The sequence below is a fragment of the Brenneria sp. hezel4-2-4 genome (assembly GCF_013155275.1).
Lineage (GTDB): Bacteria > Pseudomonadota > Gammaproteobacteria > Enterobacterales > Enterobacteriaceae > Brenneria.
In genome coordinates, this window is record NZ_JABJXS010000007.1 from 1 (window position 1) to 55,399 (window position 55,399).

A 55,399-nucleotide genomic window follows, 5' to 3' on the forward strand; every position below is an offset into this window, starting at 1 on the left:
AAAGCAATTTGCTCTTCAGTACAGCGGATCTTTTTCATGGCCGGATTGCCTCTTTTTTAAGGAAAAGAAGGGCAGAAAACTCCAGTTTAGCCTGGTCCTGTTTAATGGGAAGAGATCACAATGTGCGATAATGAAATGGACACCTCCCCACAATCGGCTTCAATGAGTCATGCTGTCAGTGTGTGCCAACAGCAAAATGGAAGAGGTGTCCAATGGAAAAAATTATCGGAATTGATCTGGCAAAGCGAGTTTTTCAATTACACATTGCCACTTTGCAAGGACAGATAAAAGCCAACAAAATGGTAACCCAGTGAAAAACTGATGGCTTTCATTGTTCAACAACCACCGTCAGGGATAGTCATGGAAGCCTGCGGTAGTGCAAATTACCGGGCTCGTCAGTTCAGAAAATACGGACATGATGTTAAACAAATCAGCCCCCGGTATGTTGTCTCGTTCAGAATGGGGAATAAAAACGATAAGAATGATGCCATTGCCATCGTTGAAGCTGATAGCCGTCCAGGGATGCGCTATGTACCGGGAAAAAGTCTGGAGCAGCAGGATATGTAATGCCTGCTCCGGGGTCGCCAGCGTCTGATGAAAAACAGAACTGCTCTCATCAATCAAATACGAGGGTCAGGGCTGGAATACGGTATCGCCATACCGGAAGAGCCACACAAAGTGGCATCATGCCTGCCCGATTATCGGGAAGACGCAGAAAATGAACTGACGGCAATGAGCCGGCAGTTATTTCATGAGTTGTTGCAGGAGCTCAGGTAATATCAGCGGTGATTAAAAGAACTCGATAAACGCCCTGAGCATATCGGGTCACTGAATGAGGATACAACCCGCTTACAAAGTTTACCGGGCATTGGTGTCTTGAGCGCATTCGCACTGACGATTGCACCGGGGGACCGTTCCGATTTTTAAAACGGCCGGCATTTTGCCAGCTATTTGGGACTGGTCCCGAAGGAGTACAGCCGTGGTGGAAAAGTTAAATTGTTGGGCATAACAAAACAGGGTGATGCTTACCTGCGTGGTCTTCTTATCTATGGCGCTCGCTCAGTGGTGTACCGAATCGGTAACCTTCCCGATGAACGTTGTAACGGCCTGCAACACTGGCTCAGGGGGATAATAGCCCGAAGTTGCGTGAACAAAACCGTTGTCGCTCAGGCAAACAAGAATGCCCGAATGGCCTGGGCAGTGGTCAATCAGCAAACTATTTATGTACAGACGTGATATAAATTTTTAAGTAAAGTCAAAGAGCTGATGTGATGACAGGTAGAACCGACTCTCTGTGAACCTGACAAATAATCTGGTTATAACAGACCATTGCGATAATGAGGCCAGAGAATACGGATGTTCATCAGGGCTCGTTGACGCCGAATATAGGTTTGTGACTACATTGTCAGAGAAAAGGAACGCCCACGCTTGCATTGGGTCTGTGTCCATATGAGTTATTTAGGCGTTAAATATCATGCCGACATTTCCCGGATATTATCCACCGCAAGCGTATATCCAGAGAAACGAATTGATATCAAGCGTCATGGTGAAACCGCGACTGAGTCCAGCAATAACGTTTATCCGTTTGATGTGGTGTCCGCCGTTTTCCGTCAATCGACCAAGGCGACGACACGATCCCCTGCGCCCGGCTGACATTCTGCCGCAATAGGAGACCATCCGTGGCTCACGACGACTTGCTGGCCATCGAGGCAAACCTCCAGGCGTTCGCTGCCTGGAATTTTCTCCTGAATGAAGGTTTCGACAGTTTGCGGTAAACTGATTTTCAGGCGCATGGCCTCACGATCCTCCTTGGGGTGATCGTCCAGATGTACCAATGGCACAAAAGTCGATGCCAACATCATCCAACGCGAGGGGATCTCAATGGGGTCAGGCGTATAGGGTGCCTTACGAAGCCAATCTTGCGCTCGCCCGCGTAAGTCCGCACCATCGGCAAGGTTTCCCCACGCCACAGCAAGCAACTCCATGACCCATTGGTTACAATTCTGATAGTCTAGGCCAAAGGCATAGGCGTTGGCGCTGTAGTTCGCAGCCAGCAACCGTAAGGCCAGCCGCTTGTCGAGTGCCGCTGAACGCAACTTCCGTGCGGCTACCGGAGGGATCTTGATGATCGAGATATAACCGAGAGATGCATTTTCGGTTCCCATAACGAACCCAGCCAGCCCTTGATCATAGATTCGTGGGCGTCCTTCATCGCAGGCGTAATAGAGCTGGCGAGCGGTCCAGCGACCATCCTCGCCACGCAGCGCCACAGCAGCATGTGAATAGCGGATATTAAAGCGTGACAGGTCAAGACCGGAGCGACTAATCAATACCGTATCCCCGTCGGTTGCGGCGAGTTCTTCGTTCACGACCGCAGCGAATCGCAGCAAGCGATCCTGCTGAACCGCGGAAAACTGCTGTGTGCGATCACAAAAGTCTGACCCCACTGAAGTCTGGGGAGACGATGTGACAGGACGTTTCGCGCACCCGGTGGCGAGCATGAGCACGGTTAGAATCCAAGCTACCTGGCAGCGCTTCCTCATCACTGGGTAACGGCGCGCGCGGCGAGATCGTCATGCCAGTTGTCAGCAAGTACCAGGTAAAAAGCTTCCTGCGTATCGCCACGAGCGAATTCGAGACCATAGACCCTCTGCTGCGCAAGTACGATGTCGCCGGCCTCCAGGTCTTGCGTGTCGAGAACCGCCTGGGGCAGATCTAGCACGAGATGCCGCTGAGCATTATTGCCTTGCATGGTGACACGGCGAAATCCGGTGCGGTCAGGCGCGTCAGCGACATCAATGATGCGGTAGTTGCCGCCCGCCGTCTTTTCATCATCCTTTGAGCTGTCGCTCGATCCACTTAACGAATCCGATACGCTCCCACTGGATGCCGAGCCGGCACTTGAGGCGGAGGATGCGGATGAAGCGAAGATTTCAGCCTGCGCGTGGAATGAAGCAGCGGTGATTGCCATGATACAGACAAGACGAAAAATCGTTAGAGACGCCATAGTGGCTCCTTAAGTAAAGCAAACATTGACTACGTTGCTCTTGCTAAGAAAAAGTGGCGGTTCAATGCCGACACCTTTCTTTATGCTTTATGACAACCCCGCAGCAACGACTATTCCGGCTTAAGATTTGTGTCGTGCGCCATGGGTTTGTGGTCGATACGGTCAGCCCCAGAGTCTGATGCTCGAGGACGATATTGACTGTATAACGATAGATTACTAATGACCGATCGTTCATTATCAATCTAATCTACTACCGAATGATCGGACAGTAAATACCCGAAGCGACAATATCAACACATCTATTGGCGACAGACTCGGGGCCAGAGACAAAGAGATCGTATGGCCACTCCGAGTGCGAAAGGAGCAGGCAGCCCGCCCCTAGCGAGCTGCACAAACCGGGGAAGGAGACAACGCGGAGAGTAACTATTCGCCAGGGCGTAATAATAAAGTCAACAGTTTGCGATGCGTTTCTTTGATTGCTTGCAGTTCGCTCTGTGCCTTCTCCTTACCCATTACCATCTGAGCCACGGCCGAATAGACAACGGGGGCCATCACAAGGTTGAAATTCTCGGTCAATGGACTGGACTTTACGACTCCGGCCGCCACGAACCCATCAATAAGCGCTTGACGCTCCCTGCGCCCCTGCATATTCCCCGCATCCCATTTTGCGAGCAGGTGCGGCACTCGATGCCCTTCGGTGATGAGAAGTCGGGCAATCGCAATTGTGTCGTCGGTTAACCCGCCGTAGGCAAAATCGACAAGGCGCTCGACCAGCTCGTCAGCGTTCTCCACATCCCGCAACAAGCTCCAGTTGCTTTCCGAGCGGCTCATCAATTGCTCAAGGAGCGTCTCGAATATATCGTCCTTGTTGGCGAAATGAACATAGACGTTGGCTTTGGATATGCCAGCCCGGCGAGCGATCCTGGCAATGCTGGCGGCGGTAAAGCCCAATGCACTGAACTCAATCAGCGCCGCTTCGAGGATCTGCTGGCGCCGAACCTCAAGGGGCAAACGTGTTCTTTTCTTTTTGGGAGCAACCTCGGCCAAGGAGGCTGATGGATTTTTTTTCTTCATGCTGCCGTGTCATGTAAGCGCCGGATCGCAAGATCTGTGCGAAGCACCTAAACATATCCGACGAAATTAACGGGGCCAGGAGGAAAGCATTTCCCTCGCTTTGGCGTCGTTCAAGGCTGTCAACATTGAAACGAATGCAACGTCGCGCGCCATTTATCGCAGACCACTGCATCACTGACGGCGAGAAATGCGACTAAACGGGTATTGGCTAGCCGCCTCGTGGCCAACAAGCTATGGGCGCAGCCCTGGTTCGTCAGAGTGTAAAGCACGGGGGCGTCCAACGCTCTCTTTTATTGACCGCTCTCGCATACCGGGCGTTTTAAACCATCAATGAATAGCTCCCCAGCCCGGGGCAACCTATGTTTCCTCTCATCACAAAAAATCAGCAACTGAAGTTGATGAAACTTGCTGAAAAAGTTCTACTGACCGATCGTTCATTATGGTATAAGGTTTCTCACCCCCTACAGCACCGCCTGTTGCGGGAAGAACATGGCAAGCAGATGTGTTTTCCCGCTCCCTGCTGCATAGCCGGGCCACGTTGCTGAATGGGGGCGCGTCAGGCGGCCAGACTGCTTGATGATAATTCCGGCTTGACCAACGCCTTCTTCACAACAGGAAAGGAATACACTTATGAATGCATGCCGCTTCATCCTGCTTACCCTGGTTGTGCTGGTTACCAGCGCTTGCGCCGGCGATAACGTGCAGCAGAAAGCCGTCGCTTCAAGTTCCCCTACGCCGATTGTCGTTGGTCGGGCCGATGAGTCTTCAACCCCCGACTTGAAAGCCACCCGCGCAATGGGGATAGCGGGTTCCGCTAGAACTGAGACGGCTGCGGCACCAGCCGCATCTCGGTCTGCGGGAGATGCGCCAGTCGCCCGGACGATGCCCCCCCTTATGTCGGCTAACGACACTATTCCGCCCGGCCCGAAAGGCTCCACGCGGGATCCGTGGGAGGGATTCAACCGTCGGATGCACAGTGTCAACAATGGCATCGACAGATACGTGACCCGTCCCCTAGCGATCACCTATGAGAAGATCACGCCAGAGTCGGTGCAATCAAGTGTGACGCGGTTCTTCAAGAACCTGAGCGAACCGACAACGGCGGTCAATCACACCTTGCAAGGCAGGCCGGGCCAGGGCGCCCAATCATTGGGGCGCTTTGTTGTCAACTCGACCATCGGGATCGGCGGCCTGTTCGATCCGGCGTCCCACATCGGCTTATCCAGGCAATCCAGTGAGGACTTTGGGCAAACGCTTGCCACATGGGGCTGGCGCGATTCCCGTTATCTCGTGATGCCTTTACTCGGCCCTCGTACCGTCCGCGACACCGTGAGCATGGTCGGCGACCAACCTCTGTCTCCCATCGGCTACGTGGAAAACAGCGGAGTGGTATACACGCTGCAAGTCATGAAACTGGTGGATGGGCGCGCGCGCGCGTTCCCCATGGACGAAGCCCGCAAGCAGGCGGAGGACGAATATGTGCTGGTGCGTGATGCCTGGATACAGCGACGCGATAGTCAGATAGCTCAGGATCCGTGATGAACGCCAGAGGGAGGGGTAAAAACAGCCACGGCGATCGGCATCTTTCGCCAGATTAATTAGTTACGAACATAACTCGCACCACATTTAACTGTTAGGCCTTATTCCAAAATATTGAGAGGGAGCCTGGGGTTATGGCTCCCCCCGACTTTTCTCCTGTTGCGCGGATAGGATATGAGTTAGGCTGTATCCCTTAGCTCAACAGCCTCCTCAAAAATAACTGGATCGTCCCCAGTTTGAGCATGCTCAGATAGTTTCTTGCTGTTTTTTCTGAACGTATAGCGATCCGACGATTTTCTTTTAATGTTGCAAAGCAGCGTTCCACTACATTGCGTTTTTCGTACAACCGGATATTGAGTTTTCTGCGCCAGAACACAGAACCCAAAATATGCCATTCATAACATGTCTGTGTGCAAGGTAAGGTCGCCCACCTCTGGAAGAGCCTCTCTCAGGAGGCAGCATGGGGGAAATTAGAAACCATGCATCATCAGGAAAATCGTAACGAGCCAAATTAAAGGACTTTTTGTGGTTGAACCATGCTCCGTTTTGTACAAAAAATAGTTATGGGACACAGCCTGGCAGCGACACAAGTATGATTATCAGTGCAAAAATGCCAAGCTAAGTGGATAGTCAGATTAGCTGCACAGAAAATCCGCTTAAGTTTCCTTTAGCGGCCTTTTTGCTACAGTAGGCGATTTGGCAGGTTAAAGCGAAAAGTATCGCTCGATATCCTGAAGCAATTCCGGATGGGCTGGGTGCCAGTCTAGGCGTTTCCGGGTCAGCGCACTTGATGCCCGCATATCCATCTGTGCAAACATCGCCAGCCAGCCAAAATGGGCGTTAGCGGCTTCCGAGGAGAGGCTGGCCAGCGGGACATCCAGGCCCACGCTAATCGCTTCCGCGATATCACGAAGAGGAATGCCTTCTTCTGCTACCGCATGGTAACGCAGCCCGGATTGCGGTTGTTCCACCACAAGCCTGTAAAGCGTAGCCACATCAAGAAGATGAGCGGCGGCCCACTGATTGGTACCCTCACCCACATAAGCGGATACCCCTTTCTCTCTGGCAAGCGAGATAAGTGAAGTGACGAACCCTTGTTTACACTCATTATGGACCTGCGGGAGCCGGACAATCGAAACGTTGACTCCATTGTCTGCTACGCGGGCCCCGGCCAGTTCGGTTGACTTACGCGGATTCCGCGTCGCGGGATCATAAAAATCTTCGGTAGCCAGTTGACCCGGCGCGGCACAGCCCATGGCTGCAACAGAAGTAATGATCAAGGGGCGTGTAGAGCCCTGTAGCCCTCTTCCCAGCGCTTTGATGGCCTGGGTTTCTTTTTTCACCATCTCTTCCGGATGGCTAAAAGTGTTGTCATAAGCACAATGAATCACCGCATCGGCCTTTTGTGCCCCGTCAACCAGACTTTGAATATTTTCCAGCGCTCCCCGATGAGTTTCTGCTCCGACACGAGCAAGAAGTTGTTCGCCTTTATCCGAACGAGCCAGGCCCGTTACCCGATGGCCAGCCCGAATAAGTTCTGTGGTGATCGCGAGTCCAATAAAACCGGTGGCTCCCGTTAAAAATATATTCATAATTTCCCCCGGTAAGCAGTTCAGATTAACTATTTCACCCTTAAGTGTCAGTGTAAAAGAGGATGATCGGTACGGTCTCTGCTATAAATTCGTTATTCTATGCAGATCGTACGGTATTTTATGGATCCTCTTTCAGAAGTTCTGTCATTGCTCAAACTGGAGGCTTATATCTCCGGCGGTTTTCCCCTAACTGCGGGAACCGGGCTTGAATTCAGGCGACACCAGGGCATCAAATGCTACGTTGTTATCGACGGAAACTGCTGGGTCGCTGTCACCGGGAGCCAGGAGGCAATCTTTCTAAAATCGGGCGACTGTGTGTTTCTGCCTTCCGGCGCCCCCTTTTGTCTGGCGACCGCTCCCGACAGTCTACCGCAGCCTTTTATCCCGCCGGACAAGGAGACGGGCTCAGCGCTAACAATGCAAGCGCCCCGGGATGGGGCGTTTATTCTTGGTGGACGTTTTACCTTCAGCAGCGCCCATGCCGATATCCTGCTGCATTCCCTGCCCCCACTGATACCGGTCACCGAAGGTATCGGGCAAAAGGTTATGCGTAATGCCATGGAATGTCTGCGAGAAGAGATGCGCGTGCCCCAACCGGGTGGTGATTTGATCGCGCAGCAACTGGTACAAATCATGCTGGTTCAGGCGCTAAGGGTATTCCTTCAGCAGAAAGGGAATGAACACGTTGGCTGGATGTTTGCCCTTTCCGATCCGCAGCTCAAAGCCGCGATTACTTATATGCACCAAGAGCCAGCTTTCCCCTGGACTTTGCAGGAATTGGCAAAGCGGGTTGGTATGTCCCGGACCGTTTTTACCGAACATTTTAAGCGCAAGGTCGGCATCACGCCGATGAAATATCTCTCCCAATGGCGAATGTTGCTTGCAGGAGAGCGCCTCAGAAATTCCCGCGATTCAATCACTCAGATCTCGCAGTCCGCCGGGTACAATAGCGATAGCGCGTTTGGTCGGGCGTTTAAAAAAGAGTGGGGATGTTCTCCGCGTGAGCATCGCCAACAACTTCTTCGCGCCTTTACCAGCCACGAACAATGACAGACCGTCGGTATCCGTTCAGGGTCTAGATTTTGCCGGTGGTGCTGGCCTGCCGGACGACGGCATTGGTTAATGCCATGGAATATGCCTCCTTTAGGGGGAAAAGAGGTGTACCGCGTACAGGGAAGTAACTCAGCAAACTTCTAATCCCGCTCATTATATTGTCATCAGCCCCCGCTTTTCATCCAGTATTTGGGCCACCAGAATAGCGGCGTCCAGTTCGCTGATCCCTTGCTCCCGCATCAGTTGAGCCCGTTGCGCTTTTTCGTGTTTTTCCGTCATCCCCAATGCCAGAAACAGGCTGGGCGGGACCACCCGAAACAGCGCTTCCACTTTGCTGGCTAACACTACGCCTTCGGTGTATTTACCGGGGGCTTTCTGCGCGGACAACAGCAACAGGCGCTGTTCTTCGGTCAGGATTTTGAAGCGCTCAAGTTGTTCTACTTCCTCGGGCGGCATAACCAGCAGTTCCCACCATTCAATCATGTTCAGCAGCTTTTTCGCGTCATCCGGAAAGTCAGCCAGGTTTTGCGTCGCCAGCCACAGCCAGATACCGAGTTTACGCCACATTTTTGAGCCTTTGGTTAGAAAGCGCGCCAGCAGCGGGTTGACGGTGATGATATGGCTTTCATCGGTAATATTGACGATAGCGCGGGACAGGTGCTGATCGCGTTCACCGATATTGTTGATGTGATTAATCAATGAAATATAGGCGATGGCAAGCTGGGCCTCGTAGCCTTCGCGGGCGAACGTGGCCAGATCGACCAGAGTGATATCGGCATCGGGCCAGGGCTGTCCTTCCCGGTTAAACAACTCACCCTCGAAGCCGGAGCAGAACATGTTCATGGATTCCGCCATTTCATAGGCCCGGTTGCGGCGGGGTTCCGGCAGCGTGGCGTCGCGGGAGAGGTCGAACAGCGCATCGCGCACATCCTGCGTCAGCGTCTGACGCCCGACCCGGTGGCACGTCGTGGCGGCATTGATGATCGCCTGGCGGATCATGGCGCGGTCAGGGCGAGTGAGACGCGCGTCTTCCCGCGCTTCGCCACCGGTAATCATCAGTCTGGCGGTGATCTCCATCTCACCCAGGATATCGCGCTGGTCGTCATCGTCCTGTTTTTCCTCCTCGTCGCTATCCGGCAGGTCGGCGCTGATATCCTGCTCCGCCAGCCGCCATGCGTCGGCGAAGACCGGCAGGGTGAGCCCGCTGCCGGGTCTGAGGCTAATTTTGTTGACCGTCAGTCCGTGCCGTTTCGCATAGTCAGCGATCAACCCAAAACTGTTTCCCGCCTCGACGATAAACAGGCGGGGGCGGTGCAGCGCCATCAACTGGGCGATTTTGCCATTCAGGGTGGCCGATTTCCCCGCCCCGGTCGGCCCCAGCAGCAACAGATGCGCGTTTTTGGCTCGATCGGCCGGATTCAGGGGATCAAAGTCGAACGGCGCGCCGCCCCGGTTGAAATAGCTGATGCCGGGATGCCCGGTGCCGGTTTCGCGTCCGAAGACCGGCAGCAGATTGGCGATATGCTGCACGAAATTAAACCGGGTATGCAGATGACGCTTGTCGCGGCCCGGATCGAAACACATCGGCAGCCAGCGCAGGTAGCTGCTTAACGGCGCCACTTCATCACCGTCCTGTACCGGCACCAGTCCGGCGTTGAGCAATACGCTGTTCAGTTCCCGGCTTTGCCGGTTCAGTGCCGCAACGTCCGGGCCCGACAGATAGAATGCCAGCGTACTGCGATACATTTTATGGCCTGCTTTCAGCCATTGTCTGACGTCCCGGCAGTCTTTCTTTGTGTATTCCGAATCGACATTTTCACCGATGGCGCGGTCTGCCAGGCGGTTCAGGTGCGCTTCCAGCCGGTCCTGCGGATAAACCACCATCGTCAGCGCCATGATGGCGGATTCTGGCAACAGGTCGAACAGGGCATTGATGCCGTCGCCCTTGCGGTTTTCCCCGGTCAGATGGCCGATACGCGGTGGTTTGCGTAAACGATCAACCGTCACAATCTTGTGAGGCAGCCGGTCAAAGCACCAAATCCCTTGACGCGCGTCGGAAACAGGTTCGCTGAACAGCAGTGACTCGGCAAAATCAGTCATGACCGGCGGCGTTGCTTCGTCGAGGGGATCTTGTTCCGGGGCCATGCCGTAAAATGCCTGGCGGTCGTCGCACGGCGGGGCAGGATTAAACCAGCGCGTCAGCCAGCGCTGAACGTCGGCGCCGGTCTGACGTCGTGCGTGAAGTCCGGCGCCCGCCAGCGCGGATACCAGCCTGTCGCCAGCATTATTCAGCGCCAGCTCCGGCGACAGGTCGCTGGGCTGCGTTCTGGCCGGCGAATAGCGGTAAATCACCAGCCGGGTGCGGCGAATTTGCCCCCGCCACGGCGTGCGAGTCACCACATCGTCAAAAAACAGACCGCCGGTGCGAGTGATGCCGTTCAGGTGCTTTTCCATTTCGCTCAGCCAGGCTTCGCTGAATGCCGACCCTTGCGCTGCCGGCGTCACATAGTCGCGTAGCTGTTGCAGATAGCCGCTGAAATCGTCCTCGTTCTGACAGAAAAACTGCACTACCCACGGACAGCTATCCAACTCCTCAAAGGTATCCTGAAGCGCGTCTTTGACGATATCCCGGATCTCGGATAAATGCTGCTGCGAGCGGCCTTCGGTGCCGACAGGGGTGATATTGTAAACAGCGCCCACCGAGCGGCCGTCGTCAAGCAGTAACGTCTGGCTGTCGTGCTGGTATTCTACCCACGGCAGCAAATCGACAAAGGAGGGGCCTTTCTGATACGCGGCGTTCGCCGCCTGTTGCGTGAGTTTCCCGGTACGAGGCTGTGCGGTCTGCATAATTACAGCGCCTCCGTGCGTTCGCCGGGCATGGCGTACTGCACCCGCGTGTAGAAAGGAAATACGGTGGAATAGCCCGGCACCGGCGTGGGTTCGCCGTCCGTCAGGTGTGGGTAGACATACATCAACATATCGGGGTTGGGCAGGCGTCGGAACTGCGCCCGGATTTCGTTTCCGGCGGTGCGGGTATAGGACTGCTGCTCTTGCGTCAGGGGCTGTTCCAGCGGGCGGCGCAGCAGGCTGCGCTGGTCATACAGCGTGCGGTTGTCGCCGGTTTGACGTCCCCACAGGCTCAGCATGGTGGTGTTTTCATCCACCGGCAGCAGGGTTTCCTGCGAGGTGCTGCATCCTGTAGCTGCCAGCGTCAGCAGCAGAAGAGAAAGAAAGTGGCGTTTCATCAGTCCAGTCCTCCTTTATTGCCGGTGGCCGGCGCGTATTTCACTTTGCGGCCCTGTTTTTCGTAATCAATGGCGAGTTGTTGCGTGATATGTAAGGCGACCGGGTGGCCGGGTTGGACGTAAACGGCATCGAACATCTGACCGTAGCGCTGTTTGAACCAGTCGGCGGATTCTTTCAGGCCGCCGCCCAGCGCCTGCCCCAGGACATACTGTCCGCTGTTGCCGGTGACGGCGGAGGTGATCGAACCGTCTTCCACGGTGGAGGTGGTCTGTCCGTTGGCGAACGCGCTGGCGGCTGCGGACGATCCCGACAGTAAAAATTGCGACGACAGATACTCTGCGGCGTTGGATTTACGCTCACCGGGAATACAGGGCAGGCCGTGTGGATCGGACAGCCAGCCGATCCCGCTGCCGCTGTTTTGTGAACTGTTGCCGCCACGGCCTGATTGACCGGCGGCCTGCGGAACGGTACGCACGGTGCCGTCGCGAAAGACGAAGGTGATGCTGTGAAGCGTACCGCGCACACAGGAGAGCGTCCAGTCGCCGGATGCCGTACCGGAAACGATAGCGCCTTCGACGTCGGGCAGTTCGATGCCGTTGGCGGTCAGGTTATCGCGGCCGATCAATACCTTGAAGGGATACGGATCGCTGACCGTGCCGTTAATCGGGATCCGCCCCAGCAGCGCGGTCATGGCGACCGAACCCGTCAGGGTGCTGTTTTCTGGCAGCGTGTAAATCGGCACAACCTCTTTAGCTGCACGTTTGCCTGACGTGTCCTCACCCTGAGCCTCCTTCTGCCGACCGTTCGCGCTATCTCCGGCTAAGCCGAACGGCATCGGGAACTGCACGCCGGAAACGGCGGGTTGACCGCGTTTGTCCACGGGCATGGCATCGGCAGGCTCTATCCAGCGCAGGGCGCCAGCGGGAACCCCCTGATTTTCCAGCCCCAGTCCGAGAGGAATATCGTCCGCGGCGGCGGGCTTCTGCGTCAGCTGGCTGAGTTTCTCCTGAACGCTGTCCAGCAGGGTACTCTGCTGCTTTTGTAGCGCTGAACTGAACGTCTCGCGCTCCCGGCTGATGGCGTTATTGATGCGGCTTTCCACATTCTGGTCGCGTTCACGTAGCCGCCGGTTCTCCTGAACCAGCGCGGCGCTGTTCTCACGCATTTCCGCCATTTCCTGACGGTACTGTTTCATCTGGCCGACCAGCGTGGCGACGGTATCCCGGGGCGTATCGCCGTCGATGCCCAGCGCGGTGAGCTCGTCGCCGCTTAAATCGGCCGCGGCATGTTCGTCCTGCTCGCTTTTTTCGCTGCCGGCGGGCTGGCAGGATTTCAGTCCGATAAATCCTGCGCCCAGCAGCAGGCAGGGGAGAAGCAGTTTCAACAGGTTGTTGGCCTGTAATTTCATCGTTTTGCCTCCTTGTTCCCTTTTTCGACAGCGGGCGGCTCCGGCAGTATGGCGCGATCCGCGCCGCCGTCTGTGACCAGGTACGCCACGGTGGTGTCTTGCGGCGTACCCTGTGCGCCGATCCAGTCGTGCTGAAACGTGGCGGCGACAAAGGCGCCCTGTAACGCGCGTGGATCGAGGTGAATACGGCCCGGACTGCGGTTTTGCAGCCTGATGGCCGTGACCGCGTAGCCGTCGAGTTGCCAGGCCGCCAGGGGCGTGGCGGTTACCGGCTCAGTCGGCAGCAACGTGGTGACGGTAGCGGGCAGACGCGCGGGAGCCTGGCGAATTCCTACTACCGGCTCGACGGTGCGCAACGGCGCATAGAGCATTTGCGCCGCATAACGGGTGAGCGCGACCGGCACGGGGAAAGGCGTTTCCGCGACGCTATCGGCCGGGGCCTCGGTATCCGGCCTGTCGGGGATATCGTTACGGTAAACCGCTTCGTCGTAACGCAGTTCCAGCGGCTCCAGCGCATCGCCGTCAGCGGCGCGCACATCCAGTAAAATCAGCTCGCCGCTCTCCACGTCATGGAGCTGAAGACGGGTATCGGTAAACGGTTTACTGGCCCGCAGGTAGACCGTTCCGCCGCTGCTCTGGATCCGTAGTTTGTCGCCGAGCTCGGCGGGGTAGCCGACGCGGACGTTTTTGTTGATAAGCAGCACGCGTTCATGGCCGACATGCAGTTCAACCGGCAGAGGGATGCGTTGCCATTGCACCAGCTCTGTTGCGGTAGCGAAGAAAGGGCAGAACAAAAGCAGGAGAGGCAGGATGACCTTTTTCATTTTTCCTCCGTTGCGCTCGTCGCTTCCAGTTTTTGCGGGGGGCGGGCAAAACAGTCGAGTGCGAGTCCCCAGGGATTTTTTTCAGCGTCCACGTCATAGCGCACGACGCTTAACGGGTAGCGTGCCAGCGCACGCTTGACGGGCTCCGCGCGATAATATTCATCCACGGTAAGATCGAGCGTGACCGTCCAGCGATCGCGATCCAGCACCTCCACGCGTTTGTGGTTAAAGCCGCGTCCGGGGATTTCATAAACGCCGCGCACCCGGTCGCGCAATTCTCCGGCGTCCCGGCGCTGACGGTAGTCTTGCTCCAGTTGCGCCCGGCAGGCGGGCGTCAGATAGGCGCTCAGTGCGGAAAGATTGCGCGGATAATCCCGATCGCCATCAACGGGCCAGCGGTTAATTTGCTGAAAGATGTAAAATGCGAAGGCGTAGACATTGCCCGGCGGTACCTCCCACCACGGACGGGTGCTGCCGGCGCGCAGATCGGGCGGATTATGAATGGTCAGGTGTCGTGGCGCGCTTTGCCAGCCGTACCAGAGTGCGGCGATAATCACCAGCAGCAGGCCCAGCGCCAGACGCAGGGTGATAATATGCGCATCGCGGGCGGCCAGCGCGTGTTTGAACTGGCTCATGATTTCACGCTCCTGCGGGTAGACCAGACCGCATTGCTTTGCACCAGACGGGGATCGCCGAAACCCTGACGGGCCAGCCAGGCGTCCGCCGAGCGGTATAGCCAGGTATCCGGTCGCCCCCGTTTCAGGCGCGCCAGATAGCGTCCGCCGACCAGAATGGCGAGCGCGGCGCCTGCCAGTCCGCCGGTGGGGATCAGCGCCCAGACGCCGAGTAACAGCGCGGGTGGTATTCCGCCGGTTAGTCCCGACAGGAAGCCGGCAGCCAGCGAGATAAAAAGCTCGGAAGCCGTCATCCCGCGAAACACGACCGGTTCGCGATTGAGGCGGTCCGGCAGAAAATCGATCGTCAATGTCATCACAGCACCTCGCTGGCCTGCGTCAGCAGCCAGATGGTCACGACCAGCAGGATGGCGCCGACGCCCGCCATGGCGCCCAGATCCTTCCACTGTTTTTTACCGTTTTGGATCTCCGAATAGGTGGCGATGCAACTGTTGGCGACGACCAGAAAACCTACGGCGCAGACGCCCAGCGACAGCAGGATCACGATGTCGTAGCCGTAATTTTTAAGCGTATCCATGATGCCGCTGCCCTTGCCGCGAGAGGGATCTTCCATCGTGGGTAAATCGGCATAGGTGGAAAATGAACAGGCGGACAGCAAGACGGCGAAATAAAAACGACGGATCAGGTGTTTTGTAGACATGGCACTCTCCGGATGAACGGCATTAAAGAAGACGGGGTATTAGCTGAGAACCAGCCAGAAGCAGACCAGAAGCAATAGCGTGGTGCGGGCGGCGATCCCGCCGAACTGGCGTAGCGTCAGCGCGTTGCCGGAATAAGCCTGCCAAGAGCGCAGCAGCACCCAGGCGGCCCACACGAAGAGCGCGGCGCACAATAATCCCAGCACCACCACGTTGACCTCGGCGGGCTGTGCGGAACTTCCCGCCTGAAACGCGGTGATTTGTTCAGACGTCATTGCGCGGCATCCTCAAGCCGGTAACGGCCTGAAAGTGGGATGATGTGGCGAGGCTGCGCCCGGGCCGGCATCAGATAGTGCTCAATACCGGTACGGATAGTTCCGATATCCGCGTAGGCCTGCGTGTAATCGAAAAAGAAGCGTTCAGCCGGGGCCTGGGCGGCTTGTGTCTGCGCACATTGCAGGGTGGACTCGATATGATTGAGTTGCGTTAGCATCAGGGCAAGACTGGCCTGTTCCGTCGTCGGTGCGGCATAAACCGGACCGGCCAGCAGCATGGCGGATAAACACAGTCGCGAAAGAAAAGTCATTCTGGCCTCCAGAGACAATTGAGGGGAGGCTTGCAGCGTGCCAGAGCGGTTAAACGGTTTCCGCAATCAACTGATTAGCGGAAAAAAAGAAAATTCTTGGGGAAGGCGTTTGGAGCATCAGACTCTATTGTGCTGAACGAGTAGTTCAGAATCCTGTCTCTCCTGTAAGATAACGCTGATTGATAACCATCAGGATGACGATAAATGAGTGAAACTCTTAAGGTATTAAATAACATACGCTCCCTGCGCGCTTTGGCACGCGAAACCGATTTGGCAACGCTGGAAGAGATGCTGGAGAAACTGACGGCCATTGTTGAAGATCGCCGCGAGGAAGACTCCCGAAATCAGCAGGAACAGACTGAACGGCAGGCTAAAATAGAGGCTTTACGCGCCAGATTGCTGGAAGACGGTATTGATCCTGCTGAATTGCTTGGCGATGTAAAAAACCGGCCAGCCAAAGCCAAACGCACGCCTCGTCCCGCCAGATATCAATACACGGATGAAAACGGCAACGAGCGGACATGGACTGGGCAAGGCCGAACCCCTGCCGTCATCCGTGAAGCCATTGAAAAGGACGGCAAGACACTGGAAGATTTTGCCATCTGAAGTCTGGCTCAGATGTTCCCGGGCATGAGTGACATCGATTACTGCGCCAAATACATTGTCAAATCATTCACCCGGCTACGATAATCGTAGTATCGGTAATTCTTCATAACTACGATTATCGTAGTTATGAATGCTCATCGATCGCACAGTGATATTTTCAGTAAACGTTTAAAGGATGCCCGTCAGCTTCGTGGGCTGTCCCAGAAAGGGCTGGGTATCGCCGCCGGGATTGACGAGTTCGTTGCCAGTACGCGTATCAACCGGTATGAAAAAGGCGTACACGAAGCCAATATCGTGACAGCCGGCCATCTGGCGCTGGCTTTACAAGTCCCGCTGGCGTACTTCTATGCAGACGACGATAATCTGGCTAAGATGATCCTGAAATTTGCCGAACTATCGGCAGCTCAACAAAATGCGCTGCTTGCCTCGCTGGAAAATAAATGGATCAGGTAATGCGTTCGTGTTACTTAGCCCGCTTCCCTCTGATTTTTATCTTACGGTCGATTAATCTTCCCTCAGAATCATAGTAACGACTTGGCCAGATCTCGGCAGGGTAAATGCCCAACTTCTCGGCGATTAACCATTCTCCTTTCGGCCAGGGACGTGTCAGAACATTTGCCAGCGTCGATGAACTCAATCCGGCAGAACGAGAAAGCGCGGCCATGGTCGTACTCTGTTTGCGTAAGGCGGCGATGATATCCGCCTGATGCCAGTCGTTTTTCATGTAAATCCCCTAACTTTTCGTCGTAAAAGGAACATGTACCACCTGATGCTACATTATTCGTAGTATGACGTTCAAGCAAAAAAACTACGATTATCGTAGCCATGAAGAGCAAACCCAATTACCACGCTATTTTCTATCAGCGGCTTAAGCAGGCGCGCCAGGGGAAGGGCTATCGCAAAAACAACTCGGCATTGAGGCCGGGATCGATGAGTTTGTCGCCAGTCCCCGTATCAATCGCTATGAAAAGGGCGTGCATGAGGCCGACTCCGAGACGATTCAACGGCAAGCGGATGTGCTGGACGTGTCGTTAGCCTATTTTTATACCGCTGATGATGAACTGGCTGGCCTGAGCCTAAATAGCTGCGCGGAATAGTAGATCAATTTGTGGGAACTCCGTCCGGATTATGCGATCTGATCAATCACCAAACATCACAAATCACCAACCGGACTGAGCGATGCCGAACATTGCACCAATACCCCGTACCGAACGGCGCCTGATGCAGAAAACTATCCATAAAACACGTGATAAAACCATGCCCGCAGACTGACCGCCATGTTGATGTTACATTGGGGCGAACGTGTCAGCGACGTCGCCAGAACGCTCTGCTGTGCCCGCTCATCAGTGGGACGCTGGATTAACTGGTTTACGCTGTCGGGTATTGAAGGTCTCGTCTCTTTACCTGCGGGGCGCGGGCGTCAGTGGCCGTATGAGCATATTTGTGCGTTGCTGCGTCGACTGGTAAAACACACGCCAGGCGATTTTGGTTATCAGCGTTCCCGCTGGAGCACAGAACTGATGGCAATAAAAATCAATGAGATAACCGGGTTTTCAGGTGCATGCCGGGACACTCCGCCGCTGGTTACCCGCTATCGGACTGGTGTGGCGAAAAGCTGCTCCCACACTGTGCATCCGCGACCCGCACAAAAAAGAAAGAATGGCGGAAATTCATCAGGCGCTGGAGAAATGCAGCACAGAAAACCCGGTGTTTTACGAAGATGAGGTGGATATCCATCTCAACCCCAAAATCGGCGCGGACTGGCAGGTACGCGGCCAGCAGAAACGCATAGTGACGCCCGGTCAGAATGAAAAGTACTATCTGGCAGGGCGTTACACAGCAGCACAGGTAAAGTCAGCTATGCTGGAGGCAGCAGCAAAAGTTCAGTCTTATTTATCAGCCTGTTAAAGCATTTGAAGACAACGTACCGGCGGGCAAAAACGATCACCCTCATTGTGGACAATTATATTATCCATAAAAGCCGGGAAACGCAGCGCTGGCTGAAACAGAATCCGAAGTTCAGGGTGATTTCCCAGCCGGTTTACTCGCCGTGGGTTAACCATGTTGAGCGTCTGTGGCAGGCACTGCACGACACAATCACCCGCAACCATCAGTGCCGTTCAATGTGGCAACTGTTGAATAAAGTTCGTTATTTTATGGAAACCGTCAGCCCATTCCCGGGAGGCAGGCATGGGCTGGCAAAAATGTAGCGATATTAGGCGCTAATGAAATGGACACCTCCCCACAAAGGCCTCAGTGAGCCATGCTGTAAGTGCAAACCAACAGCAACATGAAGAGGTGTCCCATGGAACAAATTATCGGAATTGATCTGGCAACGCGAGTTTTTCAGGTGAACATCGTGTCTGCGCAGAGCAGGAAGAAAGCGAACAAAATGATCAACCGTGAAAAACTGATGGCGTTCATTGCTCAGCAGCCTCCGTCCCGTATTGTAATGGAAGCGTGCGGCAGTGCGAATTACTGGTCTCGCCAGTTCAGGCAATACGGACATGACGTCAGGCAAATCAGTCCACAGTATGTCGCTCCCTTCAGGATGGGCAGTAAAAACGATAAAAATGATGCAGCGGCAATTGTAGAAGCTGACAGTCGCCCGAGTATGCGCTATGTGCCGGAGAAATCTCTTGAACAGCAGGATATTCAGTGTCTGCACAGGGTTCGCCAGCGGCTGATGAAAAACAAAACCGCGCTGATTAACCAGATACGGGGTCTGGGCCTGGAATACGGTATCGCCATACCGGAAGGGGCCCATAAAATCATGGCGTGCCTGCCAGATTACCTGGAGGATGCGGGAAATGAGCTCACCACGCTCAGCCGTCAACTGTTCCACGAAATGTTGCAGGAACTTCAGGGCAGTCAGCAGCGAATTAAAGAACCGGACCTGCGTCTTGCGCGTATCAGTCAGCAAAATGAGGATACTCTCCGGCTGGAAAGCATACCCGGTATCGGGCCACTGGGCGCTTCAGCCCTGACGGTGGCGCTGGGTGACAGCACAGATTTTCAGAATGGCCGGCACTTTGCCAGCTATCTGGGTCTGGTTCCGAAAGAGTACAGTAGTGGTGGTAAGGTCAGACTACCCGGGATAACAAAACGTGGAGATGGTTATCTGCGTGGGTTACTTATCCACGGCGCTCGCTCAGTGGTTTACCGGATTATTAACCTCCCGGAAGAACGGTGTGGTGGTTTTCAGCGATGGCTGAAGGGTGTTATTGCCCGAAGTGGCGTGAATAAGGCTGTAGTGGCGCTTGCCAACAAAAATGCCCGAATAGCCTGGGCGCTTATAAACCAGAAGACAGCGTACATGATCAAGTAACTAACTGATTTTAATAAGTCCCAAGAGTTGATGTGCTGACAGGTAGAACCGACTCTTTGTAAACCTGGCAAATAGCCGGGCTGTAACAAGCCATGGCACTAATGAGGGCAGAGAGTGCGGATGTTCATCAGGGCTCACGAAGCCGGATATATGTGTGTGGCTACTTTGTCAGAAAAAGATCTGCCCGTACTTGTATCGGGGAGGTGTCCATATAAGCTATTTAGCATTTCAGGTTCTATCGCCGGAGGACGAAACGGAAATTTTGGCGCTAGTAAAAAGTCGAATGGGTGGTGAACTATCAGTAATTTAGCATCCTGCCGATTGCCCAGTGCTGTATCAATGGTACAGGGTATGGCGGTATTTTTCAGTTTTACTACCTCAGCGAAGGCGATAGAAGTGATCTATTCGTGGGAAGATAGAAAAGCATTGTTGAGTGGCAATTTTGTGATGAAAAACCAGTCGCTTGTTCTGCCAGCTAGGGGCGTCAGTGTCAGTCTTGTTGAAGAGAATTTTGCCTAACTATAAACAGCTGAGAGTTATGGAGCGACGAGCACTTGATTTTGCGTGTTTGGTTGATAGATGGCGCAGGTAATGACGAACCAAAACATTCTCATAAATTTCTCCGTATCGGTTAATCAATCGGAGCACAACACTGTTTTTCCCACTGACCAGTACGTCGGACTTTGAGCTGTCTGATCCTACCCACGAATAGTGGACACGCTGTTAAGCGAGTAAAATCGTTAACAAGGTGAACCATGACGCAAGCAAAATCTGTGAAGAAGACATCCCGTAATCAATATACCCCGGAATTTCGCCAGCAGGCGCTGGCGCTGGCTGAGCGCATCGGTGTGGCCAAAGCTGCCCGGGAGCTCGGCCTGCACGACTCTCAACTCTACGTCTGGCGCAGTAAACAACGTCAGCAGGGCTCCACCTCTGAGCGTGAGCAGCAACAGGCAACAGAAATCGCCCGCCTCAAGCGCCAACTGGCCGAGCGGGATGAGGAACTGGCCATCCTCCAAAAGGCGGCCACCTACTTCGCCAGACGCCTGAAGTGAAGTACGCTTTTATACACCAACATCAGGCGGCGTTCTCAGTGAAAAGCCTGGCCCGGGTGTTGCGTGTCTCGCGCAGTGGCTGAAGCGCCGGCAATCCTCCTCGCTGCGGCAGATGCGCCGCCAGCAGTGTGATGAGCGGGTGGCGCAAGCTTTTATACAGGCAAAACAGCGCTATGGCGCGCCCCGTTTGACGCAGGCGTTGCGTGAAGCCGGCCATGGCTGGAACCGTAAAACGGTGGCAGCCAGTCTGTGACGTCAGGGATTACGGGCCAGAGCGGCGCGTAAGTTCAAAGCCACGACAAACAGCCGGCATAACCTGCCGGTGGCGCCGAACCTGTTGCAACAGGACTTCAGTGCAACGGGGCCGGACCAGAAGTACGTTGGGGATATCACCTATCTGTGGACAGAGGAAGGCTGGCTGTACCTGGCGGTGGTTATCGACCTGTATTCGCGTCGGGTGGTGTGTTGGTCAATGTCGGAACGAATGACGGCGGAACTGGCGTGCAATACGCTGAAAATGGCGCTGTGGCGGCGAAAGATGCCGCGAGGCGTGATAGTTCATTCTGACAGAGGTAGCCAGTATTGTTCCCATGATTATCAGGGTGTTATAAAAGACAATGGACTGATATGCAGTATGAGCGCAAAGGGCTGTTGTTTTGATAACGCCTGTGCGGAAAGCTTCTTCCACAGCCTGAAAGTGGAGCTAATCCACGGAGAGAGGTTCAACACGCGGGAGGAGATGAAATCGGCGGTATTCGAGTATATCGAGATAGACTACAATTGGCACCGACGGCATAGTGCCAACGGCGGGCTAAGCCCGGTGCAATTTGAGGAAAGAAACCTCGCTTAAGGCTGTGTCCACCGTTGCTGGGCAAGATCAGTCAGGAGTAACGATACGCTTAAAGACGACAAACCAGATTACGTATAACCTTAATTCCTTGCAGTTGTTATCATGTTCGACTTAGCACCGGTTATCTTTACGAATCTGTTCGATATGAATGGCAAGAAACATCACTTCTTCTATTGTTAATTCATACTGATAGTGATTCAGCAGATGCGCTTTAATCTTTTCCGCACATTCCCACGCTTGACTATAATTGATTTTGATCGCAGAGTGTAAATTGGTATCGTCATCCTGAACCGTAGAGCGGTTCAGCATCCGTTGCGCAAAGAACTTTAGATGAGTAACAAAGCGATGGTAACTTAAGTTATCCTCTTTATACTCCAAATTGAGCTGATATTTCGTGATATCCAGAACTTCATTTACTATTTGAGTAATGTGGATTACTTCTGGCATTTCATGACCGAGTTGAGCAGTGACCAGATGTAATGCAATGAAGCCCGCTTCATCCTCAGTCATTCTGACGCCAAGACGATTGTCAATGATATCAATCGCTTCAAGACCCAGTTGATATTCTTTAGGATAAAGACGTTTTATTTCCCATAACAATACGTTGCGGATATTGATGCCTTTCTTATGGCGTTCAAGCGCGGAGTAGCAGTGATCGGTAAGTGAGATATAAATATTTTCCTGCAATTCCCCCAGTTTTTGCTTTGATACGTTGATAATACGATCGCATGTCGTCATCACTTCAATAGGAATCTGGCCGAGTAGCTCGCTTAATCTGAACGTGATTTCATCATTTTTTAAAGCAAATATTTTTTCAACTTTTCTGTCATCAAGCATATCGTTGGTTTTTTTTTAAAATCCTATGCCGAGCCCCATAACGACCTGCTCTCGATGGTTTTCGTCCAAGACCACAACGATGTTGTGGTTAATGACTTTGGCAATTTTCATCATAACCTCAGAAAAAATCTGAAAGATTCAGGTTTACCTGCCAATAAAGTAACAGATATGCATGCTAAAATAGCACTTTATTTTTTTAATTCAATATGAAGCAACATCCAGTATTTTCATTCAACTAAGCCGGGAGGTTAGAATAGTCGCATAACGGAAAAATAGGAAATGAAGTGTTGAAAATAACTTCATTCCCAAGATAACGATTATTTTAGGTGAGCCGTTCCTTCCTCCAGGACGGATATTTGCAATATCGTTTGTTCATCAGAAACAAATTTTTCTTTACCACTCACGATGGACTCATAAAGCATATCATAAATACGTCCATAATCGCCTACTTCGGAAGTGACTTTCTCTTCATGATAAGTACCTTCATCATCATAATAAATGATGGTTCCATAGTCGCTGGGATTATCTACGCCAAAGTCGTCGTGATCGGGTAAGTAAAAAAGTTTTAAATGTTCTTCCTGCCGATCTTTTTTCTCTTTGATGAACATTCCGTGTTTGCCATATACGACAAAACTGGGGCGTTCTTTTACTCTGAAGAAACTGGATTTTACCGATACTTTAACAATGCCGTAATATAAGTCCAGATCAAAGTAATCATTCATTCTGCCCTCGCCAAGCAACTGGCGAACATCATAATGAATACGATCGGGATTACCAAAATAAGATAATACTTGATCTAATGTATGACATCCATGACCGTATAGGTAGCTATCGATCTGTGCATAATTTTTACATTGTTCCGGGAAGTAGGGACGATAATAGTCATAGTGCATTTCTACTTCCAGCAGATCGCCTAATTTTCCTGATTCAATGACTTTCTGGGTAGTAAGAAAATCACTGTCCAATCTTCTGTTTTGATAACATTGAATTACTCGATTTTTGTTTTTCGCCAATTCGAATAATTCTTTTGCCTGGCTGGTGGTGTGAGTGAAGGGTTTTTCCACCAGACAATGCTTATTGGCATTAAGAACTTGTTTTGCCAGTTCGTAATGGGTGACGGCGGGCGTACAGATCACAATCAGATCAATATCGGCATCATTTAACAGAACATTGATTTCGTTTGTGTATGTGACATCGGGGATCTCCACCCAGTCTTTTTTCCCTTTATTGGGGGAGTAAATCGTTTTTACATGAAATTTGTCTTTTCTCTGTAATACAAAGGGTAAATGGTATCTATTGGTACTTTTACCATTTCCGATATAACCGACGGTAAGCATCTTATTGCTTTTCATTCTTAATATCCCCCTTTATTGATTCGTGCGGAATCAATAATATCCAAGGCTTGTAAACTGACGTCCAACATAGCATGAGCGCGCTCATAATCCAAATTATCTATGATATGAGAAAATGTTTCAAACTCATAATATAGTCGGTGTTTGTTATCGTTACTATCAATTAACTCCGATTCACCCGTGTTTTTATTCAGAGTGAATGATTTAAGAACGTTCATAGAGCTTTCTATAGTAATATTACCTTCAGTTCCTTGAATCGATATCATAATCGGCGCTTTACAATCTTTTGCGCCAATGCTGGACACTTTGAATTTACCATAGTCTAAATAGAGAATCCCGCTGGTGTCGACGCCTTTCTCTACATTTGAAAAGTATTGCGATGCTTTTGGCGAACCGAATAATCCAATAATGGAATGTATATTATAAATGTTCAAATCCATTAATGCGCCGCCATGCTTTTGCGCATCGAATGCTGGATGAATTATACCTTTCTTGAAATCTGCGTATCTTGATGAGTACTGGCTGTAATTAAATTGAGCGATTTTTATTTCACCCAATATCTTGATTTTTTCTTTCAGTAACGTAAATGCAGGAAGGTAATGAATATTCATTGCCTCAAGAATTATCAGGTTGTTAGCCTGAGCGATCTGTTGCATTTCAATAAGCTCGGATTTATAAGGAACAATCGGCTTTTCAATAATGACGTGTTTTCCTTTTTCCAGCGCTTGTTTTGCAAAGACGAAATGTAAATGATTCGGGAGAGCGATATAGATAGTGTCGACATCGCTCTGTAGCAAGCTGTTATAGTCAATAAAAACATGCTCAATTCCATAGGCATCGCTTAATTTACGACCTTCTTCAATCGTGGCTTCTGTTGCCAAAATAGCGACTAATTTGATATCCAACTCGTTGACCGTGGTCAGTAAATCATTAACGATCATTCCGGTGCCGATAATTCCAATTTTCATAGATTATCTCTGCTCTTTATTTAAAAATCTAAATGGATTTTCATTAATCTTCAGGGTCATTCCATCCCAAAACTAATGTCATGGTAAAACATAGTATGAAAGACATTACCGCCGCAGTTACCGCGTAAATTAAATTGGCATACTCGCTGCTTTTCATAAACATTAATATCGCTACCAAAGAGGGCACGCTGAATGCATATGCTTTAAGTGACACCACACCGATAAAGATACCCGTTATCCCTGACCCAATCATCGTTGCAATGAAGGGCTTGCGAAGTTTTAACGCCACGCCATAAATAACGGGTTCGGTTATGCCGGATATCGCTGCGGTGATGAATCCGGAAATCGAAATGGCTTTCAGATTGGTATTTTTAGTTTTCCAGGCGACGGCCGCACTGGCGGCGGAAAATCCGATATTTACCGCCAACATGGCCGGTAATACAATGGACTCGTGTCCGCTTGTTCCCATTGAGCTAATCATATAGGGCACCATCGCCCAATGCATGCCGGTAACGATAAAAAACGGCAATACTGCTGAAAAGATACCCAACGTCAGCCAACTGAAACTTCCCTGGCTGGCCGAAATAATTACCGACGCGATCCCCGAGCCAATAATATTTCCCAATGGCGCCAGCAGAATCAATGAAACAGGGACGCAAACTAGCAGTATCAACATGGGTTTTAAAATTGTTTTAGCCCATCCTGAAATATACTTATCGGCAATAGGTTCTATGATAGATAAAAACCATACGATAAGAAAGGCGGGAATAACTGACGAAGCATAATGCGAAGCTACCACAGGAATGGTTAAAAATGACGAATTCCCTTGTGTAAACATCGAAATAAGATCAGGATGAATAAGAATACTCACGGTGGCGACTGATAACAACGGGCTGCATTTCATCCTCACCGCAGCCGAATAGGCCACCATGATAGGCATAAAGTAAAATGCCGTATCACTGATAATGCTGAGGATCTTGATCGTGGGATATTCTGTCGATATATTGAATAAGTCCAAAAGCAGGATAACTATCTTAATCATTCCGCAGCCAATAAGCACCGGCAGCAGGGAGCTCATGGTTCCGGTAATAACATCAAGGATTGCGTTGCCAATTTGTTTGATTGACAACGATTTGCCGCGTTCTGATAGGTTTTCTTTTGGCAGGACTAACTGGTCAGCATTATCATTTACTGATATTAATTTCATTAAATCGGCGTAAAACCGAGATACATCCGTCCCAACTATTATCTGATATTGTCCGCCTCGGCGGGATATCCCCATTACGCCTGCGATATTTTTAACGCGTACATCGTCAATTGTATCGTCATTTATTAATACAAATCTTAAACGTGTCATGCAATGGGATAGTGAAACAATGTTCTCGACTCCACCTATTTCACGCAGTATGGCTGATGTTGAGTCCACCGTTTTCATAATAAAAACCCGCCTTTATTTTTAGGAAAAAAAAACCTGATTTGGAGAAATTCCTATTGAAATAGAAACTTCGCCAAATCAGGTTTTGCCCGCTATGCAGCCACAATCCGCTTTGCAGTCACAATCCACATGTATAATTTAATAAAAAACTGGTATTGACAATGTAATCAACACAATATTGTGATCAAGGTCTCATCACTAACTGAATATATGTAGATATCTGACTTACATCGATGTGGCTTCCGTGAAGGGCGTATTAAATAACTTAGTATATTGTGGTGACGACGCTAATTAATTGAATTTTATTGAAAATGAAAGATTTTAGGTTGAATGTGGAGAAGCGTATCTTGGGTCACTGTAGAGAACACATCCTGATTTTTGCAATCTGTATCAGATGAAGCCTTATCGGAATTTCGGGGATCATGACGTAATCACAGAAACAAATCTGTGGACTTCGATTTACTGTGTTGATGGATAACAGGAATACTCGCCTCCTTCGCTCGCCGGTCAGTCTCTATAGCTGGTCGTTCATAACGATTGGAGTGCCATTCATATCGAAGGAACGACATAAATATTGCGGCTTAGTTGAATAAATCGAACTTTTAGGCAATTGGCGGATCTTATCACGAAAGTCGTTTCAACAGTGGGCTGCCATGGCAAAGCAAAAGTTTAAAATTTCCAACTGGTCTGCCTACAACAATGCGCTCAGGCAGCGTGCCTCCCTGACTGGGTGGCTCGTGCATGGACTGATTGTGCTCACCCTGAAGGTCGTGGCCGACCGTTTCACTACACCGATATGGCCATCACAACGGTTCTGATGTGTTTAACCTTTCGCTCCGCGCATTACAGGGCTTCATTGACTCTATTTTTAAATTAATGACCTGTATTATGTTGCCCGGATTACTCTCTGGTCAGCAAACGAGCAAACGAGCAAACGAGCAAACGAGCAAACGAGCAAAGGGCGTCAATATCAGTATAAAAATGCCTACCCGTGGCGAAATCTCCCACCTCGACATTGACGCCACCGGACTGAAAGTCTTCGGCGAAGGCGAATGGAAAGTCAGGCAGCATGGGGCTGACAGGCACAGAGTATAGTGCAAGCGTCATCTGGCCGCGGACAGTACAACGCATGATATTATCTGTGCCGATTTATCGCTCAGCGGTACGACAGATGCGCAGGCACTGCCGGGACTGATTAACCAGACCTACCGGAAAATCAGGGAAGCATTAGCTGACGGTGCTTATGACACCCGTTACTGTCATGATGGGTTGCTGAGGAAAAAAATCAGGCCACTTATTCCGCCACGAAGCGGTGCGCACTACCGGCAGACAAGTACCAAGAGTGTAACCGCGCCGTGGCGAATCAGTATCTGAGCGGCAGTAATGATACCTGGAAAAATAAAGCTGGTTATCACCGGCATTCAGTGGCAGAAACGACGATGATTCCGAATCAAAACCCTCTGGGCGGTCATCTGAGCCTGCGGGATTATGACGCGCAGGCAGGCGAAGCGATGGCAATGGTTAAAGCGCTTAACCGGATGACGTTGTTGGGGATGCAGGACAGCGTCAGGATCGCATAACGAGTGCATCGGTGGGAACCCTGCTGTTGGCTGGCTCTGAATTATTCAACAAAGCCAGATATTGCATCAATTTTCTCGGAACAGCCATCAGGTAAATCAGAGCGTTGTTTGTTACGCAGAGACATAATTGCAATACGTTTCATGAATATGTGATGTATCCAACCATAGGATAATATCTGCGGTCGGAAAACGTAGATCGAATGTTCTGCGATGATAACTACTTTCACATTTCCAGCGAGAATCTCTTATCACTCTGCTACTGAACTTACTTGCCATTAGTTTAGGCCAATTTTGCCCTCATGTCGCGATGGATCTCTGGGGACCGGCCTGTTTTCCCCTATTTGGTGCCTAATGAAGATCTTCCAATTTATGCATTTTATAAAATAACAATACGTTTTTTTGGGGGGAGCAACGTTATGAGTAGGTTAGTTGAAGAGAAAAGTCCAGAAAGGAACTTGTGTTTTCATGATGTAGTCATTCGTTGTCGCCAAATAAAAAAGGTGTATTACAAGGAGAACAATACCTGAATAATAATTTTCCTTTGGTTTTTCTTGTTGTTATTAAATTGATGATATATGGAGACATCTTTAATGTCAAATGTATTCGATGTATTTTTGTATATAACATTGTCCTTTATGAGTTTCATTACCTCATTAATTTTATCTTGTATTGAGTTGTTCTCAGTTACGTGAATTCAATGCTTAAGGTGAAAATGAGGAAAATCAATATCAGGCCTCTCTTTCCAAAACGAAGGTGGAACACTCTAGTCAGATAAAAAACCATAATGAATGAATTGCCCTCCACGTTTTAGTGCATAAGATGTGCACATAGCATCATATCCACCCACACAATCAAGTACGGCGTCAACACCATCTGATTTTTTATTTAATTAAGTTCATTATAGTAGTTCCTATTGCCAAGTATTATGATGCTGTAGACTGTGTAATTATTAATAAAACCTTTTTCAGGCCTATGTCTTATGATGGTTATTTGGTTTTTTTTCATGCAGTTGGCGATGCGAATAAGCATTCTTCCAATCGATGAATTAGCCGCATTAATTATAAGATTTACGTTATCTCTAAGTGGTAATCTTTCTGACGTGATTAATAATGCTGTCATGGAATTAATATGACCGATAGCTGCTTGTTGTTCTGATATATCATTGGGGATAGAAAAAAACATTTCGCCTAAATATTTCTACTGGTTTGCCAGGCCCCCATGCTGCCAATAGGTAATATGAGCTATTTTATATTTAGATCCGTTGCCGATGAACCAATATTACTGATTCTACCTACCCCCTCAAAGCTAGGAGATAAGTGGGTTTATTCTCGATTTATATGCTCAGAAAATAGTGATTAAATCTGGTGAATTAATGGTGAAGAATCATTCTCACTCGTTCCATATTCGGTAATATATCTTCACAGTTACACGTTGATTCTATTTCCCGGGGTCTCTTACAATCGATCTTGTATACTCTTCTCTATACATATTAGTATCCTCCCCCATATGTTTGTTGATTTTAGCATTTGCTATAGTATGGCGGAATAGTCTTTTTATAAAAATCTGGTTGTTATGAATAGTAGGATACTCATTATTATATAATTCAATCTATTGGTGGTGATTATTTCTTATAATCATGTTCTCTGATGTTGAATATTTTGTTATAACTGGTATTGTCAGTGTTTTTATATGAAATATCCACTTCTATATATAAGGTGTGTTGGATTTTTTTTTCGCCAGAAAATAATGGCTCATCGCCTAATCCGGTTAATAACCAATTCAAATGTTATCATCTTTCCAGTTTCATCTGTAGGCTATGTTTATTTGTTTCGGGAAATTGTTGCCTGGAGCGGATTTCTGTTGGTGTGTGGCATTTTAATAGAAATAGATTGTAAGTTAGATGTTTCTCATGTTTGGTGCTCGCATTATATTAAATAGCTTCGCATAATAGCGCTACACATGTAGATCATAACAGGTCTCGCACGATTAGACGTGAAGCATCAAGGTGAAAGTTATTTTATTTAGATGTTCACATGTATTTCTTAAACGCCCCCACTGTAATTGAAACCGTCACCCCCAGCAGAAATGCCGCCGGCAATAAAATCACGCAGGGATTGATGGAGGACGGCAATGAAAGATAAATCATCCACGCCAGAAAAAACGTCGGGATAATGGTTCTTTTGGCGTGATGATAGATAAAGCCGGACTCGTATCCACAGCCGAAACGGCGAATATCACGACGCACCAGTCCGTCAACGATCCCAGTCAGCGCCGCGAGGATAAAGAGTAGAGAGGTTAATAGCAGAATAAATACTCTCAGTACAAAGGTCAGCGTGATATAAATCGTTGCTTTGACATAACTGTCTAACCAGTAAAACCAGTCGCTGTCTTGTTTATGGCGTAGCTGTTCCAGCCAGGGAACGAATCCGGTATCCATAAATACCCACTGCCATGTTTTACCCAGAATAATATCCAGTTGGTTCACCGGATCCGACATTAGCAAACTCCGGGTGACATTTTCCGCAAACCAGTTTAATTCCGTCTCCATCATTATACGGCTGTGTTCCGCGCCTTGTTCGGACCAAAGAAAAGCGATCCCCAGCCATTCAACAATCAGGCTGAAAAACAACGAACCGATAAGCGCTGCGCAGATCTTTCCCAGACTCGACAACAGCGTGGAAAGTACTCCTTTTGGGTGGGCAACAGGCTGGTTCGGGGTCTCACTCATCCATTCCTTCCTGTAGTGTGGACAGCAAATCTGCATGATGGGGGACGGTATCGGGGAGTGTTGCGCTATTCCACCATTGCTCCCCGGTACGATAACTAGCTTTCATATATTCCGTCAGTTGCAGGACACTGTCTGGCATAAAGGTGTCGTCAATTGCTGCGGGTAGCGGCATCCTGATTTTCCATAATTGCCCGCCTTCCAACAGAGCGAAAGCTTGTCCTTTCGGAAGCTGGATCAATGCAGCCGGGTCGATAAGCGGCACGCTGACGGCACTGACGCGATCCTGAGTATTGCTGATAAAATCCGATTCATGATCGGGATTGGAGGAATCAGTGACGCCCGAGATGACCGTATTGGTCAGCACGTCCACATTGTGTAACTGCGCGGTCATCAGCTCTGCAGTGGCGGTTTCGCGCACGCGCAGCATGATCAGATTGTTGAAGTTGCCGATAACCTGCCGGGCTTTTGCCGCATTGCCGAGACGAGCTTCAATATCACTCAGCGTTTGGGTGTAAGCGGTGACCTGGATATTTGCGCCGCCGCCTTTGTTAATCAACGGAATAAATTCATCGCCCATCAGTTCGCTGAATTCGTCGCAATGGAGATTAATCGGGACTTTTGTCTGGCTTTCATCCTCAGGCAGGCCATCATTGACGCCGAATTTATAAATATATCCGGCAACGCTGACCAGATCGGCGAACATACTGTTACCCACGGCGGCGGCTACGTCGGTATCGGATAATGCGTCCAGCCCCACGTACACAATACCGCGCTTACGGATGATCTGCTGCCAGTCGAATATCGGGCGGGGATCGTCCAGATCGCTGTACGAAGGGGCCAGTAATTGCGCCGTTTTCCCGGTAGTCAACTTTTCTAATAACGGCAGTAATGAGGCCACGATTTTATCAAAATACGTCTTATCATAACGCACCGCTGAGCGCAGACCGTCCAGAATGGGATCATAGAGCCGTGTTGCGGCCAGATACTGCTCCAGCGCCACGACATAGTTATCCCGACCCTGTAGATTACGCGGCGTATTTTTGTCGGTCACTTTCCCGGCTATCTGCGCAATAACATCCCAGGCTTTGGGTTCATGTTTTGGCAGGTAATACTGCGCATAGCGGATAAACAGATCGTCGATATTGATAACGTGCCGGGAGATTTGCAGGTAGTCCGGTCGATGACCCAGTTCAATCAGGGCGCGAGCGATAATATTTACAAATCGCCACGCAAACTCTTTAAATGCGGCGCTATCCCCCTCGCTGGAAAGCTGTCCAGCGATACGCCCGGCCACTTCAGAGATACGGCCAAATCGCCCGATGGCGTTATAGCGCGCGCTGATATCCGGCCAGCCGAGATGGAAGACGTAAAATTCATCTTCGCGACCGGCGCGTTTCGCTTCAGCGTAAGTCCGGCGCAGTAAATCCGCGTCACCTTTCGGATCAAAAATGATCACGACCTCGCCACGGCGGATATCTTGCGTAATAAACAGTTCTGCCAGCCGGGTTTTGCCCACGCGGGTGGTGCCCATGACCAGAGTATGACCGACACGCTCGCCCAGCGGCAGGGTGACGTCGGTTTCATGCAGTTCGATGCCGTGCAGCAGGGGGCTGCCGCCAACCGGGGGCAGCGGGCGTACCGGGTTCAGCCAGTGGTTGTGGGAGAGACAGCGTCGGACAATAGGAAATGGCGCATCGCAGACTTTTTCCAGTTTCCGGGCCTGTTGATACAACCAGTGAGGATGCACGTATTTGGAGACTTCCGGTCGTCGGCAGGTATGCAGGCGCTGGGTGTGTTTTTGCTCCCAGCGAAATCCGCGTCCGATAAACAGCAGGTGGCGGCTGACCGGCACCCGATCGCTGGACATTACATAACACGGCAGCCGGCGAATATTGCGTCGATAGCGCAAAATGGTCAGCCCTTGCCGTCCTCTGAATCCGGCAAACAGCAGAAAGCCCCCGGCCAGCGGATAGCTGACGGAAGGCGAGAGCATCAGTGACCACGGCGCGACCAGACAGATGGCGCCTGCCGCCAGACCCGCTGCGGCGCTGTAGAGTTCCACTGCCGGACGCAACAGGGTTTCGATGACGTGACGGTCGCTCATTGCGACAGCCCGGACGCCGTGATGAGCACCGGATACGCAGCCAGTTGCAGACGCTGCGCCAAATCGTCGCCGTTGACGGGGAGCAGCGTAAGATCGCCCGCTTTTTCACGCAGTGCGCGTAAACGTTCTGCGGACGCCACGCTGACGACCAGCCCGGTGGCGTTCAGTGATGTCAGCTTCGTTTTGTTTTTACCCAGCCATTGCACAGAAAGGGGGTCGTCGCCGATTAAAAACAGCGGTGTCATGCCCGGCAGCGACAATCGGCGCGGTGTGACGGGGCCGGGATGCAGACGTGAGGAAAGAACGGGGAAAACGGCTTCCGGTAAAGGAACAGGAAGTGCGGAAGAAGAGGCGGGTGCGTCCGGTTCAGGCGCAATGGCGCTGAATAGCGGGGCGGTGGATTCGCCGCCAAGATCGGCGATGACGATCGGTGACGCGCCAGCCTGAAATGTGGTAGCAAGCAGAACGATGGTTGGGGAAAAGGCTTTCAGCATGGCATGAATTCCTTATTTTCTGATTTCATGAGTTCATGGCGGAGATTACAGGTGACGGAAAACCTGCTGGCGATAGCGTTGCGCCGGTTTTCCGCCTGCCGGGCGGTGGTAGCGTCCGACGGCTTCGGGCCAGCTCTGCCATTTGTCGTAGTGGCGGCGCAGCAACGTAGCGGTGAGGTGCAGATTGGGATACGGCGCAAGCGCCTCACAGGGATGGGAAAAATGGTGGCCGTTCCAGCCGAGATTGATTTGTCCCAGTCCGGCATCAATGCGCTTTGGGCTGGTGGTGCGCAGGAACCGGTGCAGGGCGGCGCAGGCTTGCTGTCGGGTGGCATAGCGGTAACCTTTTCCAGCTACGTTGAGCGTCCATGGCCATGGTCTGACGTCCTGCGCCAGGCGGGCGCCGCTTTCCGTCAGCGCGACGGCGTAGAGAAGATCAGCCGGAACCTTGTTCAGCCAGGCGACCTGCCGGTAGCCATAGGGAATATCCGGCGCCGCATGGACGGACAGCGCGAACGGCAGCAAAAACAGGGATATCAGGGTGTGGTAACGGGCAGCCATGCGTCCCCCCGGCGTTCGAGTACCGCAGGCATTTTCCCCTGGCCATTTTGCATCCAGCGCCCGCCGTCATGGTTGAGGGTAATTTCCCTGCGCTTCACCCGCGTAATATCAATACGTTTGCTGATGGCCCAGCGCCGCAGGCGGGCATCATCGTTGTTGCTGTCGACCAGATAGAGGTCGAGCGGATGGTCGGATTGAAGCAGGACGCTGAGCCGGGTATCGCAGGCCGGACAGTTTTCCGACACAAAAACCGCCAGACGGCTGTCTTCATGCGCAGTCGGGAGCGAGGCTGCGGCTACCGGCAGCACATCCGGGAAGCGGCGTTTCCACGCAGCGTCGTAGGCGCGTTGAAACGCCAGCTCTTTTTCCACCCGCTGAAACTCTTTTTCGACCAGCAGGTCGGCGTATTTACGGCGCTCGGCATCGGTGGCGGCCTCCACGCCGAGTGTGGTGAGCGGATCGAGATCCGGCGACCAGATGCCGCGTTCGCCGCGTTTGAGTTGTTCGTAGCGCGTCCATTCTTCCGGCGTCAGTCCCCAGCGTTGTGCGCCTGAGAGCGTGGACAACGGTTTTTCAGCGCTGCGGGTGGTGTCCGTGGCGGTTTCGGTGGCGGCCTGCGCCAGTGGTATGGCGCAGGCGAACAACAAGGGCAGGATTTTCATGTCGCCTCCCGTCAGCTCATCAACCGGTCGGTGGGCGCGCGTTGAAAACAGACGGTGCGGGTCACTTCATCCGTGTTCATAACCCATGCCTCTCCGGCAATCACCCGGAGCGCATCGTCTATTCGCATTGGTCCCATTGAACGCTGGATATCGGGCAGGGGGCTGGCAAATAGCTGCCGCGTGTCACGGGTCACGGGCAGACACAGTCCGTAGCCGGTGCCGGAAAGCCAGGCGCGCAGCGCATCGCCTCGGGTGGCGGTCGGCCGGTTTTTCTTTGGCGCGGGAAGGGCATGGCTTGTCACCTGACGCAGTGGAAATGTCAGTGTTTCATCCGGCGTCAGACTGACCAGCGTGTATCGTGCGGTATGCACGACTTCAATGGGCGCGGGAGTGGCGGAGATGCTCTGGGTGTGGGTTTCGGAGGGCGTAACGGTGGCCGTCTTTGCTGTACAGGCTGACAGGATAAGGATTACGGTGATGGGCCATAAACGGGATTTCTTCATGATATGCTCCGGTAGTGGGAAAGGCCGGGACAGAATGAAAAAAAACGCGGGGAAAAGCGGCAAGAAACTAAAATCCTGACGTTGGACATTTTATCCTTTGAACTAAACTAATATGACTTAGTCCGTTAGTTCGTCTGGAGGTATTATGCAAACAGTGAACATTCATGAGGCGAAAACCCATTTGTCCCGGCTGGTTGATATGGCCGCGAAGGGGGAGTCCTTTATCATAGCCAAAGCCGGTAAGCCGTTGGTCAAAGTAACGGCATTGAGCGCGCCGGAGCCTCAGCAGGAAAGGCGGTTAGGGTTTATGGCGGGCAACATCAACGTGCCCGATGACTTTGACCGGATGGGCGAAGGGGAGATTGAGCAGCTTTTCGGCGGTGACAAATGAAATTTTTACTCGACACCCATGTGTTGCTGTGGGCATGCCGGAAAAACTGTCTTCATCAACAGCGAAGTTGCTGGGTTCGCCGGAAAATGAGCTTTTTTCAGCGTAGTCAGTCTTTGGGAAGTCGTCATTAAGCGCGGGCTGGGACGTGACGATTTTCAGGTCGATGTGCGATTGCTGCGCAGGGGGCTGCTGGATAATGGTTACAGCGAATTACCTATCGCCAGCGAACATGTTGTTTCGGTCGAGAGTCTGCCTGCCGTTTACAAAGATCCTTTTGATCGTCTGTTGGTGGCGCAGGCGACAATGGAGGGCATTACGCTGTTGACCACCGATGCGCTGGTTGCACGGTATCCCGGCCCAATACAGCAAATTTAGGCGACGTCTTTCACCTGTAATGGCTATGGAAACCTTTACTGAATCATTATTTTTTCATGTCATGACGCATCATAAGAATGACGTCCGTTAAGACGTAATGGGGTTACATTACGGGATATACGAATTCAGGATTGATTTTGCGCAGCGAAGTATTCAACGCATAATGGATGCGCCGGTTGCTGTTTTAAGAGAACGGGGAATTAGCTTTCCAATAATATCGTCAGGCATCCAGCTTTCAATAATCACTATGCCGGCGCAGCTGCGCAGTTGAGCATGACGTACAGCAACTTCCTCTATGCTATTGATGTTGATCGTGGTATCGCTGCCACATGATTTTTCCATCGTTGCTCCTCAGGTGTTTATGTTGTCGAAGTCATGACGGCTATTTCACTTATACCACCATGTATCAAATTGTTCGGCGAAATTTGCCGCCTGCTGGAGATCTGCACCGAAATGTTGTGTGAAATAACCTTCGGGCGTGGCGTAATTTACCCTGCAGCCATTGTTATGGCACTCCATTACGGCTGCGTTGGTCTGGTATTTTTGGGCCAAACGAATGAGATCATCAAGCTGGAAGCCATGTTGCAGCGCGGTGACCAGCATGGTCTGTACCGCCTGCATTTCAATATTGTACAGGCACTGGGTCAGGTTCTGGATGTTGGTGTCGGTCATGGGGGCTCCCGCAGGGATAATGAAAAGAGGATTTCCGGTTTGCGCTCTCTGCTTGGAGGAAATAGCAGAGATAGGGACGCTGTCAGCGACAGCAGACTGCCGGCGTAGTGAATCTATTCCGGGAACAACGCTGAATAAAAAACTCACATTCGGTTAAATAAGAAAACTGCCTGCTTTCGGCAGGCGGCTTATTATTAAAGAGATGCTGACAGATAATTACTGATCCGTGCTCCCAGCCATTTTATAACCGGAACCGGCATTGAATTGCCCAGCGCTTTATAACGCGGAGAATCTGGACAGTCCTGCGTCGTTTTCCCCCTCCAGGGAATACGCGTGTACTGATCGGGAAAGCCCTGCAAACGTTCATACTCCACAGGCATCAGGCGGCGAACCGCATATTCACTGATGACGGCATGCAGGGTATGCGACGTATTATACAGGGGGTAGCACAATTCAGCCGAGAGGCCCGTATGATGCCCGCTATTTTTTGGGGTACGATGAATAATATTGCTGGCAATACAGGTCGCCGGAAAGACAACCAGATCATGCGCATCTTTATAATCGCAGGCATTACAGGTGCTGCTGATAGGGCTGGCTTTGTATTCACCTAATCGCTGTTTGTTATAGACGATCGCGGACATGCATTTCTCGTCAGTACCTGCCGCAGAGGTTGGGGTAATCGTCGTCCGGACGCATCTGCCCGGCGCAGGATCCCTGCGCACGCTCGGTAACTCAAACAATATTTCGGCGGGATCGACGTGTTCTCCAGCACTTGCGATAACAAACAAACGCTTGCGGCGCTGGGCGAGTCCGAAATGTTGGGCATCGAGCACTCGCCATGCAATGGCCCTGTGGGCGCCATACACACAACCTGCGCGGGGCCATTTGGGAATATGCCGACGGTATTTTTTCGACCAGCGCCAGAATGCCGAAGATTTTTGCGGCGTGGGTGGGAGACCGGGTCTGAATGGTATATCCGTGCCAGCCAGTCCGGCAAGGAAATGCCCAAAGGCGTTGGTGGCGTCACTGAGGACTCCGGGAACATTTTCCCACAGGATGAGTGCGGCATGTTTATTGTTCTCCTCTCGTTTAACATCAATGGCGTCAGCCAGCCGGATATACGCCAGAGTAAGTTGTCCACGCGGATCGGCCAGACCCCGTCTCATGCCGGCCACGCTGAAAGACTGGCAGGGTGTGCCTCCAACCAGAATATCCGGGGCGGGAATATCACCACTCGCGATCCTGTCGGCGAGCAGCGTCATGTCGCCGTGATTAAGGATGCCGGGCCAGCGATAAGCTAATACTGCAGAAGGAAAAGGCGCTATTTCACTAAACCAGAGTGGTCTGGAGTGCAGGTTCTGCCATGCAACACTGACAGCTTCAATGCCACTACAGACAGATCCGTACGTTAATGTATTGTTTAATGTCACTGTTCCCCTCCGTATGGCTGGGATGCTCATGGCATTCGGTTAGGCAGCTCAGTGGCTGTGGGTGAAGTGATTGATGGTTTTACAACGCGGACACTTGATATGAAGGCTGGAGAATGGACCTGCAAAGGCCAGCAGGCGCTGACATTGCCCACACCGCAGGGGGTGTTCAGTTTTCTTTTCCGTCATGACTCCTCTCTTCGATAAGGATATGAAGTTGCATGATGAGACCATGCAGAGAAAAGAGGTACTAGAAATTCAGACTGCCGGCGCGATAAATATGGAAAGCGCCCGTTAAGGGCGCTGACAGGTGTTTGCCTGGAAATATAAGTGTAATAAATTCCCGGATATGATCTTACCAATCATACCGATCCGCATATGAGGAAGCTCACATGGAAATGATGCTGTGGTGGTCGGATTATCTGGACATCAGCCGCGAAGGATATGTCGCGCCGTATATTTTTGCGCGACAGCATAAGGCCGCGGGTACAGCCTGGCGGTTAATTCTCTGACAGGAGCAGATCCTGACGAACGGGATCTGCTTCTTTGCTTTCTGAAAGGTTTTACCTTCGTATTTTCAACGATTAATCGGGAAACGTCTAAAATTATTCCGGCAGAATATTTTTAGGTCGTTACCTATCAATACGGGAAGTTTTTTAAAGGAAAACTTATCGTCATAGCGACGATAAAAAATCTGCACCATAGGATGGTTTTCTGCCGACACGACACTGCGCCAGAACCCGATATTCCGGCTAACTGCACCAGTTGCCATCCGTCGGGAAAACGCAAGGTTGCACCAGAGACAAGAATCATCCATCGTTTCAACACCCATAAACCTGCGCCACATAACGCCCGCGCCCGTCGCCGTGGCCCAAATCCATCGCCGTCAGCGCCAGCGCCTCTTTTTCACTGAATCCCTGCGCCAGATAATGACGAATGGCATCCTGCGCCCAGGCGTAGCGCAATGAATGCGGGGAATATGCGCCGGTCAAGCCGATACGCGACGCCTGACCGTGCCAGTATTTCATCGCAGTTTTCAGGTCGGGCCTGTCAATCAGCTTGCCGTTGCGGCTCTCTGCCACAGCCAGCGCATTTTCCAGCGCTTTTCTGACTGCGCCAGCATCCAGAATTACCGTTTCGCGAGGCCGTCCGCCTTTAGTGCCGAACACCACGGTAAGCCGGGTTTCGCCGCGCTCCAGCGCCTGTTTCCACGTCCTGAGCGATTGCGCACACTGCACTGCTTCCTGAGAGCGCAATCCCATCAACCTTGAAAGCTCCAGCGCCGCTGCCATCCCGGTGTTTTTTTCACGAGCGGTTTCCAGCGCCTGCCGGTAATGCTCCGCAGTAATGGCCTGCCGGGTGCCGTTACGGGATGCGCCGGATAAGCCGAGAGATTTATTGGACAGCCGTTCACTGGTGGCTAATCGATCACGCCCGGCTTGCTTCAGCAGACAGCGGAGCGCCGCCATTTCGTTTTGCAGGCTGCGTTTCTTTATGCCCTGCTCCAGTCGTTCCCGAACGTAATTCTCAATATGTCGGGCTTTCAGTTGCTCCACCCGGCGGATCTGTACATTCTGTTCCAGTAAGCGCTCACAAAATCGCTGCGCCAGCGCCATGCGATCGTGGACGGTTTTATGACTGCCGCCCGCCTGCCGCGCCAGCGTTTTCATTTCCTGCTCCAGAATGCCCATTTTCTCTTTCCCCTTTTCATGATTGCCGCAACTCCAAAATCTGATACAACTTTTCCCCGGCGCGTAGGCCGATAGCCCCTGATATTCGTCGGGGCTGCGAACGATACCTGAGCGCCGGGGCGGCAGCCGTTGAGGTGTTGCGGGGCTTCGGTTGTGCTCTCTGAGCAGCCGCCAGCGTTAGCTGGTTATCCCCCGGATCGTCCTGATCCCCCTCCGGTATCGGTTCAAGTTCTCCTGTGAGTGAAAGTGGGTTGAATCACGGTGTCAGAATCCCGCCGTGCGTTGGCGCAGTTGAATTGTCTGGTGCAGTAACATGGCGCTGGTGCGTCACTTTCCCGCTCGGCGCGGTTAAAGTGACGCACTGGACTGGCGCAGTGAGTGAAAATTGAAATTTTGGTGCAGGATTGCGGTCACGCGACAGCAAAGCCTACGTCAATGCAGGCCGCAGCCCGTTATAAGGGAGCTGACGCTCCGGTTCAGGGAGCGTCAGTATTTACAGTACAAATCCGTAGTGAGAACCATCCGGCAGTTCAACATCAAGGCGCAGTTTGCCGCCGGTCGCCTCAACGTAACGTTTAAGCGTGGACAGTTTCAGGTCGCGGCCCGGTTTTTCCATACCGGCAACGGTAGGCTGCCTGATGCCCAGAGCCTGCGCCATTTCAACCTGTGTTTTTTGCACTATCTCACGCAGTTCGGCAAGGTGGATGTTGAGCAGGATGTCCGCCGACATCGCCTGAGCGTCGGCCACGACTTCCGGTTTTTCATCCGCAAGAAGCTGTTCGAGCGTTCTGCCCATCGCGTTACTCCTTATCATCTAATGTCTTCAGATAATTCGTGAATTCCCGGTCAGCAACCGGGATCATCTGGTCATAAAAACGTTTTTCATTGCCGACCTTGTTACCGCCGCAAAGCAGAATGCCGGTTAGGTAAGGATCGAAGGCGAAAAACACCCGTATCGGATCGCCCCGGCTCTGAACGCGTAGTTCTTTCATGTTGCTGTAGCGAGAGCCTTTAATCGTATCGGCATAAGGTCTGGGCAAACCCGGCCCTTTTTGCCGCAGAACGATAAGCGACGCCAGCACGTTGGTTCGATCGATGGTACTGAGTGAACTGAACCAGCCGTCAAATATGTCCGTTGTTTTAATCGTCCACACAGGACCTCCTTATTAATATAGCGTAAAGCCTATATAGGTACAAAGCGATAATGAAGAGACTGAAGTCGCCCAAGGCGAAATGCATTCCTCTTTACCGGGAAACTAAAGGCGTATTCCAGTCATCATTACATGTTGTGTAAATGCGTCTTCGCTTTGCGGCGCAGGCCTCAAAAACAGCGGGAAGGTGAAGCAGAGTAGAGAATGACCTTAACCGCAATGCGGTCCGGCATTTTCAAAGGTTGATGCCGGTAAAAAGGCGACCATCCTGATACATCAGGCGCTTCTCTCAGGTCATGAAGCATTTTGTGCCGGTGGGATATTACTGCTCAGCACAAGGTGCAGATAAGAGAAAACTGTTTTTCCCTTTTAAAGGATTATTGGTCGATTTTTGGCAATCTGATAAACAGGAAACGGCGCAGAACCCGTATCGGATCTGCGCCGGTGGAACATCAATGGTAGCGAGAAGGCCAGATTTGCTCAGGCGCGACGCCCAGCGCTTCAGCAATCAGCCTTTCCCCTTTGGGCCAGTGTTTTGTCAACGCATTCGCCAGCGTGGAAGAGGCCAACCCTGCGTTACGCGAAACCGCTGCCATCGACGTTCCGCGCTTTTTCAGCGCCGCAATAATATCGGCGGGATGCCAGTCCTGTTGGTTCATGCGGTCACCTCATCAATGCATTTCACGCCGTCAGCAGTGCGTATCCAGCGCGGAGCTTTCAATTCAGCGGCAAAGTAATCAACCAGTTCTGCCAGGAGCCAACACAATTGTTCTTCCGCTTGTGGCGGAAACATCCGGCAAAGCAGAAGCTGAGTCAGGGTAAAACAGTAATCGCAAAGCGTATCCGCATCAGGGGCAAAACGAGGAGAGTTTGTGGGCAAGGTATCAACGGTCAGACAGTCTATCAGGTGAGGCGGAATAGGATCGCGCAGGCCCGGTTTTAACAGCGCAAGCGCGGCGGCGAGCCTTCCGCACAGTGCCATTTTTAGCGCCGGATCGTAGCTTTCTGCCTGAGTCTCTGCGAGCTTTTCGCAGCGGTCTGCCAGTACGGTGAAATCCGTGGCGGCGCTGAAAGGAACGGTAAGTAACGGGTGAGTCTGGGTGAGGATTGTAGCCATATTGGCAGCCTCCTGTAACGGGTAATAAACCCACCACCGAAGAGACCAATCTTGTGGGTGGTGGACTGGACGGAGTTGGTCTTACCGGCGTTACAGGAACCGGCGCATCTTTCGATGCCCCCGCCCAGCCCACCATAATTCAATAGTTGTGCTGGATTTACGGTATAAAAAAAGACGCAAGGCGCGTCATATACCGCCTGTAACAATTCGGGAGACCAATCCCGGCACCTGATTTTGCAGATGCGCTTAAAAGATACTGCTTTCTGTTAGCAGTAGCAAGCGGGGTTTTTAGAGATAGATCGCAGAAAATAAAAACGTTATTGATGAGTCTATAACCAGCTAATAAATAACGGTTTGAGTGACGATGTAGCCTATCAAAAATATAAAAAAACGCTCATAATACCTGACGTCAGGTTCTCTGTGTTTTCTTGTTACTATGTTTTTTTTGATTGCTGCTCATGTTCATAAATGTCGATGGCTCTATATGCAAATATTCCTTACAAGAAATTAATAGTGACATTTTGAGTTTTTTTGAGGATCTCTGTGTAGCCAGAAAGACAGATTGGTGACATTATCATTCATTCAAATAAAAAGATACTTATGATTATAATAAAAATATGAAATATTAGTTCTGCAAGAGCAAATGATTAAGATTATGGTGTCCGGATTTGCGGAACAGATTGAAACATATCCCGAACTGAACGATTTCATCTCAATACAGAGCTATACAGCTTTATCTTATGCGGCACACTTAATTGTGTGCGATGGTTTTCCGCAATTTCCAGCGTTGAATAATATACTGCGCGATTATTTAAAATGATTATCCAGCGCTATTTCCGAGGAGACAATAACGCTTGTCCGTACATTAAAACATGCCGTTCTGGTTGGCACTGGTTTGCGGCACGGGCTGCACTACGTCCCAATGTTCTACAATCTTCCCGTTGTCAACGCGCAGGATATCGACAACAGCATTTCCAGTATCTTGCGGATCGTTTTTAGCGAAAACATGCAGATAGACCAGATCGCCGTCGGTCGAGGTGCGAATGATGTGGCTTTCAGCATTCGGATAACTTGCAAAATAGTCCCGGAGCGTGGTTATAAGCGCTTCCCGGCCTGTCGCGATGAACGGATTATGCTGGATGTAATCTTCGCTCAGATATTGATACGCCAGATCCACATTGTGGTTGATTAAAACGGCGGTATAAAACTCAATCACCAGCGCCCGGTTTTGTTCTTCCTGAGCCAGGTTTCTTTGACTGCTTTGCGTTAACTCCGTCGGGGCAGGTGACTGGGCTTGCCTCTGGGTACAGGCAGACAGCGACATCGTCAGGCAGAACACGCAAGCAATAACAATAAATCGTGGTTTCATCTTGTTCGCTCTCCAGTTCGACAAAAATATCGGCTTTCCTACCGGAATCATACCAGCATCGTGGCCAATTCCGTCGTATATATTTGGCGGCGTCTTCCTGTCAGGATAGAAAGCCAAGCCTGGTCAGATGGTTGACGGGGGAATGTACGTTTTCTTCATGGTGCGAAATTCGCCATGACCAGGTGTCCGAGGCCTACTTCGGTATAGATACGCCGTGGGGGCGCATAACCGGGAGGCTGGGCGGGACTCATCAATTCATCGATGGCGGCGTTGCGGCGCACACCTCGGTGTGATCTATCCTTGATTTAGCACCCATCTTGTTTTCAAATCAATTAACGAAAGCGAGGTCACTATGGCAAGACAACAATATACCCCGGATTTCAAGTGCAGCGTCGTGGCATTACTGTTCGAAAGCGGTAAATCCGTTGCGCGCATGGTACAGGAGTTCGATATCAAAGAGAACACATTCTACATCTATGGACTATCTCCGTTTTGCAAGTACTGAATCTAGTTTTGGGTTGTTGCTTACATCTATCCGGCATAAGGAAAGCCTGTGCCCAAATGGGTAATCCGCACACAATCTCCTCAACAACTGGACGGCCTCTAAGGCCAGTGTAAAAATCAGGTTCCGATTGTGCAGGTGCAACCTGTCACCATTTATCAGTACGCAGCAACTTTTCTGGCTGGGTATTAACTTCCGGCTGCTTGATATTCGGTATCATTTCTCAGCATCGACCAGATTATTCTCGCGTTCTTGTTAGCTAGTGCCACTGTCGTTTTATTAAACCCTCGCCGTTCCTTTACCCACTGATGCTGATAGCCATCATTGTTATTCTTGGCAACCCATGGCGCCATGAATAAAAAGTGTCCGTAAATGCTTGTCGTCTTTTTTAGTCATATTCATTAGCACTTGCCTGTCGCCACTTGAGTGCTGTCGAGGAACCAGACAAAGCCATGCGGCAAAGTGACGACCATTTTTAAATTCAGTTCCTTTGCCAATCGCGGCAACAACAGCCTTGGCCGTTTTAGGACCAATACCTTTAACTTTGGCAATGCGCTGACAGGCATCTGATTGCCTGAATACAGCATCGATTTCTTTATTAAAAAAGTTTATATGACGCCCAATATAGTTAAAGAGATCATAGAGTTCTGCAATTGTTCTGCGTATTCTTGTACTGAGTCCATTTTCTGCATCGTTGGATGCATCAGAGACACTGCTATGGCCCGTGTTTCATTACCGTCATTTTTTGCCCACGGATAAAGGGTTTTACATATGAAGGGTTGATGACCTTTACTTTATGCCCCAGTTTTTCAAACTCTCGCTGCCAGTAAAATGCCCCTGTGGATGCTTCAATGGCAATCAAACAGACCGGAATATTAGCCACCGTCTGGAGTAATTCTTTTCGGCCGATACGGTTTGAATAAACCGGCTTACCGACCTGGTTTAACCCGCAGAGCTGAAAGACATTTTTAGCCAGATCAATACCCGGAAATATGATATTCATGGTAACTCTCCTGCTGAACGTATTTCGTACAGTTAACCGCAATGGGGGAGGAGGTAGTCCATCCCATTGACTGGAAAAAAACGTTATCAGGATCAGAAGGATGTTGCTTTTTCTAATTCGCCCCACCTATCCGAACAGAAACGAGGAATTCGCCGTCTTATAAGCCAAAATTTCCGAACTGGAAGAGGATAAACCTATCCTGAAAAAAGTGGCGGTGTTCCTGGCGCGGGAAAGCTGCTGAGATACGCTATGGTCGCTCAGTTACCAGCTTTCCATGCCGCAACCTGTGGACGGCGGAAGGCTGGCTGTATCTGGCGGTGGTTATCGACCTGTATTCACAGCGGGTGATTGGGGAGCGATGTCGGAACTGATGAAAGCGGAACTGGTGTGTTATGTGCTGAAAATGGCGCTGTGGCTGTGGGAGATGCTGCGCGGAGTGATAGTGTACCCAGTACTGTTCCCATGACTATCAGGAAGTTATGAATGATAATGGTCTGACATGCAGCATGAGTGCTAAGGGGGGCGGCTATGACAACGCCTGTGCGGAAAGTTTTTTCCATAGTCTGAAAGTGGACGCTATCCACGGGGGAACAGTTCAACACGCGGGAGAAGATGAAATCGACGGTATTCGACTATATTAAGATTGATGACAACCGGCATCGGCGATATAGCCGCCAACGGCGTGCTAAGCCCGGTGCAATTTGAAAAGAAACCTCGCTTAAGGCGATGTCCACCGTTACTGGGCAAGATCACTGACTTGCATCCAGTATCTCGCGGGCGATCATTTCCCCTTCTCGGTCGGCGTCGGTGGCGATAACCATGGATGAGGATTTCTTCAGGAGTTTCTGGATGACGGTAAACTGTTTTTTTTGCATCTGCTTTCACCGCCAGTTTCCACTGAGCCGGAATGACTGGTAAATCTTCAAGCGCCCGTTTTTTATATTTGCATCATAACGTTCGGGTGGCTCCATCTCCAGCAGATGACCAAATCCTCAGGTGACGGCAATATTTTTGCCGGTGAGGCAGCCATTACCTTTTTGCGTCGCGCCGAGGATACGGGCGATATCACGGCCCTGGGACGGTTTTTCACATAAAAACAATTTCATCGTCGCTCCTGAAAAAAAGCGGGCATCAGGGGATGATGCCCGAACGGGCGGGGAACCCATGTATTACGGGAAGGAAAGTCGTGTCAGAGTAATAACGACAGGATGTGCGCTACAGGGGAAACTCAGTTTGGGATAGAGATGAAAAATGCCGGGAACGGTCTGCGCGAGTTTAGCGTCATCAACAGGCAATGGTTCCCGGCTCTGGCAGACAAATAGATAGGGTGTTATCAATCATGTTGGAGAGATTTCTCGACAGCAGAAGGTCATAATAAGCTCAGCAAACTTCCAGCAAAGGGGGACACCCTATGAGCAATAATTTCAATCTCGGGGGATTTATCTGCTGAGGCGCGCGACAAAATTAATGTCGATCTTGCTGCGAGCGGCGTCGCATACAAAGAGCGGTTGAATTTGCCTGTCATCCCGGCACTGGTCGAAGCGGAACAACCCGAGCAATACAGAGCCAATTTGCGCGAGCGATTACTGCACTACAGGGAGATCAGCAAAACGTTGCCTAAAGGTACAGATCTCGCCTATCAGAAAATGGCGGAGACCAACAATAAAACGTAATCACTGATTTCGACGCATGTATAAAAGAGAAAAAAAGAACCCTGCCGGAATGGCAGGGTTAGTGTGAGTATCAGGCAACCAGTTGTTTAGCTAAAGCAATTTCAACCGAATCACCGTCAGCGTTGAGAATATCCAGGCCGGACTCCGGCACATCGCCCGCGGTGCTTTGCGCTACGGCGATTTTTCGTGCCATCAGGTCGAGACAGGCGATTTGCGACGTCGCGGCATAGCCGAGATAAATCACTTTTACCGCCCGTTTCTGCCCGATGCGCCATGAGCGGCGCGCCGCCTGAAGCAGGGTATAGACGTTAAATCCGGTCTGCATAAACACGATGGTGGGAAACTCCAACAGGTCGAGCCCGGTTTTTACCAGCTCCGGGTTCGATACCAGCACGTCGATGCCCTTGTCTACCTGTTCAGCGACCCAGTCCTCCCGTTGCTCCGGGCTGACGGTGGCGCGCAACACGGCGACTTTTAGCCCGGCTTGCGTCAGCAGGGCTTTCAGCCGCGAGGTGGTATCGCGGGTGCCGCTGTAGGTGGAGTACGCCAGTACCTTACGGCCTGCGGCTTTCTCCGCCAGACAAAGAGCAATCAGTGCCTGCTCTTTGGGCGTCGCCTCCGTGGCATCGAACAGCGCGGGTACGAATGCCAGCGTGTCGCGGGTACGCGGATGTTTCACTACTTCCGGGCGGAAGCAACACTCCGGCCAGGCCAGCAGCACATTGAGCACCACGCCCAGCAGGGTGGTATCCCGCTTTGCCAGCGCCTGACGCAGCATCGTCGTCAGCGAGACGGACAGTTTCGTGTAAGCATCGCTTTGCGTCTCCGTCATCGCCACTTCCCGGAATTCTTCATGATAAGGCGGCAGCACGTCGCGGCCCAAATCACTCAGTTTCAGAAAAACGGTATAGGGCAGCAGGCAACGCAGCACGCCTTTTGGGCCGAATCCCGGCGCCTTGGATACCCGGACAGCGGTTTTTTTCCCTCTGGCGGTTTTATGCGCCTCACGGTTGTTTTCGGAGAGAACCTCCTTTAACACGCCGTGATCGTGCATAAACCGCATGCCGGCGGCGGTCAGGCTGCCGTTGCGGCCGGGGCGATAGCCTTCTTCCAGCATCCTCCGGGTCAATATGCGAAACAACAGATAAAAAATGTCGTCCGCATATCCCCCCATCAGCGTGCCGGTCAGCAGCAGGATTTTTCTGACGTGACTGGCCAGAACGCCCATCGCCTGTCCCTGTGCCGAACTTGCGCCCTTGTACTCATGCCCTTCGTCCACCACCATCAGGTCGAACGTGTTTTTCGGTAAATGGCGCTTGATGTATTCACTGGCCTGGTAATTTCCTTCGCCGAAGCCGAATTCAACATTGGCCATCGCACGCTCCATACGCTGAGCCTGCCGGTCGGAAAACACCAGTTCGCCGCTGTTGTCCATCAGGTTGATGAACTCGTAGAGGTTATCGCCGAGCATGGACGCCAGAAACGCGTCGCCAAAGGCATTTTTCAGTTTTCTGGCCGTCGCATCGCCAATGGTCGGGATGCGTTTCAACGCCTTATTCACCATCTGAGACTGTAAATCATCAGGCAGGGCATTCGGGCGCATCAGCGTCCACAGCGGCGTCTGGCAGTGCGAGCATTTGCGGGGTTTTTCTTCCTGTTGCAGGTGGTTTACTGCAAGCCAGTTGCCGTCCGTATCGGTAATGCGCTGACCGCAGTCGGGGCAAACGCCTAAGGGGATGCCCTGCCGGCGCCGTACCGCGCAGGCGGGTTTCCAGTGGTAGCCCATGCGCATCCGTACCCGGCCCAATATAAAAAACTCCGGGCCGGTAGCGGGAACGTGAAGCTGTTCGCGCAGCAACATCAGCTTGATGAGCGTATCCGGGCCGTTGAGCACCCAGATACGGGCATTTTCAATGGTCTCCAGTATTTCCCGCCGCCACTTGTAAACCAGATGCGGCGGCGAGAGCACCAGCGTGCGGCGGTAGCCTTCGCGGTACAGCACCGCCGCCGTGGCTATGGCTAGCAGCGTCTTCCCGCAACCCATTTCGCCATTGATGATGGCGGCATGTTCGTTGCGATCGACCAGCAGTTTTACCACCGCCTGTACGGTATCGGCCTGTGCCGGGAACGGGCGGCGTTTCAGCGCGTCCATGACGGCCTGCCTTTTCAGATCGGGCGTGCCGTCATAAACGGGGGGAAGGGACTGGTTCAGCGATGCCAGCAGGCTGTCGCCGAATTCGTCGATAAACTGGTTCAGTGGAAAAACAACGGGCGAAGTCGTTGAGGGAGAGGTCTCGGTCATGGTCATGTTCCTTGAAATAAAAAACATCGGGAATGTTTTTAACGCCGCTTGCGGCGGCCCGCAGGGTGGCCTACAGGGAGGTAGGCCATAAAAAACGGGACAGACCATTCCCCGTCGGGAACGCTGTCCCGTCAGAGTGAGTGAAGTGATAAAACTCAGGGGTGAACGGAAATCACGGTCTCGCTGCGATCGGCGCAGGTATTGATGACCACCATGCGGATGCCATTAAACGGGTGGAAATAACAGGACAGCAGGCTGTTGTCATATTCCAGCGCATAGTGATTGGTCAGGCGTAATTTTCGGGGAACGTCGCCCCAGTCGCCTGACGTATGACGGCGAAGCAGCCTTTGCAGGTTTTCCGTACTCAGTGCGTTTTTATCGTCATTGAGCAGAGCGTTGCCGCAGGGAAAGACGGTTTTGTGCGTGAAAGCCGGAAGGCTCAGTAATCGATGTGTCATGATGAAGTTCCTTAAACGTATTAATGGTGGCGGGTTAACGAATGGCGATCAGTTGTCCGAACGTTTCTGATCCCGGCGTCATATCCCAGGCGGAAATAGCCGGAATGAAACGATCCGTCATCGTGATGGTCTCGGTAATCTCACCCTCGTCGTTTTCAGTGAATTCGGTTTTACGGTCTTTCACTTTGTAGGTGTCGCCGCGAACAACCAGGGTGCGGCCCGATGGCGAGGTGATCACGCCGGTGATCGCGCCCGCGGCCAGCGCCAGTGCGAGATGCCAGCGGGAAAGTTGTTTTGCCGGTGGTCGTAGTGGCTGTGGCTGGAGGCAAAGCTCGGTGGAGAACGCAGGCCATAGCCCTTTCAGTTGGCTCATTTCCTCTTCGAGTTGAACGGGTTCGAGCGTGACGCGGTAAAAATGTTTCAGTGTCTGTCGGACGGTGGGGACGCGGTAGGGTACTGACCAGGCATCGGGCAGCGCCGGTGCGGTCTCCTCACCTTGCCCGACACGCAGCAGACGTCGCTGGAGTTGCTTTACGGCATTGGTATGTTGCTGATGCTGGCGGATCCGGCGGCCAAAAATCACCACCTGCTTAAACTGATCCGTGGCGGCGGAAAATAGCCGCACATCCGTAAAGCTGTTTGCCAGCCAGCCCGCGAATTCGCGATCGAGCGTGTAGTACGGGATTATCAGCACCAGAATGCCGCCATATTGCAGATTGCCCAGGGTGCGCTGATAAAACAGCTTTTCCAGCCGGGCGCGGCCTTTGTGGTCGGTTTCCTGTTTCCCATTGACCAGATCGCCGTAGGGTGGGTTAAGAAACAACAGCGAAAAGGCCTGTTGAGAGATAACCGTGTCCATCAGATCGCCGTGCAGTGACAGATCGGCCAGGGTGGCGCAGTGCGCGGCACGCTCTGCATCGTATTCCACGGTACAGGCCTGGACACGCTCTTCGTCCAGATGGCAGGCGATCTCCGTAATGGCGACGCCTTCGCCGGCGCAGGGATCCAGCAACCGGAGCGTACCGGTGGGACTATCCGGCGTCAGCGCGGTGAGAATACGCTCCAGCGTGGCCTCGTCGGTGGGGAAGTAGCCGTTGCGCACAAAATTGCGCGCCAGGCGGGGGAACATAAGCGCCATAGAGGGTTTCCTTGTGATAAGTGACATGTTGATAAGGAGCGTACCCGGCAGGGAAGGTACGCTCGTGGCGTCATCAGGCCGCGAGAGGCGGGGCGGATGATAAAGGCGAGTCGGATGAAGTCCGCAGTTCCCCTCGTGAAATGGCCTGACTCATCAGTTCAGTCAACAGGGGGATATCGACGGACAACCGCCAGCCGGACAGGCCGCCATAGCCGCCGGGCAGCGGGGCGAGCATCTGTGAGGTTTGCAGGATGTCCAGCACGATAGTCTGCCAGTGGTCCAGGAGCGGCACTGAGCAGGTTTCCCGAAGCAGCGCCCAGGCGCGCTGGCGCCACAGAGGATCGTCTTTGGCGGTCAATAAAATGGCCTGATGGTTAGCTCTGTCGGGGATCCGGCAGCGTTTATCGAATAACCAGAGATGCACCAGCGTGCCGAAGCGTGTCTGGCCGTGTCGTGACGTCCGCTTGTCCAGATTATCGGTATTGCCGGGAAACAGCGTATGTTCATGAAGGGCGACATCGGTCAGCGTCAACTGCGTCAACGCCTCTTCATTTTTGAGCGTCATCCGCGCCAGCAGTTCCTGAATCGCGGTATCGCGTCCCCAGACGGACAGGAACGCCAGTGAACGCCGTTCGTCGCAGACGTAAGCGTCAGCCATGATGTGGGGACATTCGTTAAGTCGTAGCAGAGATGCCATGGGAAAACCCTCCTTTCGGTTGTTAACAGGGTTTTCCCCAGTCGGGAAAACCCGACAGTGGGTGAGATAATGCGGAAATTACGACGTGGTTTCTTCTGCGGGAACAGCCGTTTTAATAAAATGCTGCTCCTGAGCCCTGAAATCGTAGCCGAGCCGGGACAGCCGAGCCTTCTGCTGGCGCAGCACCTGCCGGGGGGCGGTGGCATCGAGTTTAACGATGTCGCCCAGCGGCCAGAGCGGGCCAAACAGTTTCTGGTCATCGTCTTCCTGCTCCGCCGACGTCGGCACCACGAATTGCGGGCGTCTGGCGGCGGTGTTTTCTGCTGGCGTCGGTTCGATTGCTTTTCCCGCGGGCGTTTCCGGTTGCGGCGACTGCGCAGGCTCTTCTTCATCCAGCGGATCGTTAACTGGCGGAGTGAGTTTCTGTTCGTCGCCGGGCGTCAGCGCCTCATCGGTGGCAATATTCATGGCATCAAGGCGAACGCGCATTTCAAAACCGGAGTTTGCGCCGTAGCTCCATGAATGCAGGTAAATTTTGCCGATCACAAACTGGCCTTCATAAATACCGGCGGTATATTGCTCCAGTTCGCGGTTTTTAACGGAAAAGCTGCCGATGGCGGTTTCCAGCAGGCCAACGTTAAAATCGCCGTTTCGCCCGTGAATGGTTCTGACCACCAGTTTCCCGGCAACCATCACCGGGGCGGTTGAGGTGTTGTTCATAGTCAGTCCTGATAGTGGTTAATGGGGAGAATAAAACGTTATTCTCCCGATAGGGTTGGTGAAGGGATCAGGCGGCGGCGGGTTGGCTTTCTTCAGCGTTTTCCCGGTAGACTTCAAAGCCGTCAATCTTGATGGTGGTGATTTTGATCAGACGGCCTTTAATCGAGCAGCCTGACTGGCCGCTTTTCGCGCCTGACTGGTAGGTGAAAACTTCAGGGTAAATATCGCCGACAGTAAAAGCGATAAGCACCTTCTGTTTTTTACTCAGCGCATCCTGGCAACTTCCCAGCAGGGAGGCGGCTTTTTCGTTATAGACTCGAACGTCAATATAACTGTATTCAGGGGAGTCCTTCGTACCGCGCAGGGCGGCAATGGTGCATGCCATAAACGGATCACCGCGTTTGGGCGTCACGGTGCGCAGACGGTTGACATAGCCAATGCCTCGGGTATGCAGATCAAAATATTTGTTTTCGGTGGTCATGGTCTGTCTCCATAAATATAGATATGGGAGACAGCCCCGCTGGGGAGTTGTCTCCCGGCGGGGGTAAGGATATGAGTGAAGGATGACGACGATATGCTTGCAGGCATATTGCTCATTTTCAGTCGTATTGAGCATCAGGCGAGCATCACCAGAGGTGGACAGCTTGCAGCTCTGCTGTACGGGCCATCGCAGGGATGGGTAAAGCAGGCACAGTAAACAACGGCAGAGATTATTCGGGAAGAAAAAACTGTTTTTCGAAATGAAAAATTAAATGCCGCATAAAAAAGCCTCGCTGAATAATAGCGAGGCAATGAACTTTTAATTATTTTAATGCGGTGATGGCGATTTCTTTATCAGAAAAAGAGACTGCAATATCGCTGCGGTCATTAATGGCGGACTGTAATGCGCTGTGCTGTGCGGATATCTCTTCGACGCGATCATTTTCGCCGCATAGCGTATTTAAGCGCTCACGCCATTCATCGGACTCCTGCCTGTCAGGGCTGAATCCTTCGGCATAACACAGTGTAATCCCGCGTATTGGCATCATATAAAGTCCCTGATCTTTTACCAGAAGGACTGAACAGTTATATTTTATTGCATCCTGAATGACGGGAATAAGCGTTTCAGATTTGAAGATGATGTTTTCTTTCATGAAGAATTCCTTATGAATAAGATGGAATGTGTTTGTGACGGTAAGCCAAATAAGGGGAGCGCCTGTTTAAACCGCATCAGGCGTACAGGGGAGAATTAAACAGTATGAAGTTCCCTCTGCCGTTGTGTTGACAGAGGGATGTCGTATATCATTTTTTACGTGCTTTTAACTCAAATTGCGTGTCGGTGAACGTCACGACAAGATGACTTCGGTTATCTGTCACGGCTGAGAATACGGAGCTGTTTATATCAATAAATTCTCCGAAGTCATCTCCGCCGCAGATAGCGTTTAATTCATCGTACCATTGGTCAAATTCCTGTATGTCGGGATTAAATCCCTCTGCATAGCACAATGTTTTTTGTCTTCCTGTGCCTGTGTCTCTCTCGCCTTTTTCAGCCATCATATAAAGACCATGATCTTTTACCAGAATAATACGGCATTTGTTTTTTCTGGCCTCCTGAATAACCGGGCTGAGTGTTTCTGATTTAAAAATGACGCTTCTTTTCATGGTGATTTCCTTCATAAATTAAATGGAGTGTGTTTACGGCAACGATGCAAATTAATTGCACCGCCTGTTTTCAGTTGCATCAGGCGTAGGGGATGAACATCGTATTGCTACGGGTAACTTCCAGTTCGCGTTACCGGGCGCCATAAGGCGATGTTGCCGGGAAATTAAACCGGCGAAGCAGAAAAATCGACAGAAGAAACCCTATTCAGGCAGGCGTAAATTATTCACTTATTCGCAGATCCCGGTGTAAATACTGTGGCAGGGTTTACCATCATTTAATGCGGCAATATCATCAAACAGCTTTCCGCCGTGTTTTGAAAACGCCCAGCCGCGGTATGTCTGGATACCGTGGCTGTCGAGGCTGATTTTATAGGTATCTTTTTCCGCTTTTCCCGGATCGCGGGTGGAAGGGAAAAAGGTCGAGTTGCCGCGCGTGGAGCAGGCTGCGACAATCCGCTCCCACTGCGCTACGCGTTCGATCTGTTCCGGAAAACGGCGGAAAATCACGCCCAATTCTTTTTTTCGAGCATGGATACAGGGCATGCAGCCCACTCGTGCGCACCCCAGTTGGTAGAGCGGATTCGGCGGAATGCCGTGACGTCTTGCCAACGAAAATACGTCCTCATGCGTCCAGTGCAGTAAAGGACGATAGACGTGCAAGCCCATTTTATTGCCCACATCCTGTTCCAGTTCTGGCAGTCTGGCGCGGAATGCGGATTCCTGGGCGCGCACGCCTTGCCAGCTAATCACATCGTCATACCGGGCCAGCAATGGGGTGATTATTTGCTCGTCAATGGGGCGATGCTTCAGTTCAAATGTGCAAAACCGGGCGCAGGTGCTGGGAAAGCGGCCTTTCAGAATACATAAATCAAGGAAGGGAATATGACGCGGATACATTTCTGCCAGGGCATAGTGAATACGTTGTTCCGCTTCCTGCGGCGTAAAATGATATTTTTCAACCAGCTTTTGCGGCCAGATTTGCTGAATATAATGGCGCTTGTTGATGATACGTTGCCGAAAATCAGCCCTGACGCGCATCACGACGCCCAATTTTTGCTCCAGCACAGAGAGATAGTCATAAGTATAAGGATGTTCATGACCCGTATCGGCAAAAACGACGGTCGCGTTTATGCCCTGTTCGCGAGCCAATAACCACAATGCCAGCGAATCTTTGCCGCCCGATAAGCTGATAACATGCCGGACTGAATCTGTTGGAAAATTTTTATGTGATTGCATGTAGGTGACCTCATGGAGACGAATGAGATCGGTTAATTAACCGCTGCGAACCGGCACGGTCTCGTATCAATTCAATACGGTAAAAAAAGAATGACGCCCGTCAGGGCGTCACCAGAGCGAGTTACTCGTTATTTTCCGTTTCAGGAGAGGATCCCGGTTCTTTGTCTGTATCAGGTTTACTGCTCAGCATGTGCAGCGTGCCGTTAATATCGATAACCACCTCGGTGGACAGCCGCTCCGCGCCCAGGTTGTCCTGCCATTTTCTGACTTGTAACCGTCCTTCCAGATACACCTGCGTTCCTTTTTTCAGGTGTTTTGCCGCGATTTCCGCCAGTTTGTTGTACACTACAATCCGGTGCCATTGGGTGCGTTCTTTGGTTTCCCCGGTTTCCTTGTCTTTCCAGATATCCCCGGTGGCGATCGAAAAAACGGTGACTGGCTGCTTATCCGCTGTATAACGCACCTCCGGATCCTGTCCCAGAAAACCGATCAGGCAGACTTTATTCAATCCACGTTGGGCCATATTGATTATCCTCGTATTGATATGTTGCAGGGGAGGCTGACGCCGATAGCGCGGCTGAACGGGCGTCAGCCATTTTGAGGGAGCATTCACGGATCTGGCACAGCAGAAGGTGGTTATCGACATCTGCATGTTGAAGAGGATCCGAGCCTGTTCGATCGCCAGCAGCGCGTCCCTGATTTGCGGCGGTTGTGAGGCGTCCTGTAGCAGCGCGCGCCATGCCGGTGTGCCGGAGCGATTGTTCTGCTGATTGCGCCAGCGCAGAAAATTTGCACCAGAGCGGGCTGGCCCACGGCATAACAGCAAGGGTAAGTTTCGTAACGGCCAGCGCCAGGCACGGTGAATGATCCGCGTCTGTAGCTGGTGCAGGGTCGCCGCCGCGTCTGCCGCAGATTGCGCTGATAATTGCGGCTCCCTTACCCTTAAAAGGCCTTTTAGACAGCTTTCGTAAGCAAACCAGTCCTCGCGGGTCAGCGCCTGGTATATGGAGGCTGGATCAGTCATCGTCGTCTCCGGGCTCTGTCGCAGTAACCGTCGATACGTCAAGGTCTGGCCCATCGGCGGAAGGTTCATCTGGCGCAGAGGCCGGAA

At 51.7% G+C, this 55,399-nt stretch carries 60 protein-coding genes and 7 pseudogenes (1 of these 67 cut by a window edge); 18 read left to right on the forward strand and 49 right to left on the reverse strand.

The window, feature by feature from the left end:
• The first annotated feature begins 321 nt into the window (after positions 1-321).
• Both HOY33_RS20635 and HOY33_RS20640 read left to right on the forward strand, forming a co-directional pair.
• On the forward strand, positions 322-567 hold the full coding sequence (locus HOY33_RS20635) for a hypothetical protein (protein ID WP_223881708.1): 246 nt from the start codon (positions 322-324) through the stop codon (positions 565-567).
• Between the two features lie 384 nt (positions 568-951).
• Entirely contained in the window at positions 952-1,236 is a 285-nt protein-coding gene (locus tag HOY33_RS20640) for a transposase (RefSeq protein WP_223881710.1), read from the forward strand.
• Positions 1,237-1,610: 374 nt separating this feature from the next.
• Here the strand turns inward: HOY33_RS20640 and HOY33_RS14105 are convergent, their stop codons facing one another.
• The 3 genes from HOY33_RS14105 to HOY33_RS14115 form a co-directional block, all read right to left on the reverse strand.
• Entirely contained in the window at positions 1,611-2,369 is a 759-nt protein-coding gene (locus tag HOY33_RS14105) for a DUF2145 domain-containing protein (RefSeq protein WP_199378693.1), read from the reverse strand.
• Positions 2,370-2,542: 173 nt separating this feature from the next.
• Positions 2,543-3,007 (reverse strand): hypothetical protein, encoded by a 465-nt coding sequence (locus HOY33_RS14110; RefSeq protein ID WP_112092784.1) that lies wholly within the window; start codon positions 3,005-3,007, stop codon positions 2,543-2,545.
• Positions 3,008-3,430: 423 nt separating this feature from the next.
• A complete protein-coding gene (locus HOY33_RS14115) occupies positions 3,431-4,081 on the reverse strand; it encodes a TetR/AcrR family transcriptional regulator (protein ID WP_112092783.1) in 651 nt (216 codons plus the stop codon).
• 894 nt (positions 4,082-4,975) lie between these two features.
• On the opposite strand from HOY33_RS14115, the gene HOY33_RS14120 reads away from it, so the two are divergent.
• Positions 4,976-5,620 (forward strand): VacJ family lipoprotein, encoded by a 645-nt coding sequence (locus HOY33_RS14120; RefSeq protein ID WP_172290862.1) that lies wholly within the window; start codon positions 4,976-4,978, stop codon positions 5,618-5,620.
• A 324-nt stretch (positions 5,621-5,944) separates the two neighbouring features.
• Here the strand turns inward: HOY33_RS14120 and HOY33_RS20645 are convergent, their stop codons facing one another.
• Together HOY33_RS20645 and HOY33_RS14130 are read right to left on the reverse strand one after the other, a co-directional pair.
• Positions 5,945-6,082: a hypothetical protein gene (locus HOY33_RS20645; RefSeq protein ID WP_370541768.1), complete on the reverse strand. Its 138-nt coding sequence runs from the start codon at positions 6,080-6,082 to the stop codon at positions 5,945-5,947.
• A gap of 242 nt (positions 6,083-6,324) precedes the next feature.
• Positions 6,325-7,212, reverse strand: coding sequence for an SDR family oxidoreductase (locus HOY33_RS14130; RefSeq protein WP_112092723.1), 888 nt, complete (start codon positions 7,210-7,212; stop codon positions 6,325-6,327).
• Positions 7,213-7,332: 120 nt separating this feature from the next.
• On the opposite strand from HOY33_RS14130, the gene HOY33_RS14135 reads away from it, so the two are divergent.
• Positions 7,333-8,262 carry an AraC family transcriptional regulator gene (locus HOY33_RS14135; protein WP_172290863.1) on the forward strand — a complete coding sequence of 310 codons (930 nt, stop codon included), beginning with the start codon at positions 7,333-7,335 and terminating at the stop codon, positions 8,260-8,262.
• Positions 8,263-8,418: 156 nt separating this feature from the next.
• On the opposite strand, the gene HOY33_RS14140 is transcribed toward HOY33_RS14135, so the two are convergent.
• The 9 genes from HOY33_RS14140 to HOY33_RS14180 all read right to left on the reverse strand — a co-directional run bounded on the left by HOY33_RS14140 (position 8,419) and on the right by HOY33_RS14180 (position 15,662).
• The gene (locus HOY33_RS14140) at positions 8,419-11,112 is read right to left on the reverse strand and encodes a conjugative transfer ATPase (protein ID WP_112092721.1); all 2,694 of its coding nucleotides are present in this window, start codon (positions 11,110-11,112) and stop codon (positions 8,419-8,421) included.
• Positions 11,113-11,114: 2 nt separating this feature from the next.
• Complete coding sequence (locus HOY33_RS14145) at positions 11,115-11,510, reverse strand: TIGR03751 family conjugal transfer lipoprotein (RefSeq protein ID WP_112092720.1); 396 nt, start codon at positions 11,508-11,510, stop codon at positions 11,115-11,117.
• Entirely contained in the window at positions 11,510-12,919 is a 1,410-nt protein-coding gene (locus tag HOY33_RS14150) for a TIGR03752 family integrating conjugative element protein (RefSeq protein ID WP_112092719.1), read from the reverse strand. The genes HOY33_RS14145 and HOY33_RS14150 overlap by 1 nt, the downstream gene beginning before the upstream one ends.
• The gene (locus HOY33_RS14155) at positions 12,916-13,743 is read right to left on the reverse strand and encodes a TIGR03749 family integrating conjugative element protein (RefSeq protein WP_172290864.1); all 828 of its coding nucleotides are present in this window, start codon (positions 13,741-13,743) and stop codon (positions 12,916-12,918) included. The genes HOY33_RS14150 and HOY33_RS14155 overlap by 4 nt, the downstream gene beginning before the upstream one ends.
• Positions 13,740-14,378, reverse strand: coding sequence for a PFL_4703 family integrating conjugative element protein (locus HOY33_RS14160; protein ID WP_112092717.1), 639 nt, complete (start codon positions 14,376-14,378; stop codon positions 13,740-13,742). The genes HOY33_RS14155 and HOY33_RS14160 overlap by 4 nt, the downstream gene beginning before the upstream one ends.
• Entirely contained in the window at positions 14,375-14,734 is a 360-nt protein-coding gene (locus tag HOY33_RS14165; RefSeq protein ID WP_150437847.1) for a TIGR03750 family conjugal transfer protein, read from the reverse strand. The genes HOY33_RS14160 and HOY33_RS14165 overlap by 4 nt, the downstream gene beginning before the upstream one ends.
• On the reverse strand, positions 14,734-14,991 hold the full coding sequence (locus tag HOY33_RS14170; protein ID WP_233356446.1) for a TIGR03745 family integrating conjugative element membrane protein: 258 nt from the start codon (positions 14,989-14,991) through the stop codon (positions 14,734-14,736). The genes HOY33_RS14165 and HOY33_RS14170 overlap by 1 nt, the downstream gene beginning before the upstream one ends.
• 126 nt (positions 14,992-15,117) lie before the next feature.
• Positions 15,118-15,351: a TIGR03758 family integrating conjugative element protein gene (locus tag HOY33_RS14175; protein ID WP_172290865.1), complete on the reverse strand. Its 234-nt coding sequence runs from the start codon at positions 15,349-15,351 to the stop codon at positions 15,118-15,120.
• Positions 15,348-15,662 carry an RAQPRD family integrative conjugative element protein gene (locus tag HOY33_RS14180; protein ID WP_172290866.1) on the reverse strand — a complete coding sequence of 105 codons (315 nt, stop codon included), beginning with the start codon at positions 15,660-15,662 and terminating at the stop codon, positions 15,348-15,350. The genes HOY33_RS14175 and HOY33_RS14180 overlap by 4 nt, the downstream gene beginning before the upstream one ends.
• A gap of 204 nt (positions 15,663-15,866) precedes the next feature.
• Between HOY33_RS14180 and HOY33_RS14185 the strand changes: the two genes are divergently transcribed.
• Both HOY33_RS14185 and HOY33_RS14190 read left to right on the forward strand, forming a co-directional pair.
• Positions 15,867-16,268: an H-NS family nucleoid-associated regulatory protein gene (locus HOY33_RS14185; RefSeq protein WP_172290867.1), complete on the forward strand. Its 402-nt coding sequence runs from the start codon at positions 15,867-15,869 to the stop codon at positions 16,266-16,268.
• Positions 16,269-16,394: 126 nt separating this feature from the next.
• The gene (locus HOY33_RS14190; protein WP_172290868.1) at positions 16,395-16,721 is read left to right on the forward strand and encodes a helix-turn-helix domain-containing protein; all 327 of its coding nucleotides are present in this window, start codon (positions 16,395-16,397) and stop codon (positions 16,719-16,721) included.
• Positions 16,722-16,731: 10 nt separating this feature from the next.
• Here HOY33_RS14190 and HOY33_RS14195 read toward each other — a convergent pair whose 3' ends face one another.
• Entirely contained in the window at positions 16,732-16,992 is a 261-nt protein-coding gene (locus HOY33_RS14195) for a helix-turn-helix transcriptional regulator (RefSeq protein ID WP_172290869.1), read from the reverse strand.
• Between the two features lie 101 nt (positions 16,993-17,093).
• Between HOY33_RS14195 and HOY33_RS14200 the strand changes: the two are divergent.
• The 5 genes and pseudogenes from HOY33_RS14200 to HOY33_RS14220 all read left to right on the forward strand — a co-directional run bounded on the left by HOY33_RS14200 (position 17,094) and on the right by HOY33_RS14220 (position 21,501).
• A pseudogene (locus HOY33_RS14200) lies at positions 17,094-17,365 on the forward strand (helix-turn-helix domain-containing protein).
• A gap of 82 nt (positions 17,366-17,447) precedes the next feature.
• Positions 17,448-18,478 (forward strand): annotated as a pseudogene (locus tag HOY33_RS14205) (IS630 family transposase).
• A gap of 95 nt (positions 18,479-18,573) precedes the next feature.
• The gene (locus HOY33_RS14210) at positions 18,574-19,596 is read left to right on the forward strand and encodes an IS110 family transposase (RefSeq protein WP_150435047.1); all 1,023 of its coding nucleotides are present in this window, start codon (positions 18,574-18,576) and stop codon (positions 19,594-19,596) included.
• 351 nt (positions 19,597-19,947) lie between these two features.
• Positions 19,948-20,115 (forward strand): hypothetical protein, encoded by a 168-nt coding sequence (locus tag HOY33_RS14215; protein WP_172290870.1) that lies wholly within the window; start codon positions 19,948-19,950, stop codon positions 20,113-20,115.
• Between the two features lie 236 nt (positions 20,116-20,351).
• Positions 20,352-21,501 (forward strand): annotated as a pseudogene (locus HOY33_RS14220) (IS3 family transposase).
• A gap of 111 nt (positions 21,502-21,612) precedes the next feature.
• Here the strand turns inward: HOY33_RS14220 and licT are convergent.
• From licT to HOY33_RS14240, 4 genes and pseudogenes are all read right to left on the reverse strand, one after another.
• Positions 21,613-22,449, reverse strand: a pseudogene (licT, locus tag HOY33_RS14225) (BglG family transcription antiterminator LicT).
• Between the two features lie 206 nt (positions 22,450-22,655).
• Positions 22,656-23,690 carry a Gfo/Idh/MocA family oxidoreductase gene (locus HOY33_RS14230; protein WP_223881672.1) on the reverse strand — a complete coding sequence of 345 codons (1,035 nt, stop codon included), beginning with the start codon at positions 23,688-23,690 and terminating at the stop codon, positions 22,656-22,658.
• Positions 23,691-23,692: 2 nt separating this feature from the next.
• Positions 23,693-24,658, reverse strand: coding sequence for a Gfo/Idh/MocA family protein (locus HOY33_RS14235; RefSeq protein ID WP_150437295.1), 966 nt, complete (start codon positions 24,656-24,658; stop codon positions 23,693-23,695).
• Positions 24,659-24,701: 43 nt separating this feature from the next.
• Positions 24,702-26,093: a PTS transporter subunit EIIC gene (locus tag HOY33_RS14240; protein WP_150437296.1), complete on the reverse strand. Its 1,392-nt coding sequence runs from the start codon at positions 26,091-26,093 to the stop codon at positions 24,702-24,704.
• A gap of 653 nt (positions 26,094-26,746) precedes the next feature.
• Here HOY33_RS14240 and HOY33_RS14245 point away from each other — a divergent pair.
• Positions 26,747-27,673 (forward strand): annotated as a pseudogene (locus tag HOY33_RS14245) (IS5 family transposase).
• A 2,029-nt stretch (positions 27,674-29,702) separates the two neighbouring features.
• Here HOY33_RS14245 and HOY33_RS14250 read toward each other — a convergent pair.
• From HOY33_RS14250 to HOY33_RS14275, 6 genes are read right to left on the reverse strand one after another with little or no spacing between them, the layout of a single operon-like run.
• Complete coding sequence (locus HOY33_RS14250) at positions 29,703-30,401, reverse strand: TIGR03747 family integrating conjugative element membrane protein (protein ID WP_150437297.1); 699 nt, start codon at positions 30,399-30,401, stop codon at positions 29,703-29,705.
• Complete coding sequence (gene traD, locus HOY33_RS14255) at positions 30,394-32,505, reverse strand: type IV conjugative transfer system coupling protein TraD (protein WP_150437298.1); 2,112 nt, start codon at positions 32,503-32,505, stop codon at positions 30,394-30,396. The genes HOY33_RS14250 and traD overlap by 8 nt, the downstream gene beginning before the upstream one ends.
• A complete protein-coding gene (locus HOY33_RS14260) occupies positions 32,502-32,999 on the reverse strand; it encodes an integrating conjugative element protein (protein ID WP_150437299.1) in 498 nt (165 codons plus the stop codon). The genes traD and HOY33_RS14260 overlap by 4 nt, the downstream gene beginning before the upstream one ends.
• 45 nt (positions 33,000-33,044) lie before the next feature.
• The gene (locus HOY33_RS14265; protein WP_150437300.1) at positions 33,045-33,560 is read right to left on the reverse strand and encodes a lytic transglycosylase domain-containing protein; all 516 of its coding nucleotides are present in this window, start codon (positions 33,558-33,560) and stop codon (positions 33,045-33,047) included.
• A complete protein-coding gene (locus HOY33_RS14270) occupies positions 33,536-34,222 on the reverse strand; it encodes a TIGR03759 family integrating conjugative element protein (RefSeq protein WP_150437301.1) in 687 nt (228 codons plus the stop codon). The genes HOY33_RS14265 and HOY33_RS14270 overlap by 25 nt, the downstream gene beginning before the upstream one ends.
• Before the next feature lie 11 nt (positions 34,223-34,233).
• Positions 34,234-34,725 (reverse strand): response regulator, encoded by a 492-nt coding sequence (locus tag HOY33_RS14275; RefSeq protein ID WP_150437302.1) that lies wholly within the window; start codon positions 34,723-34,725, stop codon positions 34,234-34,236.
• A 145-nt stretch (positions 34,726-34,870) separates the two neighbouring features.
• Here HOY33_RS14275 and HOY33_RS14280 point away from each other — a divergent pair, with 145 nt between their 5' ends.
• A complete protein-coding gene (locus HOY33_RS14280; protein ID WP_150437303.1) occupies positions 34,871-35,116 on the forward strand; it encodes a type II toxin-antitoxin system Phd/YefM family antitoxin in 246 nt (81 codons plus the stop codon).
• Between the two features lie 138 nt (positions 35,117-35,254).
• Positions 35,255-35,491, forward strand: a complete 237-nt coding sequence (locus tag HOY33_RS20650; RefSeq protein ID WP_233356447.1) for a type II toxin-antitoxin system VapC family toxin — start codon at positions 35,255-35,257, stop codon at positions 35,489-35,491.
• Between the two features lie 153 nt (positions 35,492-35,644).
• Here the strand turns inward: HOY33_RS20650 and HOY33_RS14290 are convergent, their stop codons facing one another.
• The 11 genes from HOY33_RS14290 to HOY33_RS14340 all read right to left on the reverse strand — a co-directional run bounded on the left by HOY33_RS14290 (position 35,645) and on the right by HOY33_RS14340 (position 42,918).
• On the reverse strand, positions 35,645-35,833 hold the full coding sequence (locus HOY33_RS14290) for a hypothetical protein (protein WP_150437304.1): 189 nt from the start codon (positions 35,831-35,833) through the stop codon (positions 35,645-35,647).
• Between the two features lie 45 nt (positions 35,834-35,878).
• Positions 35,879-36,163 (reverse strand): hypothetical protein, encoded by a 285-nt coding sequence (locus HOY33_RS14295; RefSeq protein ID WP_150437305.1) that lies wholly within the window; start codon positions 36,161-36,163, stop codon positions 35,879-35,881.
• Between the two features lie 194 nt (positions 36,164-36,357).
• The gene (locus tag HOY33_RS14300; protein ID WP_371734386.1) at positions 36,358-37,593 is read right to left on the reverse strand and encodes a DNA cytosine methyltransferase; all 1,236 of its coding nucleotides are present in this window, start codon (positions 37,591-37,593) and stop codon (positions 36,358-36,360) included.
• Positions 37,594-37,641: 48 nt separating this feature from the next.
• Positions 37,642-37,824 carry a Com family DNA-binding transcriptional regulator gene (locus HOY33_RS20820; RefSeq protein ID WP_370541760.1) on the reverse strand — a complete coding sequence of 61 codons (183 nt, stop codon included), beginning with the start codon at positions 37,822-37,824 and terminating at the stop codon, positions 37,642-37,644.
• Between the two features lie 343 nt (positions 37,825-38,167).
• Positions 38,168-38,422 (reverse strand): hypothetical protein, encoded by a 255-nt coding sequence (locus tag HOY33_RS14310; RefSeq protein WP_150437308.1) that lies wholly within the window; start codon positions 38,420-38,422, stop codon positions 38,168-38,170.
• Positions 38,412-39,281 (reverse strand): integrase domain-containing protein, encoded by an 870-nt coding sequence (locus tag HOY33_RS14315; RefSeq protein ID WP_150437309.1) that lies wholly within the window; start codon positions 39,279-39,281, stop codon positions 38,412-38,414. The genes HOY33_RS14310 and HOY33_RS14315 overlap by 11 nt, the downstream gene beginning before the upstream one ends.
• A gap of 493 nt (positions 39,282-39,774) precedes the next feature.
• The gene (locus HOY33_RS14320; protein WP_150437310.1) at positions 39,775-40,077 is read right to left on the reverse strand and encodes a helix-turn-helix domain-containing protein; all 303 of its coding nucleotides are present in this window, start codon (positions 40,075-40,077) and stop codon (positions 39,775-39,777) included.
• A gap of 4 nt (positions 40,078-40,081) precedes the next feature.
• Positions 40,082-40,435, reverse strand: a complete 354-nt coding sequence (locus tag HOY33_RS14325; RefSeq protein WP_150437311.1) for a type II toxin-antitoxin system RelE/ParE family toxin — start codon at positions 40,433-40,435, stop codon at positions 40,082-40,084.
• A gap of 449 nt (positions 40,436-40,884) precedes the next feature.
• On the reverse strand, positions 40,885-41,091 hold the full coding sequence (locus HOY33_RS14330; protein WP_094107104.1) for a helix-turn-helix transcriptional regulator: 207 nt from the start codon (positions 41,089-41,091) through the stop codon (positions 40,885-40,887).
• Positions 41,088-41,549 carry a hypothetical protein gene (locus HOY33_RS14335; RefSeq protein WP_172290872.1) on the reverse strand — a complete coding sequence of 154 codons (462 nt, stop codon included), beginning with the start codon at positions 41,547-41,549 and terminating at the stop codon, positions 41,088-41,090. The genes HOY33_RS14330 and HOY33_RS14335 overlap by 4 nt, the downstream gene beginning before the upstream one ends.
• Positions 41,550-42,414: 865 nt before the next feature.
• Complete coding sequence (locus HOY33_RS14340) at positions 42,415-42,918, reverse strand: ester cyclase (RefSeq protein WP_150437313.1); 504 nt, start codon at positions 42,916-42,918, stop codon at positions 42,415-42,417.
• Positions 42,919-43,270: 352 nt separating this feature from the next.
• Between HOY33_RS14340 and HOY33_RS20825 the strand changes: the two genes are divergently transcribed.
• Positions 43,271-43,423, forward strand: coding sequence for a transposase (locus HOY33_RS20825; protein ID WP_172290873.1), 153 nt, complete (start codon positions 43,271-43,273; stop codon positions 43,421-43,423).
• 185 nt (positions 43,424-43,608) lie between these two features.
• On the opposite strand, the pseudogene HOY33_RS14350 reads toward HOY33_RS20825, so the two are convergent.
• Positions 43,609-44,423: pseudogene (locus HOY33_RS14350) on the reverse strand (IS110 family transposase).
• Between the two features lie 284 nt (positions 44,424-44,707).
• On the opposite strand from HOY33_RS14350, the pseudogene HOY33_RS20655 reads away from it, so the two are divergent.
• Positions 44,708-45,135 (forward strand): annotated as a pseudogene (locus HOY33_RS20655) (IS3 family transposase); the annotation flags it as partial.
• 37 nt (positions 45,136-45,172) lie between these two features.
• On the opposite strand, the gene HOY33_RS20660 reads toward HOY33_RS20655, so the two are convergent.
• A complete protein-coding gene (locus HOY33_RS20660; protein WP_223881673.1) occupies positions 45,173-45,298 on the reverse strand; it encodes a toprim domain-containing protein in 126 nt (41 codons plus the stop codon).
• Positions 45,299-45,841: 543 nt separating this feature from the next.
• Here HOY33_RS20660 and HOY33_RS14360 point away from each other — a divergent pair.
• The gene (locus tag HOY33_RS14360; protein ID WP_370541769.1) at positions 45,842-46,096 is read left to right on the forward strand and encodes a DNA polymerase III subunit theta; all 255 of its coding nucleotides are present in this window, start codon (positions 45,842-45,844) and stop codon (positions 46,094-46,096) included.
• 70 nt (positions 46,097-46,166) lie between these two features.
• Here the strand turns inward: HOY33_RS14360 and HOY33_RS14365 are convergent, their stop codons facing one another.
• From HOY33_RS14365 to HOY33_RS14390, 6 genes are all read right to left on the reverse strand, one after another.
• Positions 46,167-48,404, reverse strand: coding sequence for a DEAD/DEAH box helicase (locus HOY33_RS14365; protein ID WP_172290874.1), 2,238 nt, complete (start codon positions 48,402-48,404; stop codon positions 46,167-46,169).
• Positions 48,405-48,553: 149 nt separating this feature from the next.
• Positions 48,554-48,856, reverse strand: coding sequence for a hypothetical protein (locus tag HOY33_RS14370; RefSeq protein WP_172290875.1), 303 nt, complete (start codon positions 48,854-48,856; stop codon positions 48,554-48,556).
• A gap of 34 nt (positions 48,857-48,890) precedes the next feature.
• Positions 48,891-49,994, reverse strand: a complete 1,104-nt coding sequence (locus HOY33_RS14375) for a DUF6094 domain-containing protein (RefSeq protein WP_172290876.1) — start codon at positions 49,992-49,994, stop codon at positions 48,891-48,893.
• A 73-nt stretch (positions 49,995-50,067) separates the two neighbouring features.
• Entirely contained in the window at positions 50,068-50,691 is a 624-nt protein-coding gene (locus HOY33_RS14380) for a hypothetical protein (protein ID WP_150437318.1), read from the reverse strand.
• A 78-nt stretch (positions 50,692-50,769) separates the two neighbouring features.
• Complete coding sequence (locus tag HOY33_RS14385; RefSeq protein WP_150437319.1) at positions 50,770-51,411, reverse strand: DUF3275 family protein; 642 nt, start codon at positions 51,409-51,411, stop codon at positions 50,770-50,772.
• Positions 51,412-51,478: 67 nt separating this feature from the next.
• Positions 51,479-51,892, reverse strand: a complete 414-nt coding sequence (locus HOY33_RS14390; protein ID WP_172290877.1) for a DUF3577 domain-containing protein — start codon at positions 51,890-51,892, stop codon at positions 51,479-51,481.
• 93 nt (positions 51,893-51,985) lie between these two features.
• Between HOY33_RS14390 and HOY33_RS20755 the strand changes: the two genes are divergently transcribed.
• Positions 51,986-52,108, forward strand: a complete 123-nt coding sequence (locus HOY33_RS20755) for a hypothetical protein (RefSeq protein WP_255556162.1) — start codon at positions 51,986-51,988, stop codon at positions 52,106-52,108.
• Positions 52,109-52,214: 106 nt separating this feature from the next.
• Here HOY33_RS20755 and HOY33_RS14395 read toward each other — a convergent pair whose 3' ends face one another.
• The 5 genes from HOY33_RS14395 to HOY33_RS14420 all read right to left on the reverse strand — a co-directional run.
• Entirely contained in the window at positions 52,215-52,544 is a 330-nt protein-coding gene (locus HOY33_RS14395; protein ID WP_150437321.1) for a DUF3085 domain-containing protein, read from the reverse strand.
• Between the two features lie 148 nt (positions 52,545-52,692).
• Positions 52,693-53,052, reverse strand: coding sequence for a DUF3085 domain-containing protein (locus tag HOY33_RS14400; protein ID WP_172290878.1), 360 nt, complete (start codon positions 53,050-53,052; stop codon positions 52,693-52,695).
• 228 nt (positions 53,053-53,280) lie between these two features.
• Positions 53,281-54,288 carry a phosphoadenosine phosphosulfate reductase family protein gene (locus tag HOY33_RS14405; RefSeq protein WP_172290879.1) on the reverse strand — a complete coding sequence of 336 codons (1,008 nt, stop codon included), beginning with the start codon at positions 54,286-54,288 and terminating at the stop codon, positions 53,281-53,283.
• Between the two features lie 121 nt (positions 54,289-54,409).
• Positions 54,410-55,312, reverse strand: coding sequence for a single-stranded DNA-binding protein (gene ssb, locus HOY33_RS20500; protein WP_191091674.1), 903 nt, complete (start codon positions 55,310-55,312; stop codon positions 54,410-54,412).
• Positions 55,305-55,399: the end of a PFL_4669 family integrating conjugative element protein gene (locus HOY33_RS14420; protein WP_150437325.1), read on the reverse strand. Its footprint extends 727 nt past the window's final position; the window shows 95 of its 822 coding nt (coding positions 728-822); its start codon lies beyond the right edge, outside the window; the stop codon is at positions 55,305-55,307. Before HOY33_RS14420 ends, ssb begins: the two co-directional genes overlap by 8 nt.

Coding starts and splice junctions, on each gene's coding strand:
- HOY33_RS14190 (WP_172290868.1), top strand. CDS start 16,395: ATGAATGCTCATCGATCGCACAGTGATATTTTCAGTAAACGTTTAAAG.
- HOY33_RS14375 (WP_172290876.1), bottom strand. CDS start 49,994: ATGGCGCTTATGTTCCCCCGCCTGGCGCGCAATTTTGTGCGCAACGGC.
- HOY33_RS14165 (WP_150437847.1), bottom strand. CDS start 14,734: ATGACATTGACGATCGATTTTCTGCCGGACCGCCTCAATCGCGAACCG.
- HOY33_RS14260 (WP_150437299.1), bottom strand. CDS start 32,999: ATGCTGAAAGCCTTTTCCCCAACCATCGTTCTGCTTGCTACCACATTT.
- HOY33_RS14170 (WP_233356446.1), bottom strand. CDS start 14,991: ATGGAAGATCCCTCTCGCGGCAAGGGCAGCGGCATCATGGATACGCTT.
- HOY33_RS14135 (WP_172290863.1), top strand. CDS start 7,333: ATGGATCCTCTTTCAGAAGTTCTGTCATTGCTCAAACTGGAGGCTTAT.
- HOY33_RS14380 (WP_150437318.1), bottom strand. CDS start 50,691: ATGGCATCTCTGCTACGACTTAACGAATGTCCCCACATCATGGCTGAC.
- HOY33_RS14180 (WP_172290866.1), bottom strand. CDS start 15,662: ATGACTTTTCTTTCGCGACTGTGTTTATCCGCCATGCTGCTGGCCGGT.
- HOY33_RS20645 (WP_370541768.1), bottom strand. CDS start 6,082: ATGCTGCCTCCTGAGAGAGGCTCTTCCAGAGGTGGGCGACCTTACCTT.
- HOY33_RS14195 (WP_172290869.1), bottom strand. CDS start 16,992: ATGAAAAACGACTGGCATCAGGCGGATATCATCGCCGCCTTACGCAAA.
- HOY33_RS14210 (WP_150435047.1), top strand. CDS start 18,574: ATGGAACAAATTATCGGAATTGATCTGGCAACGCGAGTTTTTCAGGTG.
- HOY33_RS14320 (WP_150437310.1), bottom strand. CDS start 40,077: ATGGGCAGAACGCTCGAACAGCTTCTTGCGGATGAAAAACCGGAAGTC.
- HOY33_RS20635 (WP_223881708.1), top strand. CDS start 322: ATGGCTTTCATTGTTCAACAACCACCGTCAGGGATAGTCATGGAAGCC.
- HOY33_RS14390 (WP_172290877.1), bottom strand. CDS start 51,892: ATGACCACCGAAAACAAATATTTTGATCTGCATACCCGAGGCATTGGC.
- HOY33_RS14145 (WP_112092720.1), bottom strand. CDS start 11,510: ATGAAACGCCACTTTCTTTCTCTTCTGCTGCTGACGCTGGCAGCTACA.
- HOY33_RS14400 (WP_172290878.1), bottom strand. CDS start 53,052: ATGAAAAGAAGCGTCATTTTTAAATCAGAAACACTCAGCCCGGTTATT.
- HOY33_RS14110 (WP_112092784.1), bottom strand. CDS start 3,007: ATGGCGTCTCTAACGATTTTTCGTCTTGTCTGTATCATGGCAATCACC.
- HOY33_RS14235 (WP_150437295.1), bottom strand. CDS start 24,658: ATGAAAATTGGAATTATCGGCACCGGAATGATCGTTAATGATTTACTG.
- HOY33_RS14340 (WP_150437313.1), bottom strand. CDS start 42,918: ATGAAACCACGATTTATTGTTATTGCTTGCGTGTTCTGCCTGACGATG.
- HOY33_RS14385 (WP_150437319.1), bottom strand. CDS start 51,411: ATGAACAACACCTCAACCGCCCCGGTGATGGTTGCCGGGAAACTGGTG.
- HOY33_RS14230 (WP_223881672.1), bottom strand. CDS start 23,690: ATGAAAAGCAATAAGATGCTTACCGTCGGTTATATCGGAAATGGTAAA.
- HOY33_RS14240 (WP_150437296.1), bottom strand. CDS start 26,093: ATGAAAACGGTGGACTCAACATCAGCCATACTGCGTGAAATAGGTGGA.
- ssb (WP_191091674.1), bottom strand. CDS start 55,312: ATGACTGATCCAGCCTCCATATACCAGGCGCTGACCCGCGAGGACTGG.
- HOY33_RS20755 (WP_255556162.1), top strand. CDS start 51,986: ATGCTTGCAGGCATATTGCTCATTTTCAGTCGTATTGAGCATCAGGCG.
- HOY33_RS20825 (WP_172290873.1), top strand. CDS start 43,271: ATGGCAAGACAACAATATACCCCGGATTTCAAGTGCAGCGTCGTGGCA.
- HOY33_RS14335 (WP_172290872.1), bottom strand. CDS start 41,549: ATGGCTACAATCCTCACCCAGACTCACCCGTTACTTACCGTTCCTTTC.
- HOY33_RS14130 (WP_112092723.1), bottom strand. CDS start 7,212: ATGAATATATTTTTAACGGGAGCCACCGGTTTTATTGGACTCGCGATC.
- HOY33_RS14155 (WP_172290864.1), bottom strand. CDS start 13,743: ATGAAAAAGGTCATCCTGCCTCTCCTGCTTTTGTTCTGCCCTTTCTTC.
- HOY33_RS14250 (WP_150437297.1), bottom strand. CDS start 30,401: ATGAGTGAGACCCCGAACCAGCCTGTTGCCCACCCAAAAGGAGTACTT.
- HOY33_RS14370 (WP_172290875.1), bottom strand. CDS start 48,856: ATGACACATCGATTACTGAGCCTTCCGGCTTTCACGCACAAAACCGTC.
- HOY33_RS14295 (WP_150437305.1), bottom strand. CDS start 36,163: ATGACCGACACCAACATCCAGAACCTGACCCAGTGCCTGTACAATATT.
- HOY33_RS20660 (WP_223881673.1), bottom strand. CDS start 45,298: ATGCAAAAAAAACAGTTTACCGTCATCCAGAAACTCCTGAAGAAATCC.
- HOY33_RS14315 (WP_150437309.1), bottom strand. CDS start 39,281: ATGGGCATTCTGGAGCAGGAAATGAAAACGCTGGCGCGGCAGGCGGGC.
- HOY33_RS14290 (WP_150437304.1), bottom strand. CDS start 35,833: ATGGAAAAATCATGTGGCAGCGATACCACGATCAACATCAATAGCATA.
- HOY33_RS14405 (WP_172290879.1), bottom strand. CDS start 54,288: ATGCAATCACATAAAAATTTTCCAACAGATTCAGTCCGGCATGTTATC.
- HOY33_RS14115 (WP_112092783.1), bottom strand. CDS start 4,081: ATGAAGAAAAAAAATCCATCAGCCTCCTTGGCCGAGGTTGCTCCCAAA.
- HOY33_RS14185 (WP_172290867.1), top strand. CDS start 15,867: ATGAGTGAAACTCTTAAGGTATTAAATAACATACGCTCCCTGCGCGCT.
- traD (WP_150437298.1), bottom strand. CDS start 32,505: ATGAGCGACCGTCACGTCATCGAAACCCTGTTGCGTCCGGCAGTGGAA.
- HOY33_RS14395 (WP_150437321.1), bottom strand. CDS start 52,544: ATGAAAGAAAACATCATCTTCAAATCTGAAACGCTTATTCCCGTCATT.
- HOY33_RS14160 (WP_112092717.1), bottom strand. CDS start 14,378: ATGAGCCAGTTCAAACACGCGCTGGCCGCCCGCGATGCGCATATTATC.
- HOY33_RS14310 (WP_150437308.1), bottom strand. CDS start 38,422: ATGGGTGTTGAAACGATGGATGATTCTTGTCTCTGGTGCAACCTTGCG.
- HOY33_RS14175 (WP_172290865.1), bottom strand. CDS start 15,351: ATGACGTCTGAACAAATCACCGCGTTTCAGGCGGGAAGTTCCGCACAG.
- HOY33_RS14265 (WP_150437300.1), bottom strand. CDS start 33,560: ATGGCTGCCCGTTACCACACCCTGATATCCCTGTTTTTGCTGCCGTTC.
- HOY33_RS14120 (WP_172290862.1), top strand. CDS start 4,976: ATGTCGGCTAACGACACTATTCCGCCCGGCCCGAAAGGCTCCACGCGG.
- HOY33_RS14330 (WP_094107104.1), bottom strand. CDS start 41,091: ATGAACCAACAGGACTGGCATCCCGCCGATATTATTGCGGCGCTGAAA.
- HOY33_RS14270 (WP_150437301.1), bottom strand. CDS start 34,222: ATGAAAATCCTGCCCTTGTTGTTCGCCTGCGCCATACCACTGGCGCAG.
- HOY33_RS14140 (WP_112092721.1), bottom strand. CDS start 11,112: ATGCAGACCGCACAGCCTCGTACCGGGAAACTCACGCAACAGGCGGCG.
- HOY33_RS14275 (WP_150437302.1), bottom strand. CDS start 34,725: ATGAAGAAATCCCGTTTATGGCCCATCACCGTAATCCTTATCCTGTCA.
- HOY33_RS20820 (WP_370541760.1), bottom strand. CDS start 37,824: ATGGTCTCATCATGCAACTTCATATCCTTATCGAAGAGAGGAGTCATG.
- HOY33_RS14150 (WP_112092719.1), bottom strand. CDS start 12,919: ATGAAATTACAGGCCAACAACCTGTTGAAACTGCTTCTCCCCTGCCTG.
- HOY33_RS14280 (WP_150437303.1), top strand. CDS start 34,871: ATGCAAACAGTGAACATTCATGAGGCGAAAACCCATTTGTCCCGGCTG.
- HOY33_RS14365 (WP_172290874.1), bottom strand. CDS start 48,404: ATGACCATGACCGAGACCTCTCCCTCAACGACTTCGCCCGTTGTTTTT.
- HOY33_RS14215 (WP_172290870.1), top strand. CDS start 19,948: ATGGCGGTATTTTTCAGTTTTACTACCTCAGCGAAGGCGATAGAAGTG.